General features: G+C 48.4%; 60 protein-coding genes and 1 other RNA gene (2 of these 61 only partly in view). 37 read left to right on the top strand and 24 right to left on the bottom strand.

The features are described from left to right. Together AC3WRW_RS05175 and AC3WRW_RS05170 are read left to right on the top strand one after the other, a co-directional pair. A protein-coding gene (locus AC3WRW_RS05175; RefSeq protein WP_492545396.1) for an MFS transporter crosses the window boundary here: on the top strand, positions 1–6 show its end. Its footprint begins 1,239 nt before the window's first position; only the last 6 of its 1,245 coding nucleotides appear in the window; the start codon falls outside the window, past its left edge; it ends in the stop codon at positions 4–6. Between the two features lie 49 nt (positions 7–55). After that, positions 56–484 (top strand): M67 family metallopeptidase, encoded by a 429-nt coding sequence (locus AC3WRW_RS05170; protein ID WP_492545285.1) that lies wholly within the window; start codon positions 56–58, stop codon positions 482–484. Here the strand turns inward: AC3WRW_RS05170 and AC3WRW_RS05165 are convergent. The 3 genes from AC3WRW_RS05165 to AC3WRW_RS05155 are packed head-to-tail and all read right to left on the bottom strand — an operon-like array spanning position 478 to position 3,761. After that, positions 478–1,212, bottom strand: a complete 735-nt coding sequence (locus tag AC3WRW_RS05165) for an exonuclease domain-containing protein (protein WP_492545284.1) — start codon at positions 1,210–1,212, stop codon at positions 478–480. The two genes, AC3WRW_RS05170 and AC3WRW_RS05165, sit on opposite strands and share 7 nt — an antisense overlap. A 42-nt stretch (positions 1,213–1,254) precedes the next feature. After that, a complete protein-coding gene (locus tag AC3WRW_RS05160; protein WP_492545283.1) occupies positions 1,255–2,337 on the bottom strand; it encodes a DUF294 nucleotidyltransferase-like domain-containing protein in 1,083 nt (360 codons plus the stop codon). 38 nt (positions 2,338–2,375) lie between these two features. Then, positions 2,376–3,761 carry an ammonium transporter gene (locus AC3WRW_RS05155; RefSeq protein WP_492545282.1) on the bottom strand — a complete coding sequence of 462 codons (1,386 nt, stop codon included), beginning with the start codon at positions 3,759–3,761 and terminating at the stop codon, positions 2,376–2,378. Positions 3,762–4,070: 309 nt separating this feature from the next. On the opposite strand from AC3WRW_RS05155, the gene AC3WRW_RS05150 reads away from it, so the two are divergent. Continuing rightward, positions 4,071–4,511 carry a MerR family transcriptional regulator gene (locus AC3WRW_RS05150; RefSeq protein WP_492545281.1) on the top strand — a complete coding sequence of 147 codons (441 nt, stop codon included), beginning with the start codon at positions 4,071–4,073 and terminating at the stop codon, positions 4,509–4,511. 28 nt (positions 4,512–4,539) lie between these two features. Continuing rightward, positions 4,540–5,232 (top strand): zinc metallopeptidase, encoded by a 693-nt coding sequence (locus AC3WRW_RS05145; protein WP_492545280.1) that lies wholly within the window; start codon positions 4,540–4,542, stop codon positions 5,230–5,232. Positions 5,233–5,285: 53 nt separating this feature from the next. Here AC3WRW_RS05145 and gltC read toward each other — a convergent pair whose 3' ends face one another. After that, a complete protein-coding gene (gene gltC / locus AC3WRW_RS05140; protein ID WP_492545279.1) occupies positions 5,286–6,170 on the bottom strand; it encodes a glutamate biosynthesis transcriptional regulator GltC in 885 nt (294 codons plus the stop codon). Between the two features lie 161 nt (positions 6,171–6,331). Here gltC and tpx point away from each other — a divergent pair, with 161 nt between their 5' ends. Then, entirely contained in the window at positions 6,332–6,850 is a 519-nt protein-coding gene (gene tpx / locus AC3WRW_RS05135) for a thiol peroxidase (protein WP_171683615.1), read from the top strand. Positions 6,851–6,897: 47 nt separating this feature from the next. Here tpx and AC3WRW_RS05130 read toward each other — a convergent pair whose 3' ends face one another. Further along, the gene (locus AC3WRW_RS05130; protein ID WP_171683616.1) at positions 6,898–7,287 is read right to left on the bottom strand and encodes a DUF1499 domain-containing protein; all 390 of its coding nucleotides are present in this window, start codon (positions 7,285–7,287) and stop codon (positions 6,898–6,900) included. 144 nt (positions 7,288–7,431) lie between these two features. Next, positions 7,432–8,781, bottom strand: coding sequence for an Nramp family divalent metal transporter (locus AC3WRW_RS05125; RefSeq protein ID WP_492545278.1), 1,350 nt, complete (start codon positions 8,779–8,781; stop codon positions 7,432–7,434). Between the two features lie 126 nt (positions 8,782–8,907). On the opposite strand from AC3WRW_RS05125, the gene AC3WRW_RS05120 reads away from it, so the two are divergent. Together AC3WRW_RS05120 and xylB are read left to right on the top strand one after the other, a co-directional pair. After that, positions 8,908–9,432, top strand: coding sequence for a GNAT family N-acetyltransferase (locus tag AC3WRW_RS05120; RefSeq protein ID WP_492545277.1), 525 nt, complete (start codon positions 8,908–8,910; stop codon positions 9,430–9,432). Between the two features lie 165 nt (positions 9,433–9,597). Next, complete coding sequence (gene xylB, locus AC3WRW_RS05115) at positions 9,598–11,130, top strand: xylulokinase (protein WP_492545276.1); 1,533 nt, start codon at positions 9,598–9,600, stop codon at positions 11,128–11,130. Between the two features lie 69 nt (positions 11,131–11,199). On the opposite strand, the gene ssrS is transcribed toward xylB, so the two are convergent. The 3 genes from ssrS to cshA form a co-directional block, all read right to left on the bottom strand. Then, positions 11,200–11,381, bottom strand: a non-coding RNA gene (gene ssrS, locus AC3WRW_RS05110) — 6S RNA. 50 nt (positions 11,382–11,431) lie between these two features. Further along, the gene (locus AC3WRW_RS05105) at positions 11,432–12,208 is read right to left on the bottom strand and encodes a YesL family protein (protein ID WP_492545395.1); all 777 of its coding nucleotides are present in this window, start codon (positions 12,206–12,208) and stop codon (positions 11,432–11,434) included. A 246-nt stretch (positions 12,209–12,454) separates the two neighbouring features. Continuing rightward, positions 12,455–14,056, bottom strand: coding sequence for a degradosome RNA helicase CshA (gene cshA, locus AC3WRW_RS05100; RefSeq protein ID WP_492545275.1), 1,602 nt, complete (start codon positions 14,054–14,056; stop codon positions 12,455–12,457). 292 nt (positions 14,057–14,348) lie between these two features. On the opposite strand from cshA, the gene AC3WRW_RS05095 reads away from it, so the two are divergent. The 5 genes from AC3WRW_RS05095 (at position 14,349) to AC3WRW_RS05075 (ending at position 17,294) form a co-directional block, all read left to right on the top strand. After that, entirely contained in the window at positions 14,349–14,885 is a 537-nt protein-coding gene (locus AC3WRW_RS05095; protein ID WP_492545274.1) for a DUF4178 domain-containing protein, read from the top strand. A gap of 51 nt (positions 14,886–14,936) precedes the next feature. Beyond that, a complete protein-coding gene (locus AC3WRW_RS05090; protein ID WP_492545273.1) occupies positions 14,937–15,629 on the top strand; it encodes a DUF4247 domain-containing protein in 693 nt (230 codons plus the stop codon). A 150-nt stretch (positions 15,630–15,779) separates the two neighbouring features. Continuing rightward, positions 15,780–16,604: a YitT family protein gene (locus AC3WRW_RS05085; protein WP_492545272.1), complete on the top strand. Its 825-nt coding sequence runs from the start codon at positions 15,780–15,782 to the stop codon at positions 16,602–16,604. Positions 16,605–16,730: 126 nt separating this feature from the next. Further along, positions 16,731–16,925: a hypothetical protein gene (locus AC3WRW_RS05080; RefSeq protein WP_079413795.1), complete on the top strand. Its 195-nt coding sequence runs from the start codon at positions 16,731–16,733 to the stop codon at positions 16,923–16,925. 132 nt (positions 16,926–17,057) lie between these two features. Beyond that, positions 17,058–17,294, top strand: a complete 237-nt coding sequence (locus AC3WRW_RS05075) for a Sec-independent protein translocase subunit TatA/TatB (RefSeq protein ID WP_492545271.1) — start codon at positions 17,058–17,060, stop codon at positions 17,292–17,294. Positions 17,295–17,332: 38 nt separating this feature from the next. On the opposite strand, the gene AC3WRW_RS05070 is transcribed toward AC3WRW_RS05075, so the two are convergent. Beyond that, complete coding sequence (locus AC3WRW_RS05070) at positions 17,333–18,490, bottom strand: MFS transporter (RefSeq protein ID WP_492545270.1); 1,158 nt, start codon at positions 18,488–18,490, stop codon at positions 17,333–17,335. 102 nt (positions 18,491–18,592) lie between these two features. On the opposite strand from AC3WRW_RS05070, the gene AC3WRW_RS05065 reads away from it, so the two are divergent. Both AC3WRW_RS05065 and AC3WRW_RS05060 read left to right on the top strand, forming a co-directional pair. Next, complete coding sequence (locus AC3WRW_RS05065; protein ID WP_492545269.1) at positions 18,593–19,777, top strand: putative glycoside hydrolase; 1,185 nt, start codon at positions 18,593–18,595, stop codon at positions 19,775–19,777. A 139-nt stretch (positions 19,778–19,916) separates the two neighbouring features. Continuing rightward, positions 19,917–20,876 (top strand): D-2-hydroxyacid dehydrogenase, encoded by a 960-nt coding sequence (locus AC3WRW_RS05060; protein WP_492545268.1) that lies wholly within the window; start codon positions 19,917–19,919, stop codon positions 20,874–20,876. Between the two features lie 60 nt (positions 20,877–20,936). Here the strand turns inward: AC3WRW_RS05060 and serS are convergent, their stop codons facing one another. Continuing rightward, a complete protein-coding gene (serS, locus tag AC3WRW_RS05055; RefSeq protein ID WP_492545267.1) occupies positions 20,937–22,220 on the bottom strand; it encodes a serine--tRNA ligase in 1,284 nt (427 codons plus the stop codon). 85 nt (positions 22,221–22,305) lie between these two features. Between serS and AC3WRW_RS05050 the strand changes: the two genes are divergently transcribed. Continuing rightward, complete coding sequence (locus AC3WRW_RS05050; protein WP_492545266.1) at positions 22,306–22,461, top strand: hypothetical protein; 156 nt, start codon at positions 22,306–22,308, stop codon at positions 22,459–22,461. 64 nt (positions 22,462–22,525) lie between these two features. On the opposite strand, the gene pfkA is transcribed toward AC3WRW_RS05050, so the two are convergent. The 4 genes from pfkA to AC3WRW_RS05030 are packed head-to-tail and all read right to left on the bottom strand — an operon-like array spanning position 22,526 to position 25,564. Beyond that, positions 22,526–23,494, bottom strand: a complete 969-nt coding sequence (pfkA, locus tag AC3WRW_RS05045) for a 6-phosphofructokinase (protein ID WP_492545265.1) — start codon at positions 23,492–23,494, stop codon at positions 22,526–22,528. A 35-nt stretch (positions 23,495–23,529) separates the two neighbouring features. After that, on the bottom strand, positions 23,530–24,555 hold the full coding sequence (locus tag AC3WRW_RS05040; protein WP_492545394.1) for a tetraprenyl-beta-curcumene synthase family protein: 1,026 nt from the start codon (positions 24,553–24,555) through the stop codon (positions 23,530–23,532). 31 nt (positions 24,556–24,586) lie between these two features. Next, complete coding sequence (locus AC3WRW_RS05035) at positions 24,587–25,219, bottom strand: hypothetical protein (RefSeq protein WP_492545264.1); 633 nt, start codon at positions 25,217–25,219, stop codon at positions 24,587–24,589. Positions 25,220–25,249: 30 nt separating this feature from the next. After that, the gene (locus tag AC3WRW_RS05030; RefSeq protein WP_492545263.1) at positions 25,250–25,564 is read right to left on the bottom strand and encodes a hypothetical protein; all 315 of its coding nucleotides are present in this window, start codon (positions 25,562–25,564) and stop codon (positions 25,250–25,252) included. Positions 25,565–25,743: 179 nt separating this feature from the next. Between AC3WRW_RS05030 and AC3WRW_RS05025 the strand changes: the two genes are divergently transcribed. The 6 genes from AC3WRW_RS05025 (at position 25,744) to AC3WRW_RS05000 (ending at position 32,192) form a co-directional block, all read left to right on the top strand. Then, positions 25,744–27,078 carry a multi antimicrobial extrusion protein MatE gene (locus tag AC3WRW_RS05025; RefSeq protein WP_492545262.1) on the top strand — a complete coding sequence of 445 codons (1,335 nt, stop codon included), beginning with the start codon at positions 25,744–25,746 and terminating at the stop codon, positions 27,076–27,078. 22 nt (positions 27,079–27,100) lie between these two features. Beyond that, positions 27,101–28,279, top strand: a complete 1,179-nt coding sequence (locus AC3WRW_RS05020; protein WP_492545261.1) for an MFS transporter — start codon at positions 27,101–27,103, stop codon at positions 28,277–28,279. Between the two features lie 29 nt (positions 28,280–28,308). Beyond that, entirely contained in the window at positions 28,309–29,001 is a 693-nt protein-coding gene (locus AC3WRW_RS05015) for an ABC transporter ATP-binding protein (protein WP_492545260.1), read from the top strand. After that, positions 28,998–30,347, top strand: a complete 1,350-nt coding sequence (locus AC3WRW_RS05010) for an ABC transporter permease (RefSeq protein ID WP_492545259.1) — start codon at positions 28,998–29,000, stop codon at positions 30,345–30,347. The genes AC3WRW_RS05015 and AC3WRW_RS05010 overlap by 4 nt, the downstream gene beginning before the upstream one ends. Positions 30,348–30,360: 13 nt before the next feature. Continuing rightward, positions 30,361–31,464, top strand: a complete 1,104-nt coding sequence (locus tag AC3WRW_RS05005) for an efflux RND transporter periplasmic adaptor subunit (RefSeq protein WP_492545258.1) — start codon at positions 30,361–30,363, stop codon at positions 31,462–31,464. Positions 31,465–31,544: 80 nt separating this feature from the next. After that, the gene (locus tag AC3WRW_RS05000) at positions 31,545–32,192 is read left to right on the top strand and encodes a nitroreductase family protein (protein WP_492545257.1); all 648 of its coding nucleotides are present in this window, start codon (positions 31,545–31,547) and stop codon (positions 32,190–32,192) included. A gap of 43 nt (positions 32,193–32,235) precedes the next feature. Here the strand turns inward: AC3WRW_RS05000 and AC3WRW_RS04995 are convergent, their stop codons facing one another. Beyond that, a complete protein-coding gene (locus AC3WRW_RS04995) occupies positions 32,236–34,467 on the bottom strand; it encodes an MMPL family transporter (protein WP_492545256.1) in 2,232 nt (743 codons plus the stop codon). Positions 34,468–34,595: 128 nt separating this feature from the next. Between AC3WRW_RS04995 and AC3WRW_RS04990 the strand changes: the two genes are divergently transcribed. The 6 genes from AC3WRW_RS04990 (at position 34,596) to AC3WRW_RS04965 (ending at position 40,823) form a co-directional block, all read left to right on the top strand. Beyond that, positions 34,596–35,216 carry a TetR/AcrR family transcriptional regulator gene (locus AC3WRW_RS04990; protein WP_492545255.1) on the top strand — a complete coding sequence of 207 codons (621 nt, stop codon included), beginning with the start codon at positions 34,596–34,598 and terminating at the stop codon, positions 35,214–35,216. A 934-nt stretch (positions 35,217–36,150) separates the two neighbouring features. Next, positions 36,151–37,251: an amidohydrolase/deacetylase family metallohydrolase gene (locus AC3WRW_RS04985; protein ID WP_492545254.1), complete on the top strand. Its 1,101-nt coding sequence runs from the start codon at positions 36,151–36,153 to the stop codon at positions 37,249–37,251. After that, positions 37,229–38,332, top strand: a complete 1,104-nt coding sequence (locus tag AC3WRW_RS04980; RefSeq protein WP_492545253.1) for a DgaE family pyridoxal phosphate-dependent ammonia lyase — start codon at positions 37,229–37,231, stop codon at positions 38,330–38,332. The genes AC3WRW_RS04985 and AC3WRW_RS04980 overlap by 23 nt, the downstream gene beginning before the upstream one ends. 1 nt (position 38,333) lies before the next feature. Further along, positions 38,334–39,089: a 2-dehydro-3-deoxy-phosphogluconate aldolase gene (dagF, locus tag AC3WRW_RS04975; protein WP_492545252.1), complete on the top strand. Its 756-nt coding sequence runs from the start codon at positions 38,334–38,336 to the stop codon at positions 39,087–39,089. Beyond that, entirely contained in the window at positions 39,082–40,098 is a 1,017-nt protein-coding gene (locus AC3WRW_RS04970; RefSeq protein ID WP_492545251.1) for a sugar kinase, read from the top strand. Before dagF ends, AC3WRW_RS04970 begins: the two co-directional genes overlap by 8 nt. An 11-nt stretch (positions 40,099–40,109) precedes the next feature. Further along, on the top strand, positions 40,110–40,823 hold the full coding sequence (locus AC3WRW_RS04965) for a GntR family transcriptional regulator (protein ID WP_492545250.1): 714 nt from the start codon (positions 40,110–40,112) through the stop codon (positions 40,821–40,823). A gap of 111 nt (positions 40,824–40,934) precedes the next feature. Here AC3WRW_RS04965 and AC3WRW_RS04960 read toward each other — a convergent pair whose 3' ends face one another. Both AC3WRW_RS04960 and AC3WRW_RS04955 read right to left on the bottom strand, forming a co-directional pair. Beyond that, on the bottom strand, positions 40,935–41,132 hold the full coding sequence (locus tag AC3WRW_RS04960) for a cold shock domain-containing protein (protein ID WP_028556542.1): 198 nt from the start codon (positions 41,130–41,132) through the stop codon (positions 40,935–40,937). Between the two features lie 128 nt (positions 41,133–41,260). Next, a complete protein-coding gene (locus tag AC3WRW_RS04955) occupies positions 41,261–41,977 on the bottom strand; it encodes a class I SAM-dependent methyltransferase (protein WP_492545249.1) in 717 nt (238 codons plus the stop codon). A gap of 254 nt (positions 41,978–42,231) precedes the next feature. On the opposite strand from AC3WRW_RS04955, the gene AC3WRW_RS04950 reads away from it, so the two are divergent. The 5 genes from AC3WRW_RS04950 to AC3WRW_RS04930 all read left to right on the top strand — a co-directional run bounded on the left by AC3WRW_RS04950 (position 42,232) and on the right by AC3WRW_RS04930 (position 46,221). Then, positions 42,232–42,423: a hypothetical protein gene (locus tag AC3WRW_RS04950; RefSeq protein WP_492545393.1), complete on the top strand. Its 192-nt coding sequence runs from the start codon at positions 42,232–42,234 to the stop codon at positions 42,421–42,423. A gap of 253 nt (positions 42,424–42,676) precedes the next feature. Further along, positions 42,677–43,534: a YjbE family putative metal transport protein gene (locus tag AC3WRW_RS04945; protein WP_492545248.1), complete on the top strand. Its 858-nt coding sequence runs from the start codon at positions 42,677–42,679 to the stop codon at positions 43,532–43,534. Positions 43,535–43,622: 88 nt separating this feature from the next. Further along, entirely contained in the window at positions 43,623–43,805 is a 183-nt protein-coding gene (locus AC3WRW_RS04940) for a hypothetical protein (RefSeq protein ID WP_492545247.1), read from the top strand. A gap of 249 nt (positions 43,806–44,054) precedes the next feature. Next, positions 44,055–45,845: an oligoendopeptidase F gene (gene pepF / locus AC3WRW_RS04935; protein WP_492545246.1), complete on the top strand. Its 1,791-nt coding sequence runs from the start codon at positions 44,055–44,057 to the stop codon at positions 45,843–45,845. Between the two features lie 64 nt (positions 45,846–45,909). Next, entirely contained in the window at positions 45,910–46,221 is a 312-nt protein-coding gene (locus AC3WRW_RS04930) for a LapA family protein (RefSeq protein WP_492545245.1), read from the top strand. Between the two features lie 63 nt (positions 46,222–46,284). On the opposite strand, the gene AC3WRW_RS04925 is transcribed toward AC3WRW_RS04930, so the two are convergent. Then, positions 46,285–47,100 carry a DUF92 domain-containing protein gene (locus AC3WRW_RS04925; protein WP_492545244.1) on the bottom strand — a complete coding sequence of 272 codons (816 nt, stop codon included), beginning with the start codon at positions 47,098–47,100 and terminating at the stop codon, positions 46,285–46,287. A 183-nt stretch (positions 47,101–47,283) separates the two neighbouring features. Here AC3WRW_RS04925 and AC3WRW_RS04920 point away from each other — a divergent pair, with 183 nt between their 5' ends. After that, complete coding sequence (locus tag AC3WRW_RS04920) at positions 47,284–48,474, top strand: HD domain-containing phosphohydrolase (protein WP_492545243.1); 1,191 nt, start codon at positions 47,284–47,286, stop codon at positions 48,472–48,474. Positions 48,475–48,525: 51 nt separating this feature from the next. Here AC3WRW_RS04920 and AC3WRW_RS04915 read toward each other — a convergent pair whose 3' ends face one another. After that, the gene (locus AC3WRW_RS04915; protein ID WP_492545242.1) at positions 48,526–49,149 is read right to left on the bottom strand and encodes a fumarylacetoacetate hydrolase family protein; all 624 of its coding nucleotides are present in this window, start codon (positions 49,147–49,149) and stop codon (positions 48,526–48,528) included. Positions 49,150–49,166: 17 nt separating this feature from the next. Next, positions 49,167–50,438, bottom strand: a complete 1,272-nt coding sequence (locus tag AC3WRW_RS04910) for a CapA family protein (RefSeq protein ID WP_492545241.1) — start codon at positions 50,436–50,438, stop codon at positions 49,167–49,169. 153 nt (positions 50,439–50,591) lie between these two features. Here AC3WRW_RS04910 and AC3WRW_RS04905 point away from each other — a divergent pair, with 153 nt between their 5' ends. Further along, positions 50,592–51,365, top strand: coding sequence for a metallophosphoesterase family protein (locus tag AC3WRW_RS04905; RefSeq protein ID WP_492545392.1), 774 nt, complete (start codon positions 50,592–50,594; stop codon positions 51,363–51,365). Positions 51,366–51,448: 83 nt separating this feature from the next. Continuing rightward, entirely contained in the window at positions 51,449–51,697 is a 249-nt protein-coding gene (locus AC3WRW_RS04900; RefSeq protein ID WP_492545240.1) for a hypothetical protein, read from the top strand. Between the two features lie 20 nt (positions 51,698–51,717). Here AC3WRW_RS04900 and AC3WRW_RS04895 read toward each other — a convergent pair whose 3' ends face one another. Beyond that, positions 51,718–52,353 (bottom strand): O-methyltransferase, encoded by a 636-nt coding sequence (locus AC3WRW_RS04895; RefSeq protein ID WP_492545239.1) that lies wholly within the window; start codon positions 52,351–52,353, stop codon positions 51,718–51,720. A 117-nt stretch (positions 52,354–52,470) separates the two neighbouring features. On the opposite strand from AC3WRW_RS04895, the gene AC3WRW_RS04890 reads away from it, so the two are divergent. Together AC3WRW_RS04890 and AC3WRW_RS04885 are read left to right on the top strand one after the other, a co-directional pair. Further along, on the top strand, positions 52,471–53,619 hold the full coding sequence (locus AC3WRW_RS04890; protein WP_492545238.1) for a THUMP domain-containing class I SAM-dependent RNA methyltransferase: 1,149 nt from the start codon (positions 52,471–52,473) through the stop codon (positions 53,617–53,619). 428 nt (positions 53,620–54,047) lie between these two features. After that, the gene (locus AC3WRW_RS04885) at positions 54,048–54,362 is read left to right on the top strand and encodes a hypothetical protein (RefSeq protein WP_492545237.1); all 315 of its coding nucleotides are present in this window, start codon (positions 54,048–54,050) and stop codon (positions 54,360–54,362) included. Between the two features lie 112 nt (positions 54,363–54,474). On the opposite strand, the gene AC3WRW_RS04880 is transcribed toward AC3WRW_RS04885, so the two are convergent. Then, a complete protein-coding gene (locus tag AC3WRW_RS04880) occupies positions 54,475–55,683 on the bottom strand; it encodes an MFS transporter (RefSeq protein WP_492545391.1) in 1,209 nt (402 codons plus the stop codon). A 118-nt stretch (positions 55,684–55,801) separates the two neighbouring features. Continuing rightward, a protein-coding gene (locus AC3WRW_RS04875) for a serine hydrolase domain-containing protein (protein WP_492545390.1) crosses the window boundary here: on the bottom strand, positions 55,802–56,551 show its 3' portion. It continues 420 nt past the right edge of the window; 750 of the gene's 1,170 nt are visible here — the last part of the coding sequence; its start codon lies off the right edge, out of view; its stop codon occupies positions 55,802–55,804.

Here is a 56,551-nt window from a genome sequence, read left to right as displayed (position 1 = left end):
GCATGATATACTAGCCTCAATCCAAGCTACAAGCTTTAAAGAGGTGCAGGCGCCAGTGATCGTTCAATTCCAAAAAGAGCTCTACAACCATCTGCTCAGTCATAGTCTGCAAAAGCTTCCAGAGGAAGCTTGCGGCCTTATTTTGGGGGAACCTTTGCCAAGCAGTAAGGATATTCTCTCAGCAAGAACATTTGTTCCCATTCGAAATATTTCCCACAATCCCCGGAATCATTTCGAGCTAAATCCCGTCGAGATGATTCCCTTTCTTACAGACCGCCATCATCCGGTTATCGGGTTGTTCCACTCTCACCCGTCAGCTCCCGCGGTTCCGTCCGAGATGGATCTGCAAACCCTTTGGCATACGATTCCCACGTACTGGATCTTGTCCTTGCAGCATACGAATAAACCCGAACTTCACCTGTACCAAATAAAAAACGCCACCCCGACCGGTTATCACAAACTGGAGTTTGCAATCGGTCAATGATGGCTTAACAGGGCATATAGATCGCCTAATGTATCTACATTCTTCGCTTTAATTTCCTCCATGAACCTTGACCAAAGCTGCGCTGTCATCAAGGAATCCTCGAGAGCATGGTGACGTTGTGTAACCGGAATTTCATAGGCATGAAGCAAAGCGTCCAGGCTTAAATTTTTCCTCTTCGGCATCAAAAACTTCGCAACCATCATCGTATCGAGAACGCGATGGGACAGGCTGACCTTGGAGGTGCGCCAGAGGGCGGAATTCAAAAAGTTTTTGTCATGTCCGGTTGCATGGGCAACCAAGATGCGCTGCTGGACAAACTCCAGAAAATCGCTTAGAACGCCGATCAGTTCCGGAGCATCGGCAGCCATTTCATTCGTAATCCCCGTTAGTTTAACAATGTCGTCGGGAATTTTCCGCTTCGGGTTTACGATGCTATAAAAGGTGTGATCCTTTTGCACTTCACCGCCAATGACAGAGACCCCTCCGAACGAAATAATTTCATCGCCGTTATACGGAGAAAATCCCGTCGTCTCCAAATCGAAAACGACAATTTCCATGGCGTGCAGCGGTATTTCAAACAGGGAATCCTTCCGCTGTTCTTTTAACATAGAGCGAATAAAGGCCATCTGCTGCGCACTTTGCACATCGAACATGGAGGTGATCGCCGGCGTTAAGCCTCCCATTTTGTACAGCTGCCACATACGTCCGGCCGGGCGCATATCTTTCATTCCGAATCACCTCCCGCACAAGAAATTGGCCTTCCGACTTTTCTACCCTTTTTCTCTCTCTTTGTGTGAAACAATCGACTTTTTCACAAATTTCTGCAATTCAGCCCCGGCGCGCAGACAATGTTTCAATTCCTGTTTGATCTCTTTGGTCAATTGATCTGCCCCAAGCTTCCCCCGGGTCGTATACATCTCATTCTCCAGTTGAAATGGCGTCAAATCCCTTAGTTTAAGCGCGATATCAAAAGCCTCCGACCATTCGTTCGCTAACCCTTCAGCAATAAACGAGCTATCCTTCAACAGCTTTATTCGCTGCCAAGTGGAAGATTGCGCAATCCCGGCCTGGATCGCTAGGAGCCGAATGCCATTTACAATAGGAATATAAGCGCCATATTTGATATCAAAACCACCCGCGTCTTCCCCATACCTTTCGGTAATGAGTTGGCCGAAGACACCCAAAGATATTTTGTGGTGGAGCGTATTCGATAATAAATAATCCAAAATGTCCGGTTGCTCCTGAACATAGGCCAGAAATGCATTTTTAATGGGATCAGCCAAACTCTGTGCGCCGTAAATACAGCGCATATCCGCCAAAATAAGCAGATAGCGAACATTTTCCCAATTAGGCTCTTGCAGCCACCCCATCATCATATCGAGGTATCCGGCTAACGGCTTACGCCATTGTTTGTTGCTGGAGATAACATTGCCTTCACAAGGCGGATAACCCAGAGCATCCAGCCCTTCTAAAATGCAATCAACCAATTTAACGAAGTACGCTTCTAATTGTTCCTCCGTGTGTTCCCCGCTATCGCCGTAAACCAGCCCGTTATCCTGATCGCTCCAGAGCGTTTGCTCACTTCGTCCTCCGCTTCCGAACAAAAGAAAAGCATACGGCACGGGAGGCTTCCCATAACCCTCGTCTTCCAAAATATGTTCAGCCAGCTCGATTGTTCTCTGAATGAAAGCATCATGAATGGCATTCACTTGCCGTCCTAATTCAGGCGTATGAGCGAAAAGGAGATGCTCCCGAAACATCTCATGCACCTGATCTCTGGCGATTCGCATCTCATCGAACTGTTCCGATAAATAGATACGCTCCAGGATCTGTTCCATTGAGAGATGTTTCATGTTGCATCCCCTTTGCTAAAGTAGAAAGTTATGTGATATTAAACGGACACGCCGCTTTGAGCCGCTTTCTTCATTTGTTCCGGATAACCGTATGAACCATGTTCAGACAAGTCCAGACCGATGATTTCTTCTTCTTCTGTTACACGAAGACCTACAGTAGCTTTAAGAATTCCTAAGATAATGAAGGAAAGAACAAGTACGAACGCCAATGCTCCGAAAACGCCAAGCGCTTGAATGCCTAATTGGTGCAATCCGCCGCCGTAGAACAATCCTGCGCCACCGACACCTACTTTAGCCGATAAATCAGGCGTAGCGAACAAGCCCGTGGAAAGAGTACCCCAGATACCGGCGATACCGTGTACGGAGAAAGCGAAGATTGGATCGTCGACACCTGCTTTTTCAAACCATTGTGCTGTAAAGAATGTTACAATACCTGCCACAGCTCCGATAACGATGGCCGCCCATGTATCTACGAACGCACAAGCTGCTGTAATCGCAACAAGCGCCGCGAGAACCCCGTTCAACATGCTAGGAATATCAGCTTTGCCGAAGTACATCCAAGAAATGATCAATGCCGCAACGCCGCCTGCCGCAGCAGCCATGTTCGTCGTCAATGCGATGTAACCGAAGAAACCGTCTCCCATTGCACTAAGTGTGCTTCCTGGGTTAAATCCGAACCAACCGATCCAGAGAATGATAACACCTAGAACAGATAACACTTGGTTATGACCGGGAATTAAGTTTGGCGTTTTATCTTTATTATATTTGCCAATACGAGGTTTTAACAAGATCGTAGCTACAAGCGCCGCTGTCGCACCTTGCAAGTGAACGACGGTAGAACCCGCGAAATCTTGCATGCCCAGCTTGCTCAACCAGCCGCCGCCCCATACCCAGTGAGCAACGATCGGATAAATGACTACGGTGAACAAAATTCCGAAGATAAAGTAAACCGGAAGCTTCGCTCTTTCTGCGAATCCGCCCCAGGCAATCGCTAAGGATACGCCTGCGAAAGCGAGTTGGAACAAGAATTTGATGCCGATAGGCACATCGGATGCGGAGAGGGCACCGAATGCCGCCGAAGCTTGATCTTCCAAGCCTGTAACGAAGAATCCTGTCGTTCCGAAGAAAGCATTTCCGTCACCGAAAGCAAATCCGAAGCCTACCGCCCAGAAAGCGATGGCGCATAATCCGAAAGTCAAAATTGTTTTACCGGCTACGTGACCGGCATTTTTCATTCTAGTGGACCCCGCTTCCAACAAGGCAAAACCGGCTTGCATGAAGATAACCAAAATCGCGGCTAACATGACCCAAACCGCATCGATTGCGCTTTGCAGTTGGGGGATTGTCGCTTCATCAGCAGCAAATGCGAGAGTAGGAAACAATAATGCCATGACACCGAAAGCTAACAACAACTTCTTAATCATACGACCACTTCCTTTAATGTTAGATTAAATAACATGTAATGAAACTCTTAATGTCATTATATACAGGTTATATGGGTTTGACAATAGGATTTTCGTTAATAAATTGAAAAAAGCGAAAAATAACCTAACATGAAACAAGCATAATTCGTGTTTTCGCACATAGGCCATGAAGAATGTTAAGAATTCTCCCTTTAAGTTTAATCAGCATCAGGTTTGATAAGCATCACGTTTGACTGTATGGTTTGTAATCAGGTATCATTATTATAGAAGTAAGTTCATAAATGACATTGGAGTAGAGGTGAATGAAATATGGGGAATGAGAAGCTCTATAAAATCGGGGAACTAGCCAAACTTGCCGATGTCAGTTCTCGAACCATTGATTACTACACCAAGCTAAACTTGATCGAGCCCGAAAAAAGATCCGATACGAATTATCGTCTTTACAGCGATGAAACTTTGAATCGACTTAAACGTATTGAATCAATGAAGAACGAGAAATATACCCTAGAGGAGATCAAAGCAAACTTGCAGCAATGGAGCAAGGTGTCCCCCGATGATACGGTGAGAGATAAGCTGACATCCATTCAACTTCATCTTGAACAGTTAATGAAGGAAGCTAAGGAGCTGGGTCCTATCATCCAGCAGCTAAAGCCGAATCAGCTAAAGAAGCTTTATCGCATACTGACGCAGCCGACTGCAGCATGTATTGAAGCATTAATTGTTCTTCTAGGTAAAAATCCGTTCTCATAACGAATTACGAATTACGGAGGCGAGTGAAATGTTATTTTTTCACCCATTGGATTATCTCATTATTATTGCATTTATTCTTTCGATGTGGGCCTCGTTTCGAGTTCGGGGCACATTTAACAAATGGTCAAATGTCCCTGTCTACTCGGGCATGACAGGCGCCCAAGCAGCACGCCGTATGCTTGATGCCAACGGGCTCTACGATGTCCCTGTGGAAGCCGTGCGAGGCACGTTAACCGACCACTATGACCCGATGGCCAGAGTTGTCCGCTTGTCGGAGCCCGTTTATTACCAAAGTTCCATCTCAGCCGTTGCCGTCGCCTGTCACGAAGTCGGGCATGCGATCCAGCATAAAGTTCATTATCCGATGCTCGTCGCAAGACACCGCATGTTCCCCGCGGTTAATTTCGCATCAGGCGTAGCACCCTTCTTAATATTAGCCGGCTTCTTATTTCAACAGATTCCATGGCTGCTGGGGCTTGGCATTATCTTTTTCGCAGCTGCTGTCGCTTTCCAATTGGTGACATTGCCCGTGGAGTTTAACGCCAGCTCAAGAGCCCGCGATCTGATGGTCTCTGAGGGCTTCATCTCCAATCAAGAAGAACGCGGAGTCGCTAAAGTTCTGAATGCAGCCGCACTCACGTACGTGGCCGCAGCCTTAATCTCCGTCCTTGAGCTGCTGAAATATATCATGATCTTCAGCGGTCGCAACAGTAACGATTAATACGCGAAAAGCTCTCCATTGTGCTGTGGATCACGCACATGGAGAGCTTTTATTTATTGAAAATATTCATGCAGAAACCGTCTGAACACTTCAGCCACTAACGGAAGCTTCTCGCCTTTCCGGCTGATCAATCCAACGGTCCGGGTCACCTGCGGATCGGTTACGCGAATTTTGGCAGGCTGCATCTTCCCGCCTTCGATTAATGCCATGGAGGGAAGCAAACTGACCCCCATGCCCGCGGCAACAAGACCGCGTATCGTATCCGTCTCTTCGCCTTCAAATTCGATTTTCGGTATGAATCCCGCCTTCAAGCAAGCTTCCATGACGATTGAACGCAGCGTGTATTCTTCGCTAAACATAACGAAATTCTCATGCTTGAGCTGCTCTAGGCGAATTGACGTATAATCGGCAAGAATATGATTGGTAGGGATAATCGCATACAGCTCTTCCGTCAGCAAGATTTCACCTGTCACATGTTCATGCGTCTCTGGGAATGGCGAAATGAAAGCGAGATCAATTTCACCCTTCGTAACGTCGCGTATCAAAGACGCGTAAGTTCCTTGGCGCAGCCGAAACTTAACATTCGGGTGATCTTTCTTAAAAGACGCAACCACGGCGGGAAGCAAATTAATAACTAAACTATGCGGGAACCCAATACGAATTTCACCGGCTTCCGGATCTAGAAACTCATGCATTTCACCAACAGCACGCTCCAAATCCGTCAATATCCCCTCAATTCGGCTCAAGAACAAATGGCCAACCGAAGTAAGATGCAGGTTTCTTCCTTTTTGGGCAAACAAATTAACGCCAAGCTCCTCTTCCAGCAGATGAATTTGGCGGCTGACAGCGGACTGTGCCACATGCAATTCTTCCGCGGCTTGGGTCACATGCTGCTTCCTTGCCACTTTCACAAAATACTGCAATTGTCTTAATTCCACTTGGATAAATCCTCCGACTTTTCTTACAGAATAACGAATCTGCCAACCTTTTATGCATCTAAATTATAGCCTCACAGCATCAATTGGACAACCTAAGTTCAAAAAGCTTATAATAAACAAGGTTGTTATCTTGCATGGAAATTAAAGGAGGAACTGTTCAAATGGCACAAGATCGTACTGGTGTTGCTACTCTCAAAGGTAATCCGATCACCTTGGTAGGACCTGAAATTAAAGTAGGTGACAAAGCACCTAACTTCACTGTGAACAAAGATCTGATGACTCAAGTAACTTTGGCAGACTATGCCGGCAAAGTAAAACTCATCAGCGTAGTTCCATCTTTGGATACAGGCGTTTGCGACGCACAAACTCGCCGCTTCAACGAAGAAGCAGCCGGCCTTGGCGACAATGTCGCTGTCCTGACAATTAGCGTGGATCTTCCTTTCGCACAATCCCGCTGGTGCGGCGCAGCCGGCATCGATAAAGTAATCACTTTGTCCGATTACAAAACAAAATCCTTCGGCGAAGCATATGGCGTACTGATCAAAGAGCTTCAACTTGATATGCGTTCCATTTTCGTCATCGATGCGAACGATACCGTACAATACGTAGAGTACTTGGGCGAAATGACAGCTCACCCTAACTACGAAGCAGCCGTAGAAGCTGTCAAAAAATTAGTTTAATCACACAAATAAAACAGCAAGGAGGCCATGCTTCCCTGCTGTTTTTATTATCCTTCAATTTTATATTGAGCTAGTTTACGGTCTAATTGTTTATAAATATCTATGATCGTACGGTAGTTGGAGCCCAGATCCCCCATCGAACCGCGGGATGCCGAATAAATGTCCACCGCAGTTTTCACGGGATTGATTGCAAACAATGTCAATGTAACATCTTGTGTTCGGCCTGTCATTGTTCTGCGTTCCGCGAGAATCTCGCCTACATTTTGAACTTCGTGGAGCAGCTTGTAACCCGGCGTTTTCTTCAGTACGGCCGTTACCTCTTCCCATACCTGATCTTTGGGAAGCTTATAGTATCTTGTTTTAAGCAAAGGATCTTTGGCTTTATCTCCGGTCGTTTCGTGACTGCGAAGTAATCCGATTAAAGTTCTCTTAAGCAAAAGCCTTTTCCCCCTTCAATGAAGTGCATTTAGACCGCTTGCCATCTCTACACTGTTCTCTATCTTACCATTGTTTAGTGATAAGAAAAAGAGGGAAAATGAAATCAATAGGATTACTTCGCCTGCGTTACCAGAGTTTACTAATTAGTTGCCGAAAAACGTGCCATAAAGCAAGTAGGCATTCAGGATCGCAATTAATATCGCTACAAACCAACTTAATACAACCATCCACTTCGGCGCAACAAGCTCACCCATCTTCTTGCGGTCCGATGTAAACTTAACAAGCGGGATAACGGCAAATGAAAGCTGCAGAGACAAGATGACCTGACTCAAAATAAGCAAATCCGTAGCACCGCTGTCTCCGTAAATGCCAATCACAATGACTGCCGGGATAATTGCAATCATACGTGTAATTAAACGGCGAAGCCATGGCGAGAGCCTGATATTCAAGAACCCTTCCATCACGATCTGACCGGCTAAAGTGCCTGTAAGGGTTGAATTTTGCCCGGAAGCAAGCAAAGCGACAGCAAACAAAATACTCGCGGCGCCAGTACCGAGCATTGGCCCCAGCAGATGATAAGCGTCTTGAATTTCAGTTACTTCCTTGCCTGCCGAGTGAAAGGCCGCTGCCGAAAGTATGAGAATGGCCGCGTTGACGAACAATGCCAGCGTTAAAGCTACGGTAGAGTCAATCGTTGAGAATTTAATCGCTTCGCGTTTGCCTTGAATGGTCGGTTCGATTTTACGCGTTTGAACGATGGAAGAATGCAAATATAAATTATGAGGCATGACTGTCGCACCCAATATACCAAGAGCAATATATAGCATAGCAGGATTTGTTACAATTTCGGTTCTAGGAATGAATCCCGATGCCACAGCGGCAAAATCAGGTCTCGAAAAAATCAATTCCATCACGAAGCAAAAGGTTATAAGGGCAATCAGACTGATGACCATTGCTTCTATATAGCGGAAGCCTTTTTTTTGCAGCATAAGAACTAACAGAACATCGATGGACGTTAAAACGACACCATAAATGAGTGGAATTCCGAACAACAAATATAAGGCAATCGCTGCCCCGATGACTTCAGCTAAATCACAGGCGGCAATCGCTAATTCGCATAAAATCCAGAGCACAAACGATACAGGCTTACTATAATGATCGCGGCAAGCTTGCGCCAAGTCACGTCCCGTAACAATGCCTAAACGGCCGGCTAAAGCTTGCAGGAGAACAGCCATCAAGTTTGAAATTAAGATCACAGACAAGAGCGTATATCCAAACTGCGAACCCCCTTCCAGGGATGTCGCCCAGTTTCCAGGATCCATATACCCTACCGCTACCAGATAACCAGGACCAACGAAAGCAAGCAATTTCCGGAAAAATCCTGCTTTCTTAGGCACTTGCATACTTTGATGAACTTCAGGCAAGCTGGGCATCGAAGATTTTCTTTTCCAGCCTTTTCGTTCCTGTTCAGATTCTTTATAAGCTACTTCCATATCTATTCCCTTCTTTCGTAAGACCAATAATGTTGTCCTAAGGAAACTTTTTATTTAGAATTATACTATATAAACCTATACTATGCTATAGGCAAACACTTATGTGCATACGAAATAAATTTTCCCATGGGAAAAACTCAACAAGAAGGAGCACCGCCATTGATGAATATTCGGCCTATTGCAGATAATCGAGAGCTGCACGAAGCTCATGACATTGAACTAACGGTATATACGAAAGAATCCGCGGCTACCTTGGAAGCTTTTCAAATGAGAAAACAAGTGTTTGGATCTTATTTTCTTGTGGCTGAAACTGAGACTGATTCCGGACATCCAATCGTCGGCGTAGCAAATGGGGTGAGGCTGAATCATAAAGATCTCTCTGATGAGAGCATAAAACAAGGCGTCGAGTATGATGTTAACGGAAGCTACTTTTGTTTGTTAACAATTGCCGTACATCCGCACTATCAACGAAAAGGCGTCGCCACGAATCTCCTTCAGGAGATAATCCGGAAAGCCAAAGAAGAAGGATTAAAGGGCATTGTTTTAATGTGCGAAGCGCATTTGATATCATTTTATGAAAAACATGGATTTTGGTACCTCGCCCGTCAGCATCCGAGCATGGAGGGGTCCAGTGGCATGAGATGCATTTGATGTGGGAATAAGATTGCCGATAGCAGCAAAAAATCATCCTTCGAAAAGAAGGAATTTATCCTTTTCGTGCGAATATAGTAAATATGTCATCTTTGTATATTTATTAAACAAACAAAGACTAACCAAGATCATATTTCAAATATCATCAACAAAGGGTGAATTCTTATGTCGTATTTCATGGGCTTAGATTTAGGAACTTCTGCAGTTAAATGCATTCTTGTGGATGGCACGGGGGCTGTCATCGGCAGCCACAGCGTCGAGTATCCGCTTCAACAGCCTCATCCCGGTTGGGCCGAGCAGCATCCCGAGGATTGGTGGAACGCCACCATCCAAGGCATCAGCGCTCTCCTGTCCAAGACAAACATCGCCGGCACCGAGGTCGCGGGGATTGGCTTCTCCGGACAGATGCACGGCTCTGTCTTCCTTGACGAGGCGCAGCAGGTCATCCGACCTGCGCTGCTCTGGTGCGATCAGCGCACCGCGGAGCAGTGCGCCTACATCGAGTCGACCGTCGGCGAAGCCGAACTCGGCCGACTGACAGGCAACCGGGCGCTGACCGGCTTCACCGCGCCCAAAGTCATTTGGCTCCGGCAGCATGAGCCGGAGAACTACGCGCGCGTTCGGCATCTGCTGCTGCCGAAGGACTACATCAGGCTGCGCCTAACGGGCGCGTTCGGCATGGACATGGCCGACGCAAGCGGCACGCTGCTGCTTGATGTCGCCCACCGCAGCTGGTCGCAGACCGTCGCCGAGCGGCTGGAGATCCCGCTGGAGTGGCTGCCGCCGCTCTTTGAATCCGGCGACGTAGCCGGGCACCTGCTGCCGGAAGCAGCCGCGCTGACCGGCCTGGCCGCAGGCACGCCGATCGTCGCCGGCGGCGGCGACCAAGCATGCGGCGCCGTTGGCGTTGGCGTCGTCCGCCAAGGCATCGCGTCGGTGGCGCTCGGCACGTCCGGTGTCGTCTTTGTTCACGACGACACCTATCAAGTAGATGAAGCATTCAGGCTTCATTCGTTCTGTCACGGGGTGCCAGGCAAGTGGCACCGCATGGGCGTTATGCTGGCCGCCGGCGGCTCGTTCCAGTGGTGGCGCAACCACTTCGCGCACGAGGAGCAGGGGCGTGCGCAGCAAGAAGGCAAGGATGTCTACGAAATCTTGACATCCGAAGCATCCGCCGCACCGTTAGGAAGCGAAGGCTTGCTGTTCTTGCCTTATTTGTCCGGCGAGCGGACGCCGCACCCGGACCCCAAAGCCCGCGGTGCGTTCATCGGGCTCAATCTCAGACACGGCAAGGCTCATCTTACCCGCGCCGTTCTAGAGGGCATTACGTTCGGGCTTCGCGACTCCCTTCAATTAATCCGGGAATCCGGTGTCGAAGTGACCGAGCTTCGCGTGAACGGAGGCGGCGCCAGAAGCCCGTTCTGGCGCCAAATGATCGCCGACATCTTCGGCATCCCTGTCGTCACGGTCAACTCCACGGACGGCCCGGCGTATGGCGCTGCGATCATGGCGGCTTCCGGCGTTCTAGGGGAAGATATCACTTCCCTTTGCGAGAAATGGATTCAGGTCACGGACCGTGTGGAGCCAAATGCCGATAATCAAAGTAAATATGAGGCTTATTATCAAATTTACCGCGGTCTGTACGGCACGCTTCAACATACGTTCCACCAGTTAAGCGATCTTGCCGGTCATTCCTAATTTTTAAAAACTGAAAAAGCGGTTGAACAGGTCTCCCCTGCTCAGCCGCTTTATTTGCATAAAAACGCAAAGAAACCCGCTTATGCCGTCCGGTTTCTGTGCTTCAAACCCGCTCTCGCAGGTGGGTGTCCGCAGAAGTGTATTTGAGGTCCCCTTTCGAGGGCATGTCAGCCACACTTCGATATAGGTCTCCCTAGAAACAGTCATTGGTTTAAAACAACTTAAAACCGTTACGTACATCGCAGGATTCTTTTGTATTTCTTATTATAATGCTGTACCGGTTGATTATCAACTGGTAGGTTTATTCTTTATCTTTTTCCTCTTTTTTATGCAAGTCGATGGCAGAATCTACGTGTTCAGTCTCATCTTCATTGCTGTGATTTTCCGCCTCTTCAGCTTCCGCAAGCCTTTGTTGTTCCTTCTCTTCCAGCTCTTGCTGCTTAATTTGCAGCTTGGTGAAACTGCGGTTAAACTGCCAGAATGAGAAAGTCGCCATAATGCTTCCCATAAAGAAAACAACGAGGAAGAAGTTGAATTTCGTTAAACAAATGTAGAAAATCGCCCCATTACAAAGCAATAAAACGATGGAGTTGATTGGGTTTCCAATGGAGATCAAGACGGAATTTTTTAGAATTTGGATAATCTTCATGTGCAAATGAACCATGATCGAGAAGAAATTGAATAAGGCAATAATCATAATGACCGTGAAAGCAATGAATAAAACGGCCAATATTCGAAGTGAACTGCCTTGCTTCAAATAAAAGAAGTAGTTCACGCTGATGATGACGAAGATGATGACAAAGAAAATGCCGCCAACCATGCTCTGTACGTAATTCTCTTTATATCCGCGGAAAAATGTTTTGAGCAGAGGAACATCTTCTTCTCCAGTAACCCATTTCCTGGCAACGGCAAACATAGCCGTAGTCGCCGGGAATAAAGTAAACGGTGCCAAAATAGCAATGATCGGCAGCATGGCTTTCAACCCGTCTGGTGTTGTACTTACCAACCCCATAAAAGCAAAAAAGAAAACCGGAATCGAACACAACATCCACAACAGATTAATCACCGATAAACGCATGATCCATTCTGATATCTTGTAAAGTCCTCCCATAACTCCTCTAAACTCCAAAACCGCTTCCTCCTTAGCGTTTCCTTCAGGAAACTTTCTACGTTGATTAGCTACGCGTTCTCAAACAGCTCGTCTTGCCAACTATGCTTTAATTATAGCTTATTTTTGAACATATAGGTAGACGTCAGGCCGTTCTATGTAAAAAGGCGAAGATCCCTCAAGGATCTCCGCCTTTATTATCGTGGGGTTAACCCCTTATTTATTCACTAGTGTGTCTTCGCTTTTACGAGGAGCTCTTGAACGATCGCGGTTGCCCGGATTGTTGCTTCCGTATTCGCGGTTTCTGGAAGAGGAGCTGCGTCCTTCTCCGCCTTCTCTGTTTGAACCGTAATCTCTGCCGCCATCTTTACGCGGGTAACGGGAATTGGAGTTGCCGCCGGAACCGTAACCGCCTTGACGACGATCTCCTGATCCTGAACCGTATCCGCCGCCAACGCGTCGGCCTGAGCTGCGCACGTCGAATTTTTTCTTTCTAGCGCGGATTGGATCTTCCGGTGTCAATTCGATTGTCATTTCTTTTTTGTCGCCTGTCAGAAGCTTCATAGCCGCTGCCAGCAAGTTTACGGAATCATATTGCTCAAGCATTTGAATAGCCAAACCTTTGAATTCGGATTGCGCATCGTTCTGAAGCACATCAAGAATACGTTCAGCTGTCATTTTTTGTTTGCCTTCGATCGCTTCAGCCAAGCTAGGCAGTGGCTTCTTGCTGATTTTGTGGCGAGTCACTTTCTCGATGAAGTGCAGGTGATCGATCTCTCTTGGCGTTACAAATGTCCAAGCTGTACCTTCTTTGCCGGCACGGCCTGTACGACCGATACGGTGAACGTAGCTTTCCGGATCTTGCGGAAGGTCAAAGTTGATAACGTGCGTTACGCCGGAAACGTCAAGACCGCGAGCCGCGACATCCGTTGCTACGAGCACATCGATGCTTCCGTCACGGAATTTTCTCATGACATTATCGCGTTGATTTTGGGACAAGTCCCCGTGCAAGCCTTCAGCAGCATAGCCTCTTTTTTGCAAAGCTTCCGCTAATTCATCAACGCGGCGTTTCGTACGTCCGAAGATGATAGCCAGTTCCGGAGCTTCCATATCAAGCAAACGGCTTAATGCTTCAAATTTTTGCTTCTCGTGCAGTTCGATATACGCTTGATCGATCAATGGAGCGCTGACTTGTTTCGGGATAACCGATACATGCTCAGGATTGCGCAGGAATTGTTGCGCCAATCGTTGAATGTTCGTCGGCATTGTTGCAGAGAACAGCATCGTGTGACGCTCTTCCGGAACGAGCTTCAAGATGGATTGGATATCATCCATGAAGCCCATGTCCAGCATTTCATCCGCTTCATCCAGAATGACTGTTTGAACATCATCAAGTTTAATCGTTTTGCGGTTGATGTGATCAAGCAAACGACCAGGCGTACCGATGATGATTTGCGGTTTCTTTTTGAGAGCGCGAATTTGTTTTACAATATCCTGTCCACCGTAGATCGGTAAGGAACGGATGCCTTTGAAACGGCCGAGCTTTTCAATCTCTTCCGCAACCTGAATGGCAAGTTCCCGTGTTGGACACATAATAAGAGCAGAAATCCGCTCTTCTTTCATATTAATTTTGTGGATCAACGGAATACCGAAAGCTGCTGTTTTACCAGTACCTGTTTGTGCTTGACCGATTAAATCACGGCCTTCCATCGCTAACGGAATTGTTTTCTCTTGAATCGGTGTGGATTCTTCAAACCCCATCTCCGTTACTGCGCGTAGAATAGCCGGCTCTAAACCAAACTCCTGAAATGTTTTCAAATAAATTCAATCTCCTTTTGTACAGGGCAGGCTAATGCCTTGTATCTTTTTTACCCTTAAGTACGACTTCCTATCCGTGTCTATAGTTTCTTGGTGGATAACATATCGATTCATCATCTTACATGATCCAATGGGCCGCCCTTAAGAACATCTAAAATATTATAGCACAAGTTATATGCACAATACCAGAGGCTGCTTTCATTAAGAGAACGTATGATGAGAACGAAACCTTCCGCATAAGCTAAGCGTATTACATGGTAGAACAACATTCGGAACAGAGGAGAGTTTTTCAATGTCCATTTTCAAACGTGTAAGCAACATTCTACGAAGCCAGAAACAAGTGCCGGATGCAAGCCCCGCTGGCAATCCGCTTGAGGATACCAAGGTTGGGGATATTGTAAATGTAGATTTAGAGGAATACGTTGTATCCGGTAAAGTCGTTTATTTCGACCGCGGTTTCGCTCCGCACCGTTACGCCTATTATTTGCAAAGCGGCAAAAATATTCAGTGTCTGATTGTGGAAAAAGGACGCACCTACGATTGTTTCCTTTGCAGCTTTATCGAAGGGGCTCTCGACGATCCCAATGACGTCCCGACCCGCCTTGAATTAGACGGCGATGTGACATTCGATCTGGAGTTCCACCGCAATGATGTTACGCGGACAGAAGGAAATACCGATTTCCGCAGCGGAGACGATATTATTTTTTGGCGCTATTTCGGCCCTGATCGCAAATATTTCTTCCTGCAATGGCAGGATGGCAAGTTTATCGCCCTTGAAGGCGAGCGCACGCCAGGGAATCAGATCAAATTTTTAAAATCGACGCCTTAAACGACCTATGTTATCATTTAGTTATGGTCGGAAAGGAGGGTTTACTCTACAATGAAAAGATGGACTTCATGGCTTTCCTTCGTATTAATCATCGCTCTGCTAACCGGGTGCGGCGCTGATGCCGTTCGTTATATTAAAGATCAGTACCCGCTCGTCAGCGTGGATGGCAAAGGCACGAACCTTTCGAAAGTTTACTCCGTCGAAGGCAAGAACGTCCCTACCGTTGCGACAGAGATAGCCTCGAAAGAGTCACCGAAAGAAAAGAGCAAGGAATCCGAAGATCAGATGTTCCTTGTTTATAGCGATAAAGTCATTAACATTCAGAAGGATCCTAACGAAAGCAAGAACTCCCTTGTTCAAGTAGACAGTATCGAGTATGCCAAAAGCCATTATGACTCCTCCTTTTTACAAGGATATTTGACAGCCACGCTCTTGCAATCCTTGTTCGGAGGCAGCTGGTTCAACAACAAAGGATCATCTTATGATTACAGAGGCTACACGCGGACGCCAACCTATAATGCCGGAAGCGGCAATTCGACTGCGCCAACGACCGATACGTCTAAGGATAAAAAGCCCACAACATCCGATCGGACGGGGTCCTTCAAAAGCGGGACAGCGAATCCAAGCTCAGGCAGCTCATCGACCGAACGCAAGAACGACGGGTCCACCCAGAATAAGGTGACGAAACCTTCCACCAGCAAGCCAAGCACATCGAAGAAGACCGGCTCCTTCAAAAGGCGCTAGTCCCCCATTTGAAAGCTGTTGTCCACGAAATGGACACAGCTTTTTTATTTCCAACTATTTTAATTGAACATAGGTTAAATAATGATTGAAGTTTTGAAAGAATGAATTATACTTGCATTATGCTGCATACTATTTTAGAGGTGATTTGTTTTGAAAAAGGCGCTGGATGCCCTCATCATTTTAGTTGGCGCTCTGCTGGTCGCTGTCGGCTTCAACATGTTTCTCATCCCTCACCAGCTGCTTAGCGGCGGGGTTTCGGGATTCGCCATGATTATCGGTTATTTTACGAACTGGAACATTGGCTTTTTATATTTAATATTTAATTTGCCTCTTATGATTTGGGGCCTGGTCTCCATCGGTCGAAGATTCATCATGATCAGTGTCGCATCTGTTATTCTAACCACATGGCTCATGCAAGTGCTGCCTACGAATTACGTTGCGCAGGAACCTATCCTCGGTGCTGTTTTCGGCGGCGTACTGATTGGTATCGGAAGCGGTATCACATTAAGAATCGGCGGGTCCAGCGGAGGCTTCGATATCGTTGGCTTAATTTTGACGCGCAAATTCGAGTTCCCGTTAGGGACGATTCTCTCCGGCATGAACGGCATCGTCATTGTGGCGCTCGGTTACTACAAGCACAATTGGGATCTCGCCCTTTTTTCCATGTTAGCGATCTATATTAGTGGCAAAGTTGTCGATACCGTACATATCCGCCACGTGAAGGTGACGGCTTTCATTGTTACCAAACAGAAGGAAGAGTTGACTCAGGAGCTGCTGCAGCTTCCAAGAGGCGTCACAGTCGTCAAGACGGAAGGCGCTTATACGAAACAACAACATGATATGCTTATGACGGTCACAACCCGCTATGAACTTGCTGAGCTAAAACGAATTATCAAGAAAATCGATCCAAAAGCGTTCGTAAATATCGTTGAAACGGTCGGTGTTGTTGGCGAATTCCGCAAGCTGAAGTCTTGAATCGTGTAACACGCCTCTTTCATCCGGTTTAAATTGTGTTATAATGATTGTAATTTCATATAGTTCTGGTTTCATCGTGAATGGTTCAGGCGTAGTTCTTATTCTAATCTTATGATTGGAAGGGTGATGCTTGTGGAAACAGTCAAATTGTCCAGGATTGTGATGAAATTAACACCCGAGTTGTACCCCTTCTTAACCAGCTGCGAGCTGGACTCCGAGATCGTCCTCCGGTTCGGTATCGAGGCGCTCGAGGCAGAAGACGTCATGGAGATTATTCAATTCAGCATTTCGGAACATCATAAAGACGCCCTGTATCACTAAGGGGCGTCTTTTTCTGATGCCCACACGATTTATTTCTTTATTTGTTATCCAGTTTGTAATAATTAGGGTATATAGGTTATGATAAGAGCATGGTATAATAGTACATAAGATCAATTAATGGAGGTGTCTGGTATGGGAGCATTATCTCCTTGGCACATCATCTTAATTGCAATTGTCGCCCTTCTTTTGTTTGGGCCTAATAAACTGCCTGAGCTTGGCAGAGGTTTTGGCAAAATGTTTCGTGAATTCAAGGATGCAACGAATGGGAATGGCGGTAACAGCACTTCTGATGATCAGCCTGTGCAAGTCCGTAAAGAGATTAATCCTGCAGAAGTACAGAACACGGAAACAGGACAAGTTCACAAATAAAAAGCGCCCGGCATGCCGGGTGCTTTTTATTTTATCATTCAGTTTCTTCCGCGCATAACCGCCTGCGTACCAAGGAACATAACCGCCGCTATTGCTGACATAATAGTCGCAAACACATACATGCTGGCGCCTCCCCACTGCTCGCTCAACCATCCGCCGATCGAGCCGCCGATAATTCCGGCAAGTCCCATGAACACCATGGCAAGTATCGATTGCCCCGTTGATCCAAACTGCTCCGGCAGCAGACGTACGACGTATTGCACAGCGACGATCCACAATACCGCGAAGGTGAGCATTTGCGTCACTTGCAGCCCGATGAGCACCCAAGGATCGGTGATAACCGAGTAAAGAATCCAACGAATCGTATAAATAATGGAGACGATCCCGAGAATGGTCAGTTCGTGATAGCGATGAATATAGCGATTTATTAAAGCAAATACAGGAATTTCGCTGCACGCCGCAATCGCCCACGCCCAACTGACCATCGCATCCGTAGCCCCGAGCTTATTGAGATATAAACCCAGCAGTGCGTCGTTCATCCGATGCGGAATCGAAATAACCAGGACCATGAACATAAACCACAGAAAGCTTTTGCTTTTAAAAATAATGCCGATCGCCTTGAACGTAATTCGCTGTCCGCTGCTCTTCTCATCCTTGATAAAGGCAAGAAGCAGGAACGGAAAAATCCATAGCACCCAATAAAAATAAGGAATTCTGGCTACCCCGCCTAATTCGTCAAGCAGCAGCCCCGAAATTAATGCAACGCTAGAAAAACCGATGGACCCCCATACCCGAACAGAACCATAGGACATTCCCCGTCCGGCGGTTGACTTCACCACCAAATTATCGATAAGCGGAACTGACGGCAGCAAGAAGAAATACAGCAGCAAAATGAAGCCTAGCGTTAGCCCGAAGCCGCTCGTTAAAAAAAGTCCAAAACTGCCCAATAACGAGAGGACCCATAGTAAAAAAACGATATTTTTCACGGAATTGAATCTGTCGCTTACATACCCCCAGAAGGGCTGCGCGAATATGGAGATGAACGGACCAATCATCATTAGCAATCCAATTTCTGCCGCTGTGTAGCCTTTTGTTTGTAAATAGAGGGGCAAATAGGGCAATAAAATAGCGCTTGAAGCATAGTAAAAAAAGTTAACGCCAGACAATGAAACAATTTGCTTATCAACTTTCAACAACGTCTACCTTCTTTCTACAGCTCTCTACAAATTTCCTCTGTGCGGCGTGTACCGCTTGCTTTATAATAAAGCTAGAACAAGATAAGAGAGGACTTATACATCATGGACATTTTACTTGCTTCACTTGCCCTTATTTGGGGCAATGTTACTGCCGCTAACCCGGATGCCAGCTTCGAGCAGCTCGTTCAAGCCTCTTTGGATGCCAAAAATGCCGTAGCTATCGTTCAACCCGCTCCATCGCAAGACCCAACAGATCCTCTCGCTCCTGTTAACAAAATTGACCCGCAAAAAGACGCACCTAAGGTTAAAGGCGTGTATGCCACGGCGCATAGTGCCGGAGGCTCCCGACTGAACACCCTTGTGAAACTGATGGATGACACGGAACTGAACGCAATGGTTATCGATGTCAAAGACGATTGGGGCTACATAACTTGGGAAACAGGCAATGCCGAGTTGGACGCCATGGGGACCACCCAGAAAATTATCGGCAATATGCCAGGCTTGATGAGCACCCTTAACGAACATAACATTTATCCCATTGCACGCATCGTTGTTTTCAAAGACACTATTCTCGCTAAGAAGAAACCGGAATTATCCTTTGTTAACCCGGACGGCACCGTGTGGGGCAACGGCAAGAACCCGCCCGACAGCTTCGTAAATCCATATAATAAAGAAGTATGGGATTACAACATCGCAGTAGCCAAAGAAGCGGTTAAAGCCGGATTCAAAGAAATTCAGTTCGACTATGTCCGGTTCCCGGAAGGCTTCGAGAAAAGAGCCGATACGCTCAAATACACGAAGGATGAACGTCCTCGTATCGATGCTGTCGCTTCTTTCGTCAAGTATGCCAAAGAACAATTGCAACCGCTTGGCGTTCGCGTCTCTGTGGATATTTTCGGCTATGCCGCATCGGTTCCTGCCGCCGAGGGCATCGGTCAAGATTTCGAAAAGATTTCCCAAAATGTCGATGTCATTTCGCCCATGATTTATCCGAGTCACTATAGTACCGGCTGGTTTGGCGCTAAAGTCCCGGATGCCGCTCCGTATGTAACGATTAACGGCGCCTCGAAAGATACGACGAAGAAGTTGGAAGCCATTGACAAAAAGGGTTGGAAGCCCGTTGTTCGCCCTTGGATTCAAGATTTCACGGCTTCCTGGGTTCCCGGTTACATTAAATATGGCAAACATGAACTGGAAGAACAAATTCGCGCACTGAAAGATAACGGCGTCGACGAATTCCTGCTCTGGAACGCAAACAACAATTACACACCGAATGTTAATTATTAATCAAGGAAACACCCTGAGAGTATATACCTCAGGGTGTTTTATCGTATAATCAAGATTATGTTACCAGATTTGCTGTGACGCTGTACACTAAAAGTTACAGACAAGCCAATTGCCTAACAATCTCTAAAGGAGTGAAGAAATGAAAATTGTCGCGATTACGGATATGGATCTCTCCCTCATGCAGGACCAAATGCCTCAGGACCTAAAGGAGCGATGCGAATTCCAATGGTATAGATCTTCCAAAGAAGCCCGGGAACAGGTTGCTGATGCTGATGTTATCGTGACGGCGGGCCGGATTCACCCGGATTTGGTCACAGTTGAAAAAGCGCCTAAGCTCAGGTGGATGCAAACCTTATCCGCCGGAGTCGATAAGCTGCCTCTGCAAGTATTGGCGGAGCGGCAAATCAAGCTAACCAACGCACGCGGGGTACATACGATTCAGATGAGCGAGTTTACGCTCAGCCTTATGCTGCAGTGGGTGCGCAAATCAAATACGCTGTATGAGTGCCAGCTTCGGAAAGAATGGTACCAGAGCATCAGCGTAGGCGAGCTTGCCGGTAAAACGCTAGGCATTGTCGGCGCCGGCGCCATCGGTGAAGCCGTTGCCCGCAAAGCGAAAGCTTTCGATATGTCGGTCATCGGATTTAACCGCACGGGCACACCGCAGCCTGACTTCGATGCAACGCTCTCCGGTGATGAAGGGCTTTGCAAGCTGCTCGCCCAAAGCGATTTCGTCGTTCTGCTGCTCCCCAGCACCCCAAAAACACGCGGCTTAGTGACGAAAGAGCATCTTAGTCTGATGAAATCCAGCGCATTCTTGATCAATCTTGCTCGCGGCGATGTGATCGATGAAGCCGCATTGACGCAAATGCTTCAAGAAGGCAAGCTTGCCGGCGCTGCGCTCGATGTCTTCGAGCAGGAACCTTTGCCGGCGACTTCTCCCCTCTGGAACATGAGCAATGTCATCGTTACGCCGCATATTGCCGGTTCATCCGCTCATTACACCGAACGTGTCTCTTCTATTTTCTATCATAATCTGCGAGCCATGTTGGATGGCGGAGACATGATAAACGTTGTTAGTCTTACCGAAGGCTACTAACATATAGAAACGCACCTTATCCTACTTCGATTTCCTTCGTAGTGATAAGGTGCGTTTCTGTTATTTGCCCGGTATTGCCGCCAAGCCTCTCATATAAGGGCGAAGTGCCGCAGGGATATAGATTGAACCATCTCCCTGTTGATGATTTTCAAGCAATGGAATCAAGATGCGCGGTGTGGCGACAGCTGTATTATTGAGTGTGAAGCAGTAGCGAAGCTCACCGTTCTTATCCCGGTAACGCAGCCCGCTGCGGCGCGCTTGAAAATCGAGGAGGCTTGACGACGAGTGCGTTTCGCCATACGCGTTTCGGCTTGGCATCCAAGTCTCGATGTCGTACTGCTTATAATTTTTGGCTCCCATATCTCCCGCACATACGGCAACGATCCGGTAAGGCAGCTCCAGCAAGTCAAGAATGTCTTCGGCATTTCGAGTGATTTGCTCCAGCATTTGATCGGCTGCGGCAGGATCATTCTCGCAAACAATCACCTGCTCAACCTTTGCGAATTGATGAACCCGGTACAGTCCGCGCACATCTCTGCCTGCCGATCCCGCTTCCTTGCGGAAGCAGTTCGATACGGCGGCCAGTTGGATAGGCCCCTGCGAGAGATCTACGATTTCATTCGCATAATACGAAACCAGCGGTCCTTCCGACGTGCCTGCTAACCATTTGTTCTCTTCCTGCAGCTCATAGGTCTGATCTTTGCCTGCAGGAAAAAATGCTGCGTTCACCAGCGTTTCCTCGCGAACCATAAGCGGCACGTCCATGACGGTAAAGCCTCGGTCCGTTAGCAAATCGATGGCCAGCTGTTGAACCGCCCGGTGCAAATGCAGCCCCATCCCTTTGAGGTAATAGTTGCGGCTTCCTGCCACCTTGACCCCTCTCGGGACGTCAATGATATCCAGGTCTTCCCCGATTTGCATATGATCGCGGGGCTCAAATGTGAAGGCTGCAGGCTGTCTTACAACCTTAATGACAACATTATCTTGATCCGTAGCGCCAAGAGGCGTTTGAGGCGAAAACAGGTTCGGTACCGTCAGCATAAGCTCCTTGAACCGCTCCTCGACTTTGCCAAGCTCCTCTTCGTCTAAGGCCAGGCTTGCATTCCAGCTGCGAACCTGCTCCTTCATTGCCTCCGCCTCCGGCCGGTTCTTCTCCGCCATATGCTTTGCGATCTGCGCGGTCGCCCGATTGCGTTCTGCACGAAGCTGATCGACACGATGCTGCAGCTGTCTCTTCTTCTCTTCTGCTTCCAGCAGCTCCTCAAGGGGACAGTTTATTCCCTTTTGCACGGCAGCTTCTCTAACTTGATCTTGATGATTGCGAATCCATTTGATATCCAACATGTTCCGTCACCGCTTCCTTTTCGATTGTGAGAAAAAGACAAAGAACGCCCCTGTCCGAATTGGGACGAGGAGCGTTCTGCTCGCGGTGCCACCCAACTTGATGACGACAATTGCTTGCCATCATCCGCTTGGTTCCGCGATAACGGGCGGTGCCGGTTTATTTAAAGAAGTCGATGCTTATTCAGTCATCAGCCGTTCCGATCATAAACGTCTCCGAGTTGGATGCTCTTCACAGACATAATGTCGCTTTGTACGTTGTTCGCTATTATAAACAAAGACGTGCGCCATGTCAATCGGCTTACCCCTTATTGCGATAAGCGGCTGGCCAGTTCATAAAGCTCTTTGTTAAACTCGCGCTTCGTATTGACAACCAAATCAATATCCGTAGCGACTAATTCGCCTTTGATGACGCCGCATGCTTTGGAAGAATCGCCTTCCATCAGTCGGCGAACAGCAAAGTCACCGAGACGGCTTGCCAGAATCCGGTCGTTATGTGTAGGTGTTCCTCCGCGTTGGATATGGCCCAGCACGGTTACACGCGGTTCGATACCGACCACTTCGTTGATCTGCTTCGCAATCCCGTCGCCTGTTCCCGCTCCTTCGGCTACGAGAATGATACTGTGACGTTTGCCATGGGAGAAGTTGTCCTTCATACGGTTAGCCACTTCGCTAATATCGACTTCAACCTCAGGAACAATGATCGTTTCTGCGCCGCTGGCAAGCCCTGCATAAAGCGCAATCTCACCGCAGTGACGGCCCATGACTTCCACAACGGAAGAACGCTCGTGTGACGTCATCGTGTCGCGAAGCTTGTTGATCGCATCCACAACGATGCTCACCGCCGTATCGAAACCGATCGTAAAGTCAGTGAAAGGGATGTCATTGTCAATTGTCCCCGGCAGACCCATCGTTTTGATACCCAGCTTGCTTAGTTTGTTCGCTCCTTGGTAAGAACCGTCCCCGCCGATAACGACCAAGCCGTCAATCCCGCGCTTACGCAGATTATCCGCCGCGATTTGTTGACCTTCAGGAGTCAAGAACTCTTTGCAGCGCGCTGTTTGCAGAATCGTTCCACCGCGTTGAATGATATCGCCAACGCTTCTAAGATCCATTTGGCGGATATCATCGTTAATCAAACCATGATAGCCGCGCTGCACGGCATAAACTTCCAGACCATGGAATAATGCGCTTCGTACAACCGCACGAACAGCCGCATTCATCCCCTGCGAGTCTCCACCGCTTGTTAATACTGCAATTGACTTTACTGCTGACATTTCATTTTCCTCCTTCAAATTCTTGTGAATGACATTCATGATGTCGTGCGAATAAACATGCTATTTAGCCAGAAAAATAACCGGGTTAACGGACTATTTTTCATTAGACGCTTGGATATGTTTTTAACTTGTTGTTGTCCATTCACTTTTGGGTCTGATAAATAGAGCGCAAGTAAACCTTCGATTATCATACGATGAAATCGCGGATGTTCCAAGAACAAAATTTTACTGCGCGCCTCCTGCACGATGAATGCAATCCTCTCAACCGTGTCCTCCATCGAGCCGTAATAGCTGCAGAAGTTGAGATCGCCGCCCAAAACATCTTCTTCCTGATCAATTAAATAATCAAGCAGAATATGCAATCCACAGACATAAGGAAAATAAGCTTCGCGAATCGACGCTACCTGCTTGTCGCTCAAATGCGAGTCGCAGGCAGCCAGAAACAGCATGAACATCCCTAAAGTCGAGCCCGTCGCCGCCGCAAATTCATTCCATGCGATCTGCTTAAACCGGTGTTGATGGAGATTCCACCATTGTTGAAGCTCAGGCTCCCGCATATCCTTGCGAATATGCTTGTACACTTGTAAATCGCAATATAAGGCAACGAAATCCCGCACCTGATCCGCGACTTGTCCATAAGACGGAAGCAAATCGATACAGGACTGGCATTTCAGAACGAGATCTCGAAGATAGTTGCCGTCTTCTTTCTCGTGCCTGTATGCATAGTAATCATTCAAAGGTTTTGAGGGATCTACGGCATCCAGCATCGACTGATGGAGCTGTCGAAAATCTTGGGGATCTAATGAGGTGCTGCGATCACACAAATTGTCCAAATAATCGCTAATCGTTTGAAATGCGACAATAAGCGGAATCAATACATGGCGCATCGGCAAATTAGCAGCTGCATAAACGGCGCCGCCCTGGCAATGGAATTTCTTGGTGGCTATGCTGGCTAAAGCTTGCGTGCGCAGCTCCGTATCTGGAATGTTCTCCGCTCTTTTCTTCCAAACAGACAGCTGTTCGCCTACTTCCGGTAAAATGTACCGGTACACTCTGAGCATTAAACGGAGCGGACCTTGCGGAACCTTTGTACTACTTCTGTTCAATTGCTTCAAGCAGACTTCCTCCACAACTTTGTTCATAGCAATATTGCAGCAGCAGTTGCATTTCATATCGCTGAATATGTCTCAGCCAACTGTCTACTGTTGAATTTTGAACCAAGGACACTTGCAGCTCTACCACGTCAATGAATACACAAGGGTTCCAAACCGGCGATGTAATCAGCACTTCCAACTTCTGGCGCAGCGCCTCATTGTCCAGATCCGCCAAATCTTTCACAGTCAAATAATCTCGCACGCACGCAATTAAATTGGAGAAAATCGGATGATGCCCAACATCATTAAACCAATACTTCGCGTTACTGTAGTCGCCTTCCATCCGGTGCATGAGAGCATGCCAATAACTGCCGGTAGCATTTGTAATTTCCTGGGCAATATCATGCGATTTGTCCAGGCTTTCGTTTAATAAATACAAGCCTGCTTTAATAGCCATGCCGTACATCACTTGCTCCGGCGTGCCTTGGGTCATGTTGGCAGGCAACATCGCTTCGATGTTGGCATCCATGGCCAAATCCCATTCTTCAATTGGATATAACGCAGGCAGATGCTCCAATAACGGCTTCGCAATAGCTCCCAACCAGTCTGCCTCATCTTTATTGCTATGCATGCCAGTCACTCTCCCTTTCATTAGACAAGCTTAATGGTGGGTCTTCGATTCCAAATCCTGATTAATCCGGAACCAAAGGTGAAGATCATTTATGATCGATGCCAAATCAGCAATTTCAGAATTTAATCGACACGAAGTTATAAAATCATCTTCCTGATCCAACTGGTTTTGTTTACGAATAATAACAGCCTCCAGCTTGATGATGCGATCCGGAATAACCCCGCGAATTTGTTCCCATTGAAATAAAATATCAACGCGCACATCGGCAGGATACGAATCCCAATCATGTTCTAAAGCCGGAGTCTCGATGCCGAGTCTGGCATCATATTGAAAATAGCAGCTCATTCTTCTGAATTACCTCCTTGCAGTAAAAACATGCTGCGATAGTTCAAGAAACATTCTACCTTTAAATGTATCACTTCAAACCTTGGGTTTCCAGTTAAAATTGTATGTCAACAATATTTCATTTTCTGGTATACTTAAATAACGTTTTTAGAAGGGACAATCAGTTAGGAGAGATTCAGATGACCGCTTCAGCAACGAACAGAACAATCTCATGGAAACAGCTAATCTCCTTTTTTCTCCCCCTCGGCCTTTCTGCAACGCTTGTTACCCTCTCGCACGTCATCATCAACAGCACACTCGCCCGGGCCGATAACCCCGAAGTCGTCATTGCCAGCTATGCGTTACCGCTCAGTTTGTTAGGCTTAACCGAGAAGCCGGTTGTTTTGCTTAGACAAGCTTGTTCGGCCCTCGTCAGAGACCGAATCTCCTTCCGGGCTATGGCAGCGGTAAGCTCTTATGTATTTGCCTGCATCATTCTTATTGGTCTCATTATATGCTACACGCCTGTCGGAGAATGGGTGTTTCTTTATTTCTTTGGCGTCGAACGCGATTTATTGGACACTACGCTCAGTGTTTATCGCATTTTGATGTACGTAAGCATTTTTTCCGGATTAAGGTGCTTATTTCACGGCATCATTATTTTTAACATGCGGACGAAATGGTTAACCATCGGGATGGGCGTTCGTATCGTCGCCATGTATTTGTTATCGTTATACTTTATTACAACGGATAATGTTACCAGCGGACGGGTTGGCGCCATTATTTTTCTGCTCGGCATGGTGATTGAAGCTTTGGTAGCCGTTTGGGAAGGAACCAGCTTGCTTAAGAAAGTGATTCCGGAAAAAGCGCCGGGACATCCGATTGAAACGAAAAAACAAATTTTCAGCTTCTATAAACCGCTGTTGTATTCATCGGTCATTGCCGTCATCATCGGCCCGGCGATTAATGCGGTCTTAGGGAAAACAACGCATATTCATCTTGCGATATCATCCTTTGCGATTGCCGGCTCTTTAACCCAGCTGGTGTTAAGCTTTTTCTCCTACATACATCAAATCGTATTGAATTTCTACCGGAAAGACGCCACATCGGTTCTCCGGTTTGTGCTCATTCTAAGCTTTATTCCCGGCACTCTTATCGCTATTCTCGCTTATACGCCGCTTGGACCTTGGTTTATGTTTCACGTGATGGGCGTCAATTCTGAGCTTATGCACGCTAGTCTGCGCGCTATGCGTATCTTTATGATTATGACATTTGTATTTCCTTGGCTCGATTATATGAACGGTATCATCATGCTCAGAGGGCAAACGAAAATCATGGTTTTCTCGCAATCTGCGAACGCTATCGTTACGGTTTTAACGCTTTTTATGGCCATTTGGACCGTTCCGGGCTGGAATGGCATGATCGGCGCATTAGCCCAATCCATAGGTATGTTAGCTGAGTTGTTAGTTGTCGTCTACGTGCTTAAGCGCACGTCCGAAGTGCGTCAGCCAAGCCTCTCTTCAAAAAATTTGTAGCGAAAACGAGTGATAACCCTATATGCAAACGTCTAATCTTATAAAGTCGCAACATAACCTGCTCCGCTTGTTCACTTTTTCTTTTTTCATGACAATGGGCATTGTGGTCACTTTCTTCCCCCTGTACTTTGACTACAAAGGGTATTCCAAGCTTCAAATCGGATTGCTCTATGCGATCGGGCCGTTAATCGGGATCGCGACAAACCTGTTATGGGGCTTTCTGAGCGACCGTTTTCAAACGGTTAAGAAAATCATGATCATTCTGATTATCGGTCAGCTCGTAACGGCCATCTTCGTTTTTACGGCAGGCTGGTTCTCCCTTTTATACGTTTGTTTAGCGATGTTTTTCTTCTTTCAGCAGCCGGTCAATTCGCTCAACGACAGTCAAGTCATGCTAAGCATTCGGTCCAGCGGCAAAAGTTACGCCTCCTTTCGCGTATGGGGCTCCATCGGGTTCGCCGTATCGGCCGGAGGCTTCGGCTTATTGCTTCGACACTACGGAACAGGTCTCACGCCCATTCTTTGTCTGTTCACCATTTCTTGCTCGTTAATCCTCGTTTTTTTCTTAAAGGACGCTCGTCAGAGCGGCAAGAAAATGGCCTTTGGCGGCATGTTGAGCATCCTTCGTTCCAAGAAGTTTGTCTGGTTTTTAACGCTAATCATCATCATGTCCGTTTCTCACCGCTTTAATGACGGCTTCCTAGCCCTCTATATGCGGCAGCTCGGCGCTTCCGACTCACTGATCGGCTACGCCTGGATGGCCTCCGCGCTAAGTGAAATCCCCGTGTTCTTCTTGCTTAGCAAGCACGGGCACCGGTTCAAAGAATTGCCGCTCCTTGCCTTTGCCGGGATCGTTTACGCTTTGCGCTTTTTCATTATGGGTTCCATTCATAACCCTGCATGGATCATCGGCGTTCAGCTCCTGCACAGCTTGACCTTCGGCGTTTTCCTGATTACGGCGAACCGCTATTTGAGCCAAATCATTCCGGATGAATACCGTTCGTCCGGTCAAGCGATATTTGCTGTTGCTTGGTCAAGCATCGCTGGATTAATTAGCGGTACATTAGGCGGCTGGATCTACGACGCAGCGGGGGGAAGCTCGGTCTACATCATTGCCGGATGTTTATCGATTGTCGCAACGATCGGTTTCCTGGGCACTCATCTATTCCAGAACGATGAACGCTTGCCGGGCCGCAGGTAGTTTTTTTAAAAAATGAAGGGAATGATTTCGTGTTAGCCATTGAACGGTTATCTCACAGTTTCCGCACAGGTCAAGAGGATACTCCCGTTCTGCATGAACTTAGCTTCCGGGTAGAGCAAGGCGAAATGGTCGCTTTGCTCGGCAGCTCAGGCTCCGGGAAATCAACATTATTAAATTTAATGGCAGGCTTAATGAAGCCTACCAGAGGTTCTATCTCCATTGCCGGAGAGGCGATTGAAAAAATGAGCGAAAACCGCTTGGCGGAATTTCGACGGACGCACATCGGCTTCATTTTCCAATCTTATGAATTAATACCACATCTAACCGTTCGCGAAAACGTAGAACTGCCTCTCGTCTTTCAAAGCATCTCTGGCGCGGAACGCAAACAAAGAGCTATGGCGCTCTTACAGCAAGTAGGAATCGGCGATAAGTCCGATCTATTTCCGGCGCAGCTCTCCGGAGGACAACAGCAGCGTGTCAGTATCGCCCGCTCGCTCATCACGAAACCGGCCATCGTCTTTGCGGACGAGCCCACAGGTAATCTCGATACGAAGACGGAAGCCGAAATTATCGATTTGCTCATTGATCTCAATCAAAATTCGGGAATCACCTTCGTTATCGTCACTCACGAGCACGAGGTGGCACGCCGGACTCAGCGGATCTTGCAGCTTCGCGACGGATACTTGCTGGAAGGAACTGCTCAGGATGGTGAGAACGAATGAAGTTCAAGGATTACGTTCGGCTAGGCTGGGACCAACTGCAGCGGCGCAAGGTTGTAACCGCGCTGTGTACCGTAGGGATTGCCATCGGCTCGGCCTCCATCATGGTGGCGCTCGGGTTTGGCGAATCGATACAGCATTACAGCCAGAAGCAGCTGAGCTTCTATCTCAAAACAGATGAAATTACGATTACGGATCAAAGCGGCGATCCGAACAGCCCGTCTAAACTGACACAGAGCAAGCTCGAACTCATTCGTACTTTTCCTCATGTGAAATCCGTTGCCAGCTTTCAAGAGTTGGGTCAATTCAACTTCACTGTCGATGATGGCAAACAAAGCTATCTTCGTCTCATTGCTACGGAGCTGACGACACTCGAGGATTTCGACTCCAAGTTCCAACAAGGCGGGGCAAGCAGTCAAGACAACAATATCATTCTAAATTACGGCACTACGCTTGGCGTGTTGGATTTGAAGACGATAGAAATTCGCAACAAGCTTATGCAGCAAAATCCAAGCAAGGAACAGGCCGAGACATACCGCCAAATGGGCACGATTCCTTATCCGCTTTATCAAAAGCAGCTGCTTTTGAAATCGAATGATTATCAAGGGCAGCCCGGAGGAAGCTCTGGCACACCAACTGCCGAGCCCAGAGAGGTATCGCTTCGCGTTACCGGCATCCTGCAGAAGCCCGATGGACTGCCTGACAACATGCTACAAGGAAATAAAACCGCCTATGTGTCGCCGCAGACCGGTCTCAAAATACTGGAAGCCCTCAACAAATCGGCGCCCGACGGGCGAGTTCAGTATTCCGAAGTGAAAGTTAAAATAGACAGCAGCGCCAACGTAAAGCAGGTTGACGAGTGGATTAAGAAGCTTCAGCTCAATACACAAACCAATTTATATCAAGAGGATCGGATGAAAGGCGAGTTCGTTATCGTTCGTTTGCTCCTTACGGGTGTTGGACTTTTTGTGCTTTTCGTAGCCTCGATCTCCATTGTTGTCGCCATGACGATGTCCACCCATCAGCGCCGCAGACAGATTGGCATCATGAAAGTATTGGGTGCGAACTTAAAGCAAATCCGAAACATGTTTATTGTGGAATCTTCCCTCCTGGGCATGCTTGGCGGCCTTGTAGGCATTCTGCTCTCCTATTGGGTTATTTGGGGGATCAATCTCATTATTATCCGCTTCGGTTCCGGTTCGGGAGAGCAGGCTGAAATATTATTCATCTCCCTGTGGATTCTTCCCGTCGGTATGTTCTTCGCTGTGATGACCGGCGTCCTTTCGGGGCTGTACCCCGCTATTAAAGCATCTCGCACGGACGCATTGACTGCAATTAAACGAGAATAGGAGTTTGCCAAGCATGAGGAAAAAGAAAACCTGGATACTACTGATAACAGCCATCATTGTCTGCGGTATAAGCAGCTTTTTATACATATCCAGCCACCCCAAAGCAATGAAAGGAAACAAAACGAACCTGGCAGCAGCTCCCAGCGCCTTGCAATTTAAAGTGACGAAAGAGGATCTTGTCAACAGTGTTGAAGTCAAAGGGAAATCGTCTTACGAGAAGGAAACTCGTGTTTATGCGCCATTCGGCGGCGAAATCAAAACCTGGCAGATCACAGACGGGGCTCAGGTAAAAAAGGGCCAGCTGCTGTTCGAACTTGATGCCACACCGCTAAAAAGTGAGATCGCCACCCTGCAATCAAATCTGAGAAAGCAGAAGCTGGAGTCCGATCTTGCTAATTTCAAAGCAGCCGCTCCTGAAGGAGACACAACCGGCGGTGCAGCCGGCGCCGTCAGCGAGAATGATGCCCGCTCCCGCTTCGCCTCTTCCGAGGGACGAAAAATTCAAGAGCAGTTGAATCAGGTCAATGACGAATCCATTCAATTGCAGCTCGCGAAAAAGCAGGAGAAAGTGGAACAGGCCGCCTTTACGGCTCCCGAGGACGGCATCTTCTTATTCGAAGATTCCGCCAAAATCCCAAAATCCGTCGAAGAAAGCGTACGAATCGGGAAAATCGTGGATTTGACGAAACTGCAATTAGTTTGCACCGTCGGAGAGTTCGACGTATTCCGGATTAAGCCGGGCATGCCTGTCCAAGTTAAAGTAGAAGCCTTGAAGCAGAAAAAACTGCAGGGCAAAGTGGAAAAAGTATCGAAATTTGCGAAGTCCGGCACCGATCAAGGCTCCGCCTCCGCACAGTTCGAAATTACAATTTCGCTGGAGCCGGATGAGCAGCTTATTGCAGGACTCAGTCTTTCAGGTACGATTGAGACCGAGAAGAAAAACGGAGTTACCGTCGTCCCCACGTTAGCCGTGATGCATGAAAAAGACGTTTACTACGTCATGCTCCAGACGCCGCAAGGCGTAGAACGCCGTGAAATTGAGATCGGCATGGAAACGCCGGAGAAAACCGAGGTCGTCAAAGGTCTTCAAGAAGGAGATACGGTTGTGCTGCAGTGACAACTGTTTTATACTATAGTCTTAGTACCAAGTAATAATGCTAACGAAAATGAAGCAGCAAAGGCAGGTAATTGTTTTATATGAATTATGAGGATTTCAAGTCCATTGTACTAGAACGCCGCAGCGTTCGGAATTTTACTGAGCAGGAAGTCGCGACAGAAGATATTCGTGAAATTATCGATTGCGCCCGCTATGCGCCAAGCGATACGAATTCCCAGACCTGGAAGTTTATTGCGATACGAAATACAGAGAAGATTAAACATATTGAACAGCTGACATGGGAACAGCTCCACCTTAGAGCGGCAGAGGCCGAGACAAAAGGTCTTTCCCGGGAAGCCCGCCTTCTCGTGAAATCATTCGGACCGTATGCCACAGCATTTTCCGATGCACCTGTGCTGATCATCTGCTTGGCGACGCCTTATGAGTCGAAGTTCCGCGATCGCATTTTTGATCCGATTGAGCTTGTGCATGATGCGGTCTGGGCCGAAGAAGGAATCAAGAGTTCCTGCCTGGCTTCCCAGAACCTCATGCTTGCCGCGCATGCCAGAGGTCTCGCAACATGCCCGATGACAGGTCCTGTCCTGCTGGCTCAGGATCAAATCCGCGAGTACCTGAACATTCCGGATGAATGTCAGATCAATATGGTTATCGCCCTCGGTCATCCGAAGGATCGCCCGGGCAAATTGGCCCGCAAAGAAATCGACGATATTCTTCAAATCATCGACTAAAAGATACAAGGAGCTGCCGCAATTCGCGGACAGCTCCTTTTTATTAGGGACGAGTATGTTCCACCGCGGTTTGCGGCTGCCTTTTTATTTTACCGGGCCAGAAAGAAGCTTCTCCAAGCAGTATCGTGATCGAAGGAACAAGGAACGGCCTGACGATGAATGTATCCAAAATAACGCCAATCGCGCAGATGACGCCGAATTGAACCAGCACCTGGATCGGCAGCGTAGCGAGCACTGCGAAAGTGCCGGCTAGGATTAGTCCAGCCGATGTAATAACAGAGCTGGTTGTGCTTACGCCCAGGCGAATCGCATCTTTCAGTTTCAGACGGCCGCGCTCCTGCCATATGCTAGACACCATGAAAATATTATAATCCTCGCCCAAGGCTACGAGAAAAACAAAAGCATAGAGCGGAATCAACCCCTGAATAGCTGACGTATCCATAAAATAGTGCAAAATAAGCCAGCCCGCGCCTAATGCTGAAAAATACGAGAGCAAGACAGTGGCAATCAGATACACCGTCGCAACGATGGATCTCAAATAAACGAGCAATAACAAGGCAATCACCCCGATGACAATCGGAATGACCACGCGAGTGTCGCGTTCCACGACGGTTTTGCTATCGTACTGCGTTGCCGTCTCGCCGCCAACCCAAACCTGCGGAGCTGCCACCCCTGCCTTCACAAGCTGCTGCTCGGCGGCTTCGCGGATCTCCGGTATTTTCTCGATTGCGGTCAGCGCATACGGATCCTGCTTGAAAATGAGCTCATAAGCTAGTACGTTCGTGTCTTTCTGGCTGCCTGCCGGCTTTGAAACCGATTCGACATATGGCAGCTTTGCAAGCGCCCCCTGTACATCTGCCTCTTTCCCCTCCGTATTGACAATGACTTTCACCGGAGCCAACGAACCCGGAGAAACATGCTCGGAAAGCAGCGTAAACCCTTCTCGTGACGGCATGGATGACGGAAAAGACTCTAGCAGGTTATACGTAAACTTGATTTGAGGAGCAAAAGCCGCAAGCGCCACCAGTACGATTAAACTGATTGCCAATACGCGTTTAGGCTTTTCTGTTACCACACGCCCCAATGCAGCGCTTAAAGCGCCGACTGCTTTCTGCTCGCGTACCTTTTTTCCTTTCCGTGCTTCCTTCTCGGCGCGCATTTCAGACGTCAAGGGGATGAAAGGAAAGAAAGAAGCCCGGCCGATAATCGCGAGCAGCGCCGGAACCAGCGTCAAGCTGGCAATCGCCATAATGAAAATTGCGACGCTGAACGGAATAGCTAATCGATGATTCGAGCCATAATGGGCAAATAACAGCCCTAATAACGAAACGATGACGGTCAAGCCGCTCATGCCAATCGCACCGGTTGACCCTCCGAAGGATGCGCGCAATGCAGCGTATTTATCCTTCTCTTCCAGCAAGGCTTGACGATATCTGGCTACGAAGAAAAGACAATAATCCGTTCCCGCACCGAACAGCAGCACGGTCATGATCGAGATGGACTGCGCATCAACCGTTATCCAGCCATGCTTGGCAAGGAACCCGAGAATCGGCGAGATGATGCCGTAAGCAAAGCCGACCCCGATGAGCGGAATGATCGCGAGAATCGGGGAGCGATACAGCAGGATGAGCAGCAGCAGCACCAAAAGGACCGTTGCCATCAGCAGCGCTATGTCCGCTCCTTTGAATAACGCTGTTGCATCGGTTTGAATGCCCACCGGACCCGTTATGCGGGCGTGCAGGCCCTCCTCGTTAACCTTGGCGGCGAACGGGTCGCTGCCGAGCTGGGCTGCCGTTATTTCCTGCAATTTCTTCAGACCTTTTTGCAGAACCTCTGTCTCTGTCCCTTCTTCAAAAGAGATCGGCAGCACGAGCAGGGTTCCGTCTTTGGACAGCATGCTTTTGACAGCCGGAGCCGGCAGCTGATGCAGGGGCGGCAGCCCCTTTTGCGCATCCAACGGCGCATCCGTCAGCTGCTTCGTGACCTTCTGCACGCCGCTAATATCATCTTCCGTTAACCCGGAAGCGCGGTACCAAACGATTAGGGCAGGCACGCCTTCGTCGCTCGGGAAATATTCCCGCATCGTTTCGCTGGCTTGAAGCGACCACGAGTCATTCGGCAGCTGATGTGCCGCATTATTTTCCTGCGAATTGACGTTAGGCAGAAAGACCGATAAAATTCCAGTTAACAAAACCCATACAACGACGGTTACCCATTTACTGCGTCGACCGGCAACTATAGCGCCTAGCTTGCTAAACAAGGGATTTTCGTGCATTTGCAACCTCTTTTCTTTTGATTCGATTATTGGTGCTGCATTGGAATGATGATGATGTAATTAATTATATATACTGGACAGTTAATTAATCAATGATTTTCTATTTTCTCAGAAGTGGAGCGATTCTTATGGACAAAAAAACAAAGCCGCTCGGCCGCCCCCGCGCCGCACAAGGGGAAATGCCGCTCACGCATAAAATTATCCAAACAGCCATACCGATGTTCCTGTCCAGAGGCTATGAGTCCGTTTCAATGGATGATATCGCGAAGGAGTGTCAGGTAACGAAAGCATCTGTTTATTATTACTATCCATCGAAGTCGGATCTGCTGACAGCCTCCATGGTGCAGTTGATGGATAATGTCAGAAAAGTGACCTTGATGCGTTTAAATCAGCCAGCCTCACTTCGCGATCGATTATTGGATATCACTGAAGCGCATTTGAAAGCTATTGATTTCGATCTTCATTCCTTCCTGCGCAAAATGGAGGCTGTCCTCTCCGAGGAGCAGATGAACCTGATGCGCAAATCCGAGCAGGGCATCCTCGATGCGTTGGAGCATGAATTCAGCAAAGCCGCCGCCTCCGGTGAAATCGGTCCCGTTGACCCGCGGTTCATTGCACGCGCGTATACCTCTCTGCTGATGATGGGGCACGCACGCGATGGGGAAGGCAACAAACTGTTTCCGCAGGAAAGCCAGGCCGCTACCAAAATTATCGACATCCTATGGCATGGTTTATTCCCGCCGACTTAAGATAAGCTGCCCTGAGAGTGGAACACGACTCGCTCGCGATTAAGCCTTTCCTACATGCTGATGCTGGCTTCGCGAGTGGGGTGTTCATGGGAACTATAGTCCTCTAATTCCTCCAAAAGCTACCCTTTGGCAAATCATAGGGAACTATGATCCTCTATCTCCTCGGTTTTGGCCGAACGGCAGCCATCCGGCGGGAAATAAGTCCCTGTAGTTCCGTTTTAACCTTGAAATATGCTAATCGAGCACAGATAGCGTCCTATAGTTCCCCATATCGGTAAGGAAATCGGAACGAAATTCGATAACCGGTCATAACAGCTATTTAATTACACGATTCTGCTGTTCCCGTACCTCGCTCTACGTGTCTCTTCCGACTTCACCCCGTACTGCATTACTCCTTACCTCTTACGCCGCCTTGCTCCCTATCCCACGGTACTCGACACCTCTTACTCCTGCTCCCTACCACAGTACCCTGCATCTCTTACGCCCTCTCACTATCCATGCTCCTCCACTCTATCCCCGCTACTCTGCACTTCTTACGACTACCTCAAATCGCGATACTCCTTACCTTTTCTGCCTACTTCACTATCCCACGGTACTCCTTACTTACGCCTACTCCCTACCACAGTACCCCTTACCTCTTACGCCTTGCTCACTATCCCACGGTACTCCTTACTACTTACTACTACCCCCGCACTCCCCGTTTGCCCATCTGCCCCTCATCCAACCTCCGCACCATCGGTTCGGAAACCCACGCAATAGCGCATCCCCAAACATTATAACGTTATATTTACTTAAGCAATCCAGTATGCTATCCTAACATTATAACGTTATATTCAATAAACTGATTGACACCCTTCTCCAACAATAAGGGGAACTTACACGCAAGACATCATGAAAACACTTATAATTTGATTTACAGAAAAAGGTGACCTGCATGAAAAATCGATTCGTCCTACACAATGTCAAGCACGTAAACGGAGAATTTCTCGATATTGTAATCGAAGACGGAAAAATTGCCGAATTGACGAGTCCCGGACAGGGGCAAGGCGAGCAGATTGTAGACTTCTCAGGCGTCTATGTTTCAAGCGGTTGGATCGATATGCACGTTCACGCGTTTCCTGCCTTTGATCCTTATGGCGATGAGATCGATGAGATTGGCATCAAACAGGGTGTTACCACGATTGTTGACGCCGGAAGCTGCGGAGCTGACCGCATTGCGGAATTGGCTGCAAGCAGACGATATGCCAAAACGAACTTATTTGCTTTTTTAAACATTTCGCGCATTGGGTTGCAAAGGGTCGATGAGCTATCCGACATGACCTGGATTAATCACGAGAAGGTTGTTGAAGCCGCAAGGACTTACGAAGACTTCATCGTCGGTTTAAAAGCGAGAATTAGCAAAAGCGTTGTCCGCGACTCCGGCATTGCTCCTTTGCGCGCTGCGCGGGAACTTTCAAGTGCGACCTCGCTTCCTTTGATGGTCCACATCGGTTCGGGACCGCCAAGTATCGAAGAAGTAATCTCGCTTTTAGAAAAAAAAGATATCATTACCCATTATTTGAACGGGAAAGCGAATAATCTTTTTGATGAAGAAGGCAAGCCTTTGCAGGTTCTGACGGAGGCGCTGGCAAGGGGCGTGCATCTGGACGTAGGCCACGGCACAGCAAGCTTTTCTTTCAAGGTTGCCGAAGCCGCGAAAAAGCACCATATCGGTTTGAACACGATTTCGACGGACATTTACCGTGGGAATCGCTTGAACGGACCTGTATACAGCTTGTCCAATGTGCTGACGAAATTTCTGTACCTGGGCTACTCGCTTCAAGAAGTGATAGATGCCGTTACCTCCCACGCTGCAAGTTGGCTGAACAAGCCGGAACTTGGCCGCATCCAAGTTGGGGATACGGCCAACCTCACGATGTTTACGGTTCAGAACGAGACACTGGTGCTCACTGACTCCGAAGGTGACCAGCGCACGGCAGAACAAACAATTCAACCCAAAGGAGTAGTTGTAAATGGCACTCTCACTAAATGCTAAATACGGCCTTAAACGTGTCATCAATGCAAGTGGACGCATGAGTATTCTGGGTGTCTCCGCACCGACCGATACGGTCATGGAAGCTATGAAACATGGCGGGCAAAATTACGTGGAAATCGCGGATCTCGTCGATAAAGCCGGCGACTATATCGCGAATATACTCGGCTCCGAAGCTGCTGTCGTCGTCAATTCCGCTTCAAGCGGTATCGCGCTCTCTGTCGCAGCTGTTGTCACGCAAGGAAATCGCCGGATGAGCGAACGCTTGCATCAGGACCCGATTGCCAAGCGTGAAATCATCATTCTTAAAGGCCACAACGTCCAGTACGGAGCTCCGGTGGAGACGATGGTGTATCTCGGGGGCGGCAAGCTCATCGAAGTTGGTTACGCGAATGAAGGGAAAGCTGAGCATATCGAGGATGCCATCAGCGAAAATACAGCCGCTATTCTTTATGTGAAATCCCATCACGCGGTCCAAAAAAACATGATTTCTGTAGAAGAAGCATGGGACATTGCGCAGCGTAATAATGTACCGCTTATCGTGGATGCGGCAGCGGAAGAAGATATTCAAAAGTATGTGAAATACTCGGATCTCGCCATTTACAGCGGCTCTAAAGCGATCGAAGGCCCTACTTCAGGGATTGTCGGCGGCAAACGCACCTATATCGAATGGCTCAAAGTTCAGCTGTATGGCATCGGGCGGAGTATGAAAGTAGGAAAAGAAACTACCTTCGGCTTGCTTCAAGCGCTGGACGAATACGGCGTGAAAGAGGATAAAAGCGAGCTGGAAAAGGCTACCTTGCAAGTGCTAATGCCTCTCGGCGAGCTGAAAGGGATTAAGGTGACAATCGTTCAAGACGAAGCCGGCCGGGCCATTTTCCGCGGGCGCATTCATGTCGATCCGGTGCAAGCCGGAACGACGGCTAAAGAAGTCGTAACCGGGCTGCAAGAAGGCGAGATAGCCATTTATACCCGCGATTACGGCGTAAGACAAGGCTATTTTGATATCGACCCACGTCCTCTACAAGGCGATGATATTGAGGTTATCGCCGCTCAAATACGTAAACTAGCAGGAGGTCAATAACATGTCCAACATGGCAAAACGACTTTATAAAGGCCGCGCAGCTCTTAACGTGCTCGCTAACTCCGTAGAAAACGCGAAAGAAGTATTCGAAGCAGCCGAAGGCTATGTGCTTGTCGGCGTACTTTCAAAGGACTATCCAACCGTAGAAACAGCCGTTGCCGCTATGAAAGAATATGGCAAAGCGATAGACGAAGCCGTATCCATCGGACTTGGCGCAGGAGATAACCGTCAAGCGGCTGTCGTCGCAGCCATTGCCAAACACTATCCGGGCACGCACATCAATCAAGTGTTCCCGTCCGTTGGCGCAACGCGAGCAAACCTTGGCGAACAAGACAGCTGGATCAACAGCTTGGTCTCCCCGACCGGTCGCGTTGGTTACGTCAATATCTCAACAGGTCCTGTGAGCGCCGCTCAATCCGAGCATGCCATCGTACCTGTGAAAACGGCGATCGCGCTCGTTCGCGACATGGGCGGGAATGCCCTTAAGTATTTCCCTATGAACGGCCTAAGCCGTGAAGAAGAGCTGCGCGCCGTCGCCCAGGCTTGCGGCGAAGAAGGCTTTGCTTTAGAGCCGACCGGCGGCATCGATATGGAAAACTTTGTACCGATTCTTCGCATCGCGCTCGAAGCGAACGTTCCGCAAGTCATCCCCCATGTGTATTCGTCGATCATCGACAAAGCGACCGGAAAAACGAATACCTCGGATGTGCGCGAATTGCTCAGCATCATGAAAAGACTGGTTGATCAACATGGCTAAGCGGGTTGCTGCTTTTGGAGAGGTTATGATGCGGCTGCAAGTGCCGGGATATGAGCTCTTGTCTCAAGCAAGTATGCTCCACTACACGTTCTCCGGTACTGGCGTGAATATAAGCTCAGCCCTCGCCCGCTTCGGGCATACGGGATATCTGATCTCCAGATTGCCATCCAACGCTGTGGGGGATGCCGCGGAAGCTTACTTGCGCAAACTAGGGATCAACTCTTCGTTGATTACTCGCGGCGGAAACTACCTCGGCATGTATTTTTTAGAAAATGGGTTCGGTGCCCGGCCCAGCCGGGTAACGTATTCCAATCGCCAGGAAAGCAGCTTTAATACTGCTCCTGAGAACACTTATGATTTTGCCGAATTGGCAAAACAAATCGACATTGTCCATTTCTGCGGAATTACGCTGGCTATGAATGACCAAGTGCGCCAGCATATGAAAGCTTTGGCCAAAGAAGTTAAAGCGAATGGCGGTACCGTTGTTTTCGACTGCAATTATCGTCCGGCCCACTGGGGCGAAGGCGGCTATGCGAAGGCAAAGCCTCACTACGAGGACATGCTGCAGCTCGCGGACATTGTCATGATGAACGAGAAGGATGCCATGTACATCCTTGGTATGCATACCGATCAGACTGAGCGTCAAAACCAGCTGATAGAGCTGATCCCAGCGGTTGCAGAGAAGTATCAAATCACTGTCATTGCTGGAACGCATCGTCACATTAACAGCGACAACACCCATTCCTTGCGCGGGTATATTTATAAGCATCAAGCGTTCACCTTTTCTAATCTGCTCACTTTTTCCATCTATGATAGAATTGGTGCAGGAGATGCCTACACAAGCGGTATTTTACACGGGGAAATCCAAGGATTTACCGCCGAACAAACCGTCGGGTTCGCAGCAGCGGCCGGCATGCTTGCACATACCATTGTTGGCGATACCCCCATGTCATCCGAAAGCGATATTATGCGCGCGATGACGGAAGCCGTAGGCGATGTAGAAAGGTAGTGAACGTTTAGGTGAATTTATCCCGCAATAAACGCCCCTTATATTTGCAAATTATGAATATCCTGAAGGATCGCATCTTGCACGGTGTGTATCCTTTGGGTACCAATATTCCTTCCGAGCCCCAGCTGGAGCAGGAATTCAATGTTAGCAAAATCACGGTTCGCAATGCTATCAAAGAGCTGGCGCAAGAAGGTTATTTGGAAAAAGGCAGCGGCAAAGGCACCAAGGTCATCCGTAATGCTTCTTTGTCCAAGCTGTCCAAATGGAAACGTTTCACAGAGGTACTCGTTGAAGAAGGCTACCAAATTCACAAGCAGCTGCTACGAGCTGAAGTTGTCACGAATACGGCTGAAACATTACAATATCAGCTGTTTGGCGAGCGCTGTTTCTATATAGAGCGGCTGTATCACCTGAATGAAACACCCTATATTCACTATTCCCACTATCTTTCGCTGCAAATGGCCGCGACCGAGCTTACGGATTTGAACGATCAATCCCTGTATGAGCTGCTTGAAGATCACGGCATTGCCTTGGAAAAATATCGGGATGAGTTCGCTGCCGTCACCGCGCCTTCCTCCATAGCGGATATGCTGCAGGTGAAAGCAGGAACGCCCTTGCTGAAAAGATTGCGTTATTCCTATGACGAGCACGGCGCTCTGATCGAATTCAGCGAAGGACATTACAGCACCGAAATGCACAATTATGTAGTCAATTACGATACTTAGAAAATCGGGCGCCTGCCCTTTAATCAGCAGCAAAAAAGACAGCCCCCAATGGGTGCTGTCTCTGTTGTTTGTGCTATGACACTCTATTTATAAGTGGGGACTCCCAATTTCTTATAATTTTGTGACGTTAGCTGCTTGAGGACCACGGTTGCCTTGAGTGATATCAAACTCAACGGATTGGCCTTCTTCTAATGTTTTGAATCCTTCGCCTTGAATCGCGGAGAAGTGAACGAATACATCGTCGCCTCCATCAACAGAAATGAAACCGTAGCCTTTTTCTGCGTTGAACCATTTAACTGTACCTTTCAAGTGAACAACCTCCTAAAAATATCGCCATCTATGACGAATAAGGAAATTATACCATCACATTTGGGATAAATCAACGAATAAAAAGCCGCGGACAGGCTAAAATTTGTTGATGTACCAACGTTTTTTTCCTATGCAGAGCCCATCTTGATTATGCTTAAATATTGATGAGAATTCGGCAAAAACGGGAGGCTCGCCTCTCTTTTTTCCACCAAATGACCCTCAATTGTAAGTTCGCCTATGATTTCGGACAGTCTGCTGTATTCGGCCGTACGGAAACTGAGCAGCGGATAAATCCGCACTTCACCGCCAGACTTCACGACGCGAATCAGCTCGCGCACCGCCTCCAGATGAAAGGCGTAATCGAATTGCTCTTCATAAAGAAATAGAAAGTGACTGCACAATACGAGATCGAAAGATTCCTGCTCAAAGGGCAGAGTCGGAAGACAAGCCACATGATACCTCGAAGCTCCATCATCGCTTGAGAAATCCTCTAGAAACCTATCAAGGCTCTTCACTCGGCCGGCTGTATGATTGGAAAGCGAACCGTAAAACGTCCAGTCATAGACATCCTGAAGCTTCTCCATCTTCGCTGCGACGAGCTCAATCTCTTGTCTGCCATGCTGCTCGATAGCTTCTGGAGATTTCTCATAGAGCGGATCGGCCGCCTCGGAGAAAATACCCAGCTTCCTTGCTTCGGTTGTGAACGAGGAAGCACCGCCCGCAACGTCCAGAACACGCTTGCCTGGCAAATCTTCGGTCATCAGCATAAACATTTTTTCGTACTCTGCGTACGATCTTGAGGTCATTGCGACCCCTGCCTGCTCATAAATACGTTTGTTTTCCATGCTCATCTCTCCTCAGCTCATCATTCTTACTTGACTAAACTGCCTCATAACCGCTTTCCCTCTGGAAAGGATTAGGAGAATATTACCATGGCAGCGTACCTTGCGCAATAGGATTTTCTTGCCTCTCCGTTTGGAAATCGCGTTTATTTATGATACGATGGCATATATCTATAAGCTTACTACAGAAACGAGGAACAATCGTGTCGAAACAACCTTTCAAGAAACATACCATCTACAAAAAAGATAAATGGAACATGCTTAACGTTGAAGTACAAGGGACCAAAATCGTTCTGACGGAAATCTCCGACCAATGGGGCGAAGAGTGCCATACGTTCATTGGGCGGCCTGCGATGCTGCACTGGGCCAACGAGCGGTTTGCCAAGGACAAGTTCGAGGGTACCGAAGAAGAATGGCAAGCGATTATGGATGCTTTCAAAGCCGTATAAACCGTTAAGACCAATCTTCTTGACTTTCATTCTCCCGGTTTCTATAATAAAGCTACAAGTTCATACGCAATACTCCAAAGGGGAGTAGCTGATACAGTAAAGTCGTCAATTCGGATCCTCATCAGATCCCGGCTTTATTGGCAACGACCATCGTTGTTAGCAAGACCTTTGCCAAATTTTTGGTGAAGGTCTTTTTTGATGAATTAGAGCCTTCACCGGACATCGGTGCTGGGCTCTATTTTTTTTCAAAAAAATGCTAAAAGGAGTGGTCGTTGTGGAATGGTTATCGGCTGGTTTTTTCGTCTCATTGCTCAGTATTATCCTCATTGATTTGGTGCTTGCAGGAGATAACGCGATCGTGATCGGTATGGCGGCGCGCAATTTGAAGAAGGAAACGCAAAAGAAAGTTATCCTGTGGGGAACGGTAGGCGCTATCGTGATCCGCGCAGTGGCCACGCTTATCGTCGTCACGCTTTTGAAAATCCCCGGTCTCCTCTTAGCGGGTGGAATCCTGCTCCTCTGGATTTCGTATAAGCTGCTTAGCGAAAAGAAAAATCATGAGCACGTTCAAGCCAAAAACAGCATGTGGGCGGCGATACGCACCATTATTATTGCCGACGCCGTGATGGGACTGGACAATGTGATTGCCGTCGCCGGCGCTGCTCACGGGAATTTCCTGCTCGTCATCATCGGCCTGCTGGTCAGTGTCCCGATCGTTGTCTGGGGCAGCACGCTGTTCATCAAATGGATTGAGACTTATCCGTGGATCATTTATATCGGTGCAGGCGTACTCGCATTAACCGCAGGTAAAATGATTACCGGGGAAAAGTTCCTGTCCCCCTTCTTCGCTTCAGATCCGCTCGGCAAATGGCTGTTCATCGGTCTTCTGATCGTGATTGTACTTGGGGCAGGCAAATGGTCCAAAATGGTCGGCTACCTCGTTGAAGTCGGCGACCGCGGCCAATTGAAGCTCCCGAAGGAATTAAGCGATGAGGCGCAAATTGCTCCGGAGGATCGTTTTACCGTCAAAATGGATTCCCGCGGCAAACTCATTCTGGTAAAGACGGAAGAGGATGAAAATCAAGGCGAAACGATGCCCCATGCCGGATGAAAAAGGAGTTTGCCTGTTGGCAGCGAAATTTACTATCATGCAGTAGTTAACAGGCATCATATCCTATACGAATAAGGATGATTCTCTTATGACCGAATCCGGATCTATACTCACATTTATACTCGTATCCTTCTGCCTTGCCATCATTTTGATTATGAAAAGAGACAGCCTTCCGGCACAAATGAAACGGTATCTCGCCTTGTTGGCGATCGTGATGGTTTCGCTCTCGTTTGTTCTGATCCTGTTCTCCTTCTTCGGTGCCGGAAAGTAAATTTACTTCCTTCCAGCTTTTTCTTATAATCATAAAGGAGCGGGTTAACGGTCATACTATGGTGAAAACCATGAATTGGGATTATTTCGAAAATCCCCCACATGGGTACATGCCGGGAGCGTGACCGTAATGCGCTGGATCTATGTGACAGCGGCAATGGGACTTCTCCTCAGTTCTGTCCCAGCTGCCGATTTGCACGCAAAAGAAGACCGATTACCCCAAACTCAAAACAAGAACAGGAGGGCTCCCATGGCTCAACTATTGGAACGCAAGCAAGTCCCTGCCGAGCACCGCTGGAATTTGGAAGATTTATTTTCTGACGGAAAGGCTTGGGAAAAAGAATTTCAAGAAGTGAAAAGCTCGCTTGGAAAAATCACCGCCTTCCAAGGAAAACTTAACGATGCCGCTACCGTCAAGCAATGTTTTCAGTTGGAAGACGAGGTCTCTTTGAAAACAGAACGACTCTATGTATATTCCAACATGAAACACCATGAAGATACAGCAGAGCCTACTTATCAGGCTTTATCCGAAAAAGCGAAAAAAATCAGCGTCGAGGTTGGCGAAGCGCTCTCCTTCATCTCACCGGAAATTTTAAGCTTATCGGATGAAAAGCTTCAGCAGTTGGTGAACGATCCTTCGTTATCTTTTTATAAAGACACGCTGGAAGAAATGATCCGTCAGAAGCCGCACACGCTGTCCAAAGAACAGGAAGCGCTGCTGGCCCAAGCCGGCAATATGGCGGGCGCGCCAAGCACGATCTTCGGCATGCTGAACAATGCCGATTTGAAATTTCCTAAGATCAAGAATGAAAAAGGCGAGGAAGTCGAGCTTACCCACGGAAGCTACATCCAATTCTTGGAGAGCCGCGATCCGGAAGTACGGAAAAATGCTTTCCATGCCGTTTACGAAACGTACCGCAACAATAAAAATACGATCGGCGCTACGCTCAGCGCGAATATTAACAAGAACATTTTCTATGCCAAAGCGCGTCACTATCCTTCCGTTCTGGAATCTACCCTTTTCGGCGATAACATCAAGAAGGAAGTGTATACGAACTTAATTTCCACCGTTCACGACTCGTTGCCGCAGCTGCAGCGCTATCTGAAGCTTCGCAAAAAGCTGCTGAAAGTCGATGAATTACATATGTACGACCTTTTTGCTCCGCTGGTTGAGGAGTTCAAAATGGATATTACTTACCAACAAGCCAAAGAAGAAATCAAGAAAAGCTTAGCCCCGCTAGGCGAAAACTACTTGAAAATTCTTCAGGACGGCTTTGACAACCACTGGATCGACGTTTATGAGAACAAAAATAAGCGTAACGGCGCATACAGCTGGGGCGCTTACGGCACACATCCCTATGTGCTGCTGAACCACAAGGACAATTTGAACAGCATGTTCACCCTGACGCATGAAATGGGGCATGCCATCCATTCGTATTTGTCCGACGAAAATCAGGAATACCGCTATGCGCAGTATACGATTTTCCTTGCGGAAGTCGCTTCTACCTTGAATGAGGCGCTGCTCATGGACTATTTATTGAAACGTGTGACGGATCCGAAGGAGAAGCTGTATCTGTTAACTTACTATGCGGATCAGTTCCGTACCACGGTTTTCCGGCAAACGATGTTTGCGGAATTCGAAATGATTACCCATGAGAAATCGGAACAGGGCGAGTCCCTCACACCTCAAGAATTCAGCGAGATCTACTACGGCTTAAATAAGCTGTATCATGGCAATGACATGGTCGTGGATCAAGATATTGAGATGGAATGGGCGCGTATTCCTCACTTCTATAACAGCTTCTATGTGTATAAATACGCAACAGGCTTCTCGGCAGCGACCAGCTTTGCGAAGCAAATTTTGGATGAAGGCCAGCCAGCCGTCGACCGTTACTTGGGCTTCCTGAAAAGCGGCGGCAGCGACTACTCCTTGAATATTTTGAAAAAAGCCGGCGTTGATATGTCGACACCGGAGCCGATCAAGCAAGCGATGAGCGTCTTCAGCTCCTTGCTCGATCAGATGGAAGAACTGACGAAGTAAGTGATGTGGAAGGTTGGAGGCGCAAGCCTTCAACCTTTTCGCAGGTTGAAAGGATGAATGCTGGATGAAAATGCAATGGATTCTAATCTGCGCTTTATTATTCGCCCTCATAACAGCTGTTTTTGCGGTCGTAAATGTCGAAAAGGTGCAAGTAAATTTCATCTTCGCCCAAACGTCGACCCCGCTAATTCTTGTTATTCTGACCTCTACGCTGCTCGGCGGTTTGATCGTCGGTCTATTCGGAATGGTTCGTCAGTACAAGCTGCACCGCAAAGTGAAGCAACTGGAGAAGCAGCTTCTAGACGCCGCGTCTCCCTCTGTCTCACAGCAGCCTGCTAGAGAGCTCTCTCATGAAACACCGCCTACCGTTCATTAAAGAAAAGTGCAGCACATGCATTGAATTCGCAAATTCAAGCATTGCTGCACTTTTTATATGTGTTCAACCGGAGGCCAACTGCCACAATACCCAGCACAATACGCCTCCGACCAGCGAGGAAAGAGCATTCACACGATCGTTGGTCATGAATTTCAGGCCGCGTATTTGCTTCGCGTTATGCCCGCAATGAGTCTCTTTCTCAATCGTTTTCCCGCAAACCTCGCAACGATACATCACTTGCAGCGTTGCCCCTAACAAGGAATCGGCTAATGAACCTAGCAGCCCTGAAACCGCACCGAGAGCAATGCATGCAGGCCGTGTGCTTATTACACTCCCCTGCTCTCCTATGGCGATAAACCATCCGCCGATCCATCCGATAAACGCTCCTCCCGCCACCGAAGCCAGCAGTCCTAAAGCCGTTATACCGCCTGAAGTCCCCGCCGCAACGCGTCTCCCACTCAGAATCGACCTGGGCGCTGAAGCGCTCATTCCGCCAATTTCCGTTGCCCAGGTGTCCGCTGTAACGGTTGCCATCACTCCAAGAAACAGCACCCACCATACCGGATCAGGCCATATGGCATTGCCGATGCAAAGCGCTAAGCCAAGTCCGCCGTTGGCCGCAACCTGTCCGGCATCGCGCCTGCCGCCTTTGGCATAGCCGCTTTCAGCGGCGGCTTTTCGCTGATGTTTAAGTTTCGACAACAGGCTGGAAGAGACAAAAAAAGCAATCAATGTCCCGAACCAAGCCAAGCTCCCGCATACAAACATGAAGGTTCCAAGAACCACCGCAGCAAGCAAACCGGATACGGAGAGCGATCCTCTCCAGAAAGCTGCGCCTGCGATGAGCAAGCTCCCGACTAACCCCCAAATCCAATCCATTTCAACACCTCAATTCCCACTTATTGTAGCATAGTCTGAATAGGGGCTTCATCCCTACACGCACCCTCTTCGCATTCGACAAAATTATACAAAGATCGAGTCGTGTTAGCAGGAAGATCATCTTTTTACGAGAATAATATGGTAATATACAAGTAGATAGATGCCAAAGGTTGGGAGGCTGACATGGATAACGATCACATTACAAATCTGTCACGGATAAAAAAAGACTTGGATCCAGAAAAAATGCTGCGCGTTATTTTTGATTACGCAGCCAAAATTGCCAATGAACGCGTACTCGAAAATGTTCTCATGCTGATGGCAGATATGGGGCGCGAAATGATCGTTTCCGATCGTTGTACCGTTTGGCTGTTGGATTCAAGCAAAAATGAGTTATGGTCCAAAGTAGCTCACGGACTCGATGAGATTCGGATTCCGAAATCAGCCGGACTAGTCGGTTATGCTGTCACGCACGATAAAGCCGTATTTATCGATGATGCCTATACGAATGAAGAATATAAAACGTACCTGCTTAATGGTGCTCTCGCAACAGACCGGCAAACGGGCTATCGCACGAAAGCACTGATGGTCATTCCTTTCCGCAACAGTCAAGGCGAAATTATCGGTGCTTATCAAGCCATTAACAAGCTAACGGAATGCGAACAATTTTCGGACAAAGACATGGAATATTTGACGCTGGCCTCCTCGTATGCAGGCAAATCTTTGGAATCGGCGCTGCTCACGAGCGAGATTGAAGAAACCCAAAAAGAAATTATTTTCCGTATGGGTGAAATCGGCGAAAGCCGCTCCAAAGAAACAGGCAACCACGTCAAGCGTGTCGCCGAGTATTCCTACCTCCTCGCACTCGGATTAGGCCTCAGCAAGGAAGAAGCTGAACTGCTCAAAATAGCTTCGCCCATGCACGATATCGGCAAAGTCGCGATCCCCGACAGCGTGCTCAATAAACCGGGCAAATTAACCGACGAAGAGTTTAAACTCATGCAGCATCATACACGGATCGGCTATAACCTGCTCAAAAACTCCAACCGTCACATTCTCAAAACAGCTGCGGTCGTCGCCTATGAGCATCATGAGAAATGGAACGGGCGCGGATATCCGCGAGGAATCAAGGGTGAGGACATTCACATATACGGGCGTATTACCGCCATTGCTGACGTCTTCGATGCGCTCGGCAGCGAGCGCGTCTACAAAAAAGCTTGGGAATTGGACCGCATCCTGCAGCTGTTTCAAGAAGAACGGGGCGAGCATTTTGACCCTCAGATCGTGGATGTGTTTTTGGAGCAATTGCCTGCGATCCTTCGTGTTCGCGAGCAGTATGCCGATACAGCATCCGAAGAGCCGGCAGATATGCAATAGAAAAGGGCAAATCTCTCAGGTCAATATGGACCTTAAGAGACTGCCCTTTTTTTATACGTGAACGGTAACAGCTCCAAATACTTCCTCGCCCCAGACTAATTCCAACCGGTCGCCATTGCGAACAGGTCCTACGCCTTCCGGCGTGCCCGTGAAAATGATATCGCCTGCGCCCAGCCCGTAATGCTTCGCTATGTAATCAATAATCGTTTGAAGATCGAAGATCATGTTGCCGATATTGCCGCTTTGAACCGTTTGTCCGTTCTGACGTAGCTGGAAATTGTCCTCGGTAAGCTTGGACGCACCCGGAAACGGACGGAAATCAGTCATCGGCGCAGACTTCAAAAAGCCTTTGGCCGGCAGCCACGGTTGGCCCTTTTTCTTAATAACGGACTGTACGTCTCTAAGCGTGAAATCAATGCCAAGCGCATATTTATCAACAATCTCATCCACTTGAATGCCTTCCTGGTAGGGCTTCGCGATATGCAGAACCAATTCGGCCTCATAGTGAATTTCACCTTGATCGCCCGGAAGCGTCAACTCACCGCCACTCATTTCTTCCAAGGCATGTGTCGGTTTCGTAAAAATCATCGGTTGATCGGGAACATCGTTCCCCAGCTCTGCGGCATGCGCCCGGTAATTTCGTCCCACACAGTAAATATTGCGAATCGTTGTCATGTTGTTTGCTCCTCACGTTATTTCTTGCTCAAATTTCCTTCAGCATTCACCTTAGCACCAATCGAAATTTGGCTCAACCTTTGAAACAGCTTGGAGCCCTCTTCCGGGTTCATCGGCGTAGGCAGTGCGAATTTGGTCAAAATAGGCACCAGATGAATATTGCACGACTTGTCCTTCGAGCATTCGGCTTCCAAAATAACCGTTTCCCATGTCTTCGGATTATCATTTGTTGTAAATATGAAATTGCCTAAACTATAGGCGATCCATTTGCCTTTGTACTGTTCGAAGCCTTGCAGAACGTGCGGATGACCGCCAACGACCAAATCTGCGCCTGCATCGATATAACGGTGCGCGAGGTCGGTCTGGTTCTTATCCGGATGATCGCTTCTCTCGACGCCCCAATGAGCAACGACGACAACAAGATCAGCGCTCTGTTTTGCTTTCTGAATAGCTTCAACCGGCAGCTTGTAGCTGTAGGTTTCGGCTACGCCAAGGTGACCGGGACCTGCTTTCCAAGAAGCCTCCGGAACAACACGGCTAAATCCGAAGAAGGCGATTTTCATGCCGTTTTTTTCCATGATCACCGGTTGATAGGCTTCATTCAAATCCTTGCCCGCTCCCATGCGTTTGATACCTTCTTGATCAAGGAAGTTCATCGTGTCCTGCAATCCTTCCGGACCATAATCCATCACATGATTATTCGCCAAATTAACAAGATCGATGCCTGCAGCCTTCAGCGGCGGTAAAGATAACGGCGAGGAACGATAGACATAATCCTTATTCTGAACGGTACCTCTGGTCGTTATGGGCGTTTCCAAATTCGCAATGGTAAAATCAGGCTTGCTCAAGTAGTCTTTGACATTCGTATAAGGATAATCATAGCCTTTTTGCTTCAAAATATCTTCTACCTTGGAAGCTAGCAGCACATCTCCCACGAAAGTCAGACTCACTTGCCCGCTGCTGTCCGCAGGCTTGTTCGCAGCCTCATTCGCCGAAGACGGATTGGCAGTGCCTGCTGCAGCTGCAGGACTCGGCTTTGAGCCAGGCTTTGCGCTTGACTGGGCGCTCGCTGCAGCTGTCGGTTGAGGCGAAGTCGCGGCCACTGGCGGCGAGGCTGCCTCTTGCTCTTCGGCGGTAGGGCTGTTCGACATCCAATGGGAAGCGCCAATCCCAATAGCGAAACAGGCAGCAGCGGCCAGCGTGAGTCCTCCTATCACTTTCAGCGGAGTTTTCTTCTGCGGAGTGCGCTCTTTCTTCGCTTTACGGTGACGCTCTATTCTGGATTCCATTCAAAACCTTCCCCTTTCCCCCTACAAATTATAGCAGAAGAATCTATCAATAGGTAATAGTCAAGCGCTCTCATTTTCAGATTGGCGTCTGTATGGTATAACAGAAGCATTGAGATTCACATTCGAGCCTTGCATGGAAAGGGATTAATGACGTTGGAAAAAATCGCGATTATTTCGGATATTCATGGAAATCTACCTGCACTGGAAGCCGTATTGGAAGATATCAAACAGCGTGGCATAGAACGGATCTACTGTTTAGGCGATCTGGTCGGCAAAGGACCCGATCCGGCTGCCGTTGTTGATTGCATTCAGAGCACCTGCGAAGTGGTCATTCAAGGGAACTGGGACTCGGGGATCAACCTGCCTCAGGATCAGCCTGGCGGCATTTGGCAGCAGCGGCAATTGGGACCCGAAAGGCTTGCCTATTTGGACGGACTGCCTTTTTCCGTTGATTTGTACGTAAGCGGCAAACTGTTCCGGCTGTTCCACGCCTCCTCGCAAAGCGTTTATCACCGGGTGAAGCGCAAAGCTTCCAAGAAAGAGCGCCTGGCCATGTTTCAAAATACGGAGATGACCGGAGCAGCGGCGGACGGGCGGCAGCCTGATATTGTAGGATACGGGGACATCCATACCCCTTATTTGATTACGATCAAGAGTCCCTCGGATAGACAGCCTGAGACTTATGCGGATAATGGTTTGATACTCTTTAACGTAGGCAGCGTGGGCCTCCCGTATGATGGCATATCGCAAGCTTGCTACTGCGTTCTGGAGGGAAATCCGGGCAGTTTGCAGCATGCAGGCTCCGCTATTCAATTCGTTCGGGTCCCTTATGATATCGAGCGCGCGATCACCAGAGCCCGCAATGTTCAAATGCCCGAAAGCGAACGCTTTGAGTTTGAAATTAAGACAGGGCTTGTGCAAAAATAAGGAGGACATGCGAAAAATAATTATGGAAAAGAATCCCACAAGATGATAATATAGGTTCATCAGTGAAAGTGAGGATGCCCTCCATGAAGTTGAACTGGACCAAAATTGCATTGATCGTTTTATGTGCGGAGATTTTGCTCATTTACTGGAACGGGATGAGTGCTATTCCTTTCAAAAAACAGCAAATCGTACATCCTATTTCTACTCCACAGCCTGCTCCTCCGCTCACACAGATTGAAACACCAGTGCCGTGGCAAATTACTGTCCCCATTTCTATGCAAAAAGGACCTTCCATTCCACTACTAAACAAGTGGGAGAAGGTCCTTTTTTAACCGGAGTCTAAACTCACGCTTTATTTCACGCGTGCCAACGCCAATCCGTCATAGGCCGGAAGGATCGTGCTTTCCAGACGCGGATCCGTAGCAACAAGCTTATTGAAGCTGCGCATCGCTTGCACGGAGGCTTTCGTTTGAGCGGCGTCAACAACTTTGCCTCTCATCAGCGTATTATCCCCTGCAATAATGGCGCCCGGATTCGCTAGTTGAATAGCGAGCTCCAAATAGTTCGGATAATTCACTTTGTCCGCATCGATAAAGAAGAAATCGAAACGCTCGCCCTGCGCGAGCAGCTCATTCAAGTGTACCAAAGCTTCGCCGATCCGGTATTCGACAAGGTCGCCAAGACCTGCATCCGCCACATTCCGCTTCGCTACATCGGCGAAATCCTGCTTCAACTCAAGTGAGACGAGCTTGCCTCCCGCTTGGAGTCCCCTTGCCAGGCAGATCCCGCTATAGCCGCCCAAAGCACCTATTTCCAGCACCTTTTTGGCGCCGATCATCGTGACCAGCATCGTGAGCAGCCTGCCGTAGCCGGGTGCAATGGATATTTCCGGCATATTCTGGGCTCGAATAACTTCCTTCACCCGCTCCAGCACGGGATCGTCCGCATATAAACCTTCCATATAACTTTCAGGTGTTATGGTTTCCATGTTGTTCCTCCTAAGAGTTTTGCCTGTTTCGTTTGTAAGTATATCTTATTTGTCCTATACTTGTTAATTGTATGAGTTTTATGAACGAAGCACAACCCGGATGGAAGGAATCTAAACATGCCACAATCTATTGAATTAATTGCTACTTGCCCAATGGGACTTGAAGCTGTCGTTGCCCGCGAAGTCCGCGATCTCGGTTATACCGAGGTTACCGTTGAAAATGGCCGCGTACGCTTTATTGGAGATGAGCTTGCTATTTGCCGGGCCAATCTATGGCTGCGTACAGCGGATCGGATTCTGGTGCTTATGGGCCAATTTAAAGCCCTGACCTTCGACGAGCTTTTCGAAGGGACGAAAGCCCTCGCTTGGCCGGACTGGATTCCGAACGATGCCGAATTCCCTGTGCAAGGGCGTTCCCATAAGTCACAATTGTCCAGCGTCCCTGCCTGCCAAGGCATCGTAAAAAAAGCTGTCGTCGAGAAGCTCAAGCTTCAATACGGCACAGAGTGGTTCCCCGAGAACGGGGCGCGCTACGTGATTGAGGTTGCGCTTCTGAACGATGTCGCGACACTCACGATTGACACCACCGGCCCCAGCCTGCACAAGCGCGGGTACCGCAGGCTTGTGACCGAAGCGCCGCTGAAGGAGACGATGGCTGCGGCCATGATCCTGCTCAGCCGCTGGAGCGTCGACCGGCCGCTCTACGACCCGTTCTGCGGGTCGGGAACGATCCCGATCGAAGCCGCTATGATCGGCTGGAACATTGCGCCGGGCTTGCGGCGCAGCTTCCCCAGCGAAGCGTGGGGCAATGTGCCGCGCAAGCTCTGGGACAAAGCGCGCGACGAAGCGTTCGACGCGGTCCGCGACAATGTGCCGCTGCACATCATCGGCAGCGATATCGATCCGTCTGCCATCGAAGTGGCAGAGGCCGCCGCGAAGTCGGCCGGCCTGACGAAGCAGTTCCAGCTTCGCGTAGAACCGGTAGCCAAAGCCCGCCCGCGCGGCGACTATGGCTGTTTGATCACCAATCCGCCATATGGTGAGCGGCTTGGCGAAGCCAAGGATGTCGAGGTCGCGCTGCGCGAGCTCGGAGCGCTTACAGCTCCAATGCCTTCGTGGAGCATGTTCATTCTAAGCCCGAGCACGCAGCTCGAGCATTACATGAACCGCCGCGCCGATAAGAAGCGCAAGCTGTTTAACGGGCGGATTGAGTGTAACCTGTACCAGTATTTGGGCCCGTTTCCTCCGCGCAGACGCGATAACTAGCATTTTGTGGGAACAATGGTCCGCTATTTGCCTCTGAAGCAGCTATTTGGCCAATTAGCGGGAACTCTGTTCCGCTATATTGCCGATTTAGAGCAGAGTTAATGCTGCTTTGGGCAAATAAGACCCTGTAGTTCCCTCGCTTTCTTGAAATCGGCCAATGGAACTCGAATAGTGCCCTCTGGTTCCCCTATTTTTTGGGGTATATGAAAAAAAAGAAGGAGGCAGTCCCATAAGTCATCATAATGACGGAGGGATTGCCTCTTATTTTTTTGAATGCTAAAAGGAAAACTATCTTTGACTCAACATTCACTCACAACCTAGAATCCATTCAAGCATGGATAAACCGAAAGAACCTAACTGGAATACTCTTGCTCAAATCATGTTAGCAGGAAAAAGTTATGAGTGAAAGCGAACAATGAATTTACGATATGATTGAAAGCGATGGTGCGGAAGAAGTGGATATTTATAGTCGATTAATTGACTTAATTTTGGTTGTAAGAAACTTGATAAATTCCCCCGATACTGACGTTACTTGGTCGAAATATAAAACTGTTGAAGAAGCATTGTTAGAACTGGACTTATATACGAAAAGACTTATAGATCGTGACAACTCCGTCATTTCAGAAATGAAAACACTATTTGCTCCTACAGGGTCATTACAGGAAATATCTATAGATAGTGGTTGGGGTAATCATTTCATTGAACTATCAAGTCGCTTTGATAATATTGTTGAAAGCAACTAATTGTGGACTACCTTATCTTATTCGAGATTTTGAGAATGAAGATGGATTTAAATTTTGCAGTCAAACTACATTAAGTCCTCGGCTTCCTCCAAATTAACTAATCTCGTGCCCCTCAACGCCTCTTTAAAGGAAATCCGTGTTCTCTAGCGCGCCACGCTACTAGTAACGCAAGGACCAGTAGAATAAACAATACCCACGGGAAGGAGCCGACACCAAGAGTTTCTATAAGAATTCCGCCTATCACACCGCCACCGCCGATGGCCAGATTCCATGCCGTCACCAGCATCGACTGAGCTACATCCGCACTCTCTCCAGCAGCTTCAGCCACTGCTGTCTGTAGCAAAGTCGCCGCGCCCCCAAACGTCAACCCCCACACAGCAACCACTAGGTAGATCACGACGGGATGACTGCCGTTTATGCCTAGTGCGACCGATGCCAGAGCAAATACAGAAAGGCTGATCAGAACCAATGGACGAAGTTTGCGGTCGATCAAAACACCTATGACCCAGATGCCAACAAGCGCTGTAATGCCGAAAATAAGCAGTACCAAGTCAACCCGCTGCGTAAGTCCAGCCTGCGCAAGATACGGTGCAATATAGGTGTATAGGATGTTATGTGCTAGTACCCAAGCCAGAACGATAAACAGCACCGGCCGCACCCCCGGAATAACAAAGACCTTGTAGAGTGGAAGCCGCTTATCGGCTGCCTCTCCCGGATAGTCCGGCAGCTTCCAAATCACCCAAGCGACCAGCATCAAGGCCAGAAGCGACATAATCCCGAAGACAGAACGCCAGCCGACAAGGGCACCGAGAAGTGTTCCAGCAGGCACACCGAGTGCCAAGGCGAGAGGCGTACCGACCATCGCCACCGCCATAGCTCTTCCCTTGAGTGACTCCGCTGCCATCCGCCGGGCATAGCCTGCTATCATCCCCCATAAGACACCAGCGGATACGCCCGCGAAGAACCGGGCTGCCAGCGTCAGTGTATAGTTGGAAGAAAGCATGGTGACGGTGTTGAATACGAGAAAACCTAGAATACACATTAGCAGCAGGGGGCGCCGCCGCCATCCGCGCGTTGCAGAGGTCAGGGGAATTGCGGCCAATAGTGAGCCGATGGCGTACAAAGTGACAAGTTGACCCGCAAGAGCCTCCGAAACTCCAAGCCCCTCCCCGATTTGGAGTAACAAGCCGGCTGGAATCGTTTCGGTAAGTACGCAGATAAATCCCGTCATTGCAAGAGCGAGTAATCCAGCCCATGGAAGACGTTCAGAAGAGGTAATGCTGGTGACACTCTGTGTGGCAGAAGTTGTGTTTTGGCTCATTTCAGTAGCACCTCTCTCTAATAACTTGTAGATTATATGGTCCAATGCAAAGCCATTAATCGCCAAATAGGAGAGCCTCAGCCGATTCATCCCGGACCAAGGCTCTTGTTTTCGTTCTTTATTTCTTGTTACTGTCATAGATGGCTTCACAAAGGTCAACTGTAAACTGACCCGACATGCCTTCAAGTGCGGTATTGGTGAACGCCACGACGCTGAGCCGCTGCACAGGATCGACGAACCACGAATGACCATAGGTGCCGCCCATGCGCCATGTACCAGGGGATTCCGGAGTATTGGCGGCGACAGGATCCTTCAGCAGTGTAAAACCTAAGCCAAAGCCTCGTCCTGGCCAAAAAGCCATCTCCAGATTACCAATCTGGTTACTAGTCATTTCGCGCACCATAGACTCCGGCAGCAGGGGTGCTCCTCCCTTGCGCAATGTTTCCAGCAGTTGCAAAAAGTCCCCTGCACTGCCGACCATGCCGGCTCCCCCAGAAGGATAGGCAGTGTCGTCAAGTGCCCTGCCAGGGGCAAGCCGGAAGCCCGCCGTGCCCTCTATAAAGGCAATGCTGTCGGGATCTTGGAGAGGCCGTGGCTCCGGAAATTCATTGGCATAGACAGTGGCAAGCCGCTCTGGGCAGGCTGCAGTAAAACCGGTGTCGCTCATACCAAGCGGCTTTGTCACCAGCGAGTGTATGGCCTCGCCAAGCGGTGTTTCTGTAACTTTTGCAATTACTGCTCCCAGCACATCTGTTGCGATCGAGTATTTCCACTCGGTGCCTGGTGTATAGAGTAGCGGTACAGAAGCCAGCCTGCGCAGGTTCTCTTCCAACGTGATACCGGGCTGATCCATGCCATCCGATACGCC

The sequence above is a fragment of the Paenibacillus sp. FW126-R14 genome, assembly GCF_058789495.1.
This window is presented reverse-complemented; position numbering and strand designations above follow the sequence as displayed.

Bases quoted from the DNA above. Each gene is read 5' to 3' on its own strand.
- AC3WRW_RS05020 (WP_492545261.1), top strand. From the start codon at position 27,101: ATGCAAACGTCTAATCTTATAAAGTCGCAACATAACCTGCTCCGCTTG.
- AC3WRW_RS05065 (WP_492545269.1), top strand. From the start codon at position 18,593: ATGGACATTTTACTTGCTTCACTTGCCCTTATTTGGGGCAATGTTACT.
- AC3WRW_RS04955 (WP_492545249.1), bottom strand. From the start codon at position 41,977: ATGGAAAACAAACGTATTTATGAGCAGGCAGGGGTCGCAATGACCTCA.
- AC3WRW_RS04940 (WP_492545247.1), top strand. From the start codon at position 43,623: ATGACCGAATCCGGATCTATACTCACATTTATACTCGTATCCTTCTGC.
- AC3WRW_RS05010 (WP_492545259.1), top strand. From the start codon at position 28,998: ATGAAGTTCAAGGATTACGTTCGGCTAGGCTGGGACCAACTGCAGCGG.
- AC3WRW_RS05080 (WP_079413795.1), top strand. From the start codon at position 16,731: ATGCTTGTGGAAACAGTCAAATTGTCCAGGATTGTGATGAAATTAACA.
- tpx (WP_171683615.1), top strand. From the start codon at position 6,332: ATGGCACAAGATCGTACTGGTGTTGCTACTCTCAAAGGTAATCCGATC.
- AC3WRW_RS04900 (WP_492545240.1), top strand. From the start codon at position 51,449: ATGAAGTTGAACTGGACCAAAATTGCATTGATCGTTTTATGTGCGGAG.
- AC3WRW_RS05155 (WP_492545282.1), bottom strand. From the start codon at position 3,761: ATGATTAAGAAGTTGTTGTTAGCTTTCGGTGTCATGGCATTATTGTTT.
- AC3WRW_RS05120 (WP_492545277.1), top strand. From the start codon at position 8,908: ATGGGAAAAACTCAACAAGAAGGAGCACCGCCATTGATGAATATTCGG.
- AC3WRW_RS04915 (WP_492545242.1), bottom strand. From the start codon at position 49,149: ATGACAACGATTCGCAATATTTACTGTGTGGGACGAAATTACCGGGCG.
- AC3WRW_RS05090 (WP_492545273.1), top strand. From the start codon at position 14,937: ATGAAAAGATGGACTTCATGGCTTTCCTTCGTATTAATCATCGCTCTG.
- xylB (WP_492545276.1), top strand. From the start codon at position 9,598: ATGTCGTATTTCATGGGCTTAGATTTAGGAACTTCTGCAGTTAAATGC.
- AC3WRW_RS05005 (WP_492545258.1), top strand. From the start codon at position 30,361: ATGAGGAAAAAGAAAACCTGGATACTACTGATAACAGCCATCATTGTC.
- AC3WRW_RS04950 (WP_492545393.1), top strand. From the start codon at position 42,232: ATGCTTAACGTTGAAGTACAAGGGACCAAAATCGTTCTGACGGAAATC.
- AC3WRW_RS04990 (WP_492545255.1), top strand. From the start codon at position 34,596: ATGGACAAAAAAACAAAGCCGCTCGGCCGCCCCCGCGCCGCACAAGGG.
- AC3WRW_RS05030 (WP_492545263.1), bottom strand. From the start codon at position 25,564: ATGAGCTGCTATTTTCAATATGATGCCAGACTCGGCATCGAGACTCCG.
- AC3WRW_RS04995 (WP_492545256.1), bottom strand. From the start codon at position 34,467: ATGCACGAAAATCCCTTGTTTAGCAAGCTAGGCGCTATAGTTGCCGGT.
- AC3WRW_RS04970 (WP_492545251.1), top strand. From the start codon at position 39,082: ATGGCTAAGCGGGTTGCTGCTTTTGGAGAGGTTATGATGCGGCTGCAA.
- AC3WRW_RS05125 (WP_492545278.1), bottom strand. From the start codon at position 8,781: ATGGAAGTAGCTTATAAAGAATCTGAACAGGAACGAAAAGGCTGGAAA.
- pfkA (WP_492545265.1), bottom strand. From the start codon at position 23,494: ATGTCAGCAGTAAAGTCAATTGCAGTATTAACAAGCGGTGGAGACTCG.
- AC3WRW_RS04895 (WP_492545239.1), bottom strand. From the start codon at position 52,353: ATGGAAACCATAACACCTGAAAGTTATATGGAAGGTTTATATGCGGAC.
- AC3WRW_RS05040 (WP_492545394.1), bottom strand. From the start codon at position 24,555: ATGCTCAGAGTGTACCGGTACATTTTACCGGAAGTAGGCGAACAGCTG.
- AC3WRW_RS05105 (WP_492545395.1), bottom strand. From the start codon at position 12,208: ATGCGTTTATCGGTGATTAATCTGTTGTGGATGTTGTGTTCGATTCCG.
- AC3WRW_RS05035 (WP_492545264.1), bottom strand. From the start codon at position 25,219: ATGCATAGCAATAAAGATGAGGCAGACTGGTTGGGAGCTATTGCGAAG.
- AC3WRW_RS05000 (WP_492545257.1), top strand. From the start codon at position 31,545: ATGAATTATGAGGATTTCAAGTCCATTGTACTAGAACGCCGCAGCGTT.
- AC3WRW_RS04985 (WP_492545254.1), top strand. From the start codon at position 36,151: ATGAAAAATCGATTCGTCCTACACAATGTCAAGCACGTAAACGGAGAA.
- AC3WRW_RS05095 (WP_492545274.1), top strand. From the start codon at position 14,349: ATGTCCATTTTCAAACGTGTAAGCAACATTCTACGAAGCCAGAAACAA.
- AC3WRW_RS04925 (WP_492545244.1), bottom strand. From the start codon at position 47,100: ATGGATTGGATTTGGGGGTTAGTCGGGAGCTTGCTCATCGCAGGCGCA.
- AC3WRW_RS05165 (WP_492545284.1), bottom strand. From the start codon at position 1,212: ATGAAAGATATGCGCCCGGCCGGACGTATGTGGCAGCTGTACAAAATG.
- AC3WRW_RS04930 (WP_492545245.1), top strand. From the start codon at position 45,910: ATGAAAATGCAATGGATTCTAATCTGCGCTTTATTATTCGCCCTCATA.
- AC3WRW_RS04945 (WP_492545248.1), top strand. From the start codon at position 42,677: ATGCTAAAAGGAGTGGTCGTTGTGGAATGGTTATCGGCTGGTTTTTTC.
- AC3WRW_RS04885 (WP_492545237.1), top strand. From the start codon at position 54,048: ATGATTGAAAGCGATGGTGCGGAAGAAGTGGATATTTATAGTCGATTA.
- serS (WP_492545267.1), bottom strand. From the start codon at position 22,220: ATGTTGGATATCAAATGGATTCGCAATCATCAAGATCAAGTTAGAGAA.
- AC3WRW_RS05025 (WP_492545262.1), top strand. From the start codon at position 25,744: ATGACCGCTTCAGCAACGAACAGAACAATCTCATGGAAACAGCTAATC.
- AC3WRW_RS05075 (WP_492545271.1), top strand. From the start codon at position 17,058: ATGGGAGCATTATCTCCTTGGCACATCATCTTAATTGCAATTGTCGCC.
- AC3WRW_RS04890 (WP_492545238.1), top strand. From the start codon at position 52,471: ATGCCACAATCTATTGAATTAATTGCTACTTGCCCAATGGGACTTGAA.
- AC3WRW_RS04910 (WP_492545241.1), bottom strand. From the start codon at position 50,438: ATGGAATCCAGAATAGAGCGTCACCGTAAAGCGAAGAAAGAGCGCACT.
- AC3WRW_RS04920 (WP_492545243.1), top strand. From the start codon at position 47,284: ATGGATAACGATCACATTACAAATCTGTCACGGATAAAAAAAGACTTG.
- AC3WRW_RS05145 (WP_492545280.1), top strand. From the start codon at position 4,540: ATGTTATTTTTTCACCCATTGGATTATCTCATTATTATTGCATTTATT.
- AC3WRW_RS04980 (WP_492545253.1), top strand. From the start codon at position 37,229: ATGGCACTCTCACTAAATGCTAAATACGGCCTTAAACGTGTCATCAAT.
- AC3WRW_RS05060 (WP_492545268.1), top strand. From the start codon at position 19,917: ATGAAAATTGTCGCGATTACGGATATGGATCTCTCCCTCATGCAGGAC.
- dagF (WP_492545252.1), top strand. From the start codon at position 38,334: ATGTCCAACATGGCAAAACGACTTTATAAAGGCCGCGCAGCTCTTAAC.
- AC3WRW_RS05160 (WP_492545283.1), bottom strand. From the start codon at position 2,337: ATGAAACATCTCTCAATGGAACAGATCCTGGAGCGTATCTATTTATCG.
- pepF (WP_492545246.1), top strand. From the start codon at position 44,055: ATGGCTCAACTATTGGAACGCAAGCAAGTCCCTGCCGAGCACCGCTGG.
- AC3WRW_RS04880 (WP_492545391.1), bottom strand. From the start codon at position 55,683: ATGAGCCAAAACACAACTTCTGCCACACAGAGTGTCACCAGCATTACC.
- AC3WRW_RS05150 (WP_492545281.1), top strand. From the start codon at position 4,071: ATGGGGAATGAGAAGCTCTATAAAATCGGGGAACTAGCCAAACTTGCC.